The following is a 55,274-nucleotide window of genomic DNA, read 5'->3' on the forward strand; positions in this document are numbered from 1 at the left end:
AGCCGCACAAAAAAGTGTGTCGAAAATCATCGAGTAAGGCGCGCTTGCCACGCCTGGTTGCGGCAGGCGATTTTCCAAAGGAAAATCTGCCGAGAGCAACACGGTGATAAATTAGAGAAGGCCGTCCCAAAGGGGGCGGCCTTTTTGCTTGGATTGGATCGGGTCACAGACAGAAAAACCCGCCTTTGCAGAGAATAAAGCCTCTGATCGGCTTAGATAACGCCAGCCAAGACCAATCGAACGATATCTTCGCGTTTCAGGCTGCGCGCGCGCAGTTCGGCATCATTCATCAGCCAATAGGCGCGGATTCTGCGGATTGCCGATCTGGTTTCAGAAAGACTGCGCAGATTGGAACGGATGCGACGGCTCAGCAGTTGCCACACTGCGGCAGGGCTGAGGAATTGCGGGCGGTAAACGGTGGATTTGGGCATAAGAGCGTTTCGTTGCGTTTTGATTGAACCAATACAATCTACGCGCGCTTGCTTTTGGCAGCTAGGCCCGCCCGGTCATATCCGCTGTGCGTCTGGTGCAATGGCCCAGCGTTTCGGCCGGGCCAAGGTTTGTTGATCAAAGCGCAGCTTCTGCCGCTGCGCGAACAGCTCGGATGTTGTCCCCATAAACGTCCGGTTGAGACACCGAACCGCCTTTGAAGACAGCAGATCCCGCAACCAGAACGTCTGCACCCGCAGCCGCGACCAGAGGGGCCGTTTTCGGGTCCACACCACCGTCGATTTCGATGTGGACGGGGCGGTCACCGATCATCTGGCGCAGGCGACGCACCTTTTCGGTCAGGTCGATGAATTTCTGTCCGCCAAAACCGGGGTTCACGGTCATCACGCAGACCAGATCGGTCAGGTCCAGCAAATGCTCGACCGTCTCGGCAGAGGTGCCGGGGTTGAGGGCAACGCCGGCCTTCATGCCAGCGGCACGAATGGCCTGCAACGTGCGGTGCGTGTGCGGGCCAGCCTCGATATGAGCCGTCAGGATATCCGCTCCGGCATCGGCATAGGCTTGGATATACGGATCAACAGGCGTGATCATCAGGTGCACGTCCATCACCGTTTTCACATGTGGGCGAAACGCTTTGACGGCGGGGGGACCAAAGGTGAGGTTTGGCACGAAATGGCCATCCATCACGTCAACATGAACCCAATCTGCGCCCTGCGCTTCGATCGCCTGAATCTCGGCGCCGAAGTTGGCAAAATCGGCAGACAGGATCGACGGAGCGATTTTGATGCTGCGGTCAAAGGACATGTTTGGCCTCGTGTCAGGTTATAGAGTCGGCTCGCGTATACCTGCGATATGCGGGGAAGGGTAGAGCTTACGGCAGCGAGCGCTGCGTTACAAAACTTTCACCCAACCGACACACAGCCGTTGAACACCGTCTTTAGCTAGCCGCCAACACATTTGGGGGTGGCTTGTGCTGCGAATTGAAAAACTGACGAAACGCTTTGGCGAAAATACGGCTGTGGATGCTGCTTCGCTGGACGTTGATAAACCGTGCATGATCGGCATCATTGGACGCTCGGGCGCAGGTAAATCCACCCTCTTGCGCATGATCAACCGCCTGACAGATGCCAGCGACGGTGAGATCATTTTTGAAGGCCGCGACGTTACCAAATTGAAGGGCCGCGAAAAGCGCGCATGGCAGGCAGATTGCGCGATGATCTTTCAGCAGTTCAATCTGGTGCCGCGTATGGATGTGGTCTCGAACGTATTGCACGGTACGCTGAACCGTCATTCGACGCTGGCCACCATGTTCAACCTGTTTCCGATGGAGGATATCCATCGCGCCATCGACATTCTGGACCGTTTGGGCATTGCCGAACACGCGCCCAAACGGGCCGAAGCGCTGTCGGGCGGTCAGCAGCAACGTGTCGCCATTGCGCGCGCGCTGATGCAGGACCCCAGCATTATTCTGGCGGATGAGCCCATTGCCTCGCTGGACCCGATGAACGCGCAGGTGGTGATGCAGGCGCTGCGCCGCATCCATGAAGAGGATGGCCGGACAGTGATTGCCAACCTGCACACGCTGGACACCGCGCGCCGCTATTGCGACCGCGTCGTCGGGATGCGCGACGGGCGTATCGTGTTTGACGGCCTGCCCGAACAACTGACCACCGGCGTCGCGCGTGAGATTTACGGAGCCGATGCCAGCTTCTCGGAAGAGGCGACATCGACCGAGATTGAGACGCTGGATGCGACTCAAAAGGCCCTGATGGAAGCGGAAGCAACCGTCTGAGCCGATCCCCCCTTTCATCGACCGGCCGATGAAAGGCCGGCATATCAAACCGGAGAGAGACAGATGAAAAAACTGATTGCTGCCCTTGTTGCGACGACTGCAATCGCCGCCCCAGCCATGGCTGCGGATATCAACGAATTCCGCATCGGTATTCTGGGCGGTGAAAACGCTCAGGACCGTCTGAACAACAATGAATGCCTGCGTGAATACACCGAAGACGCGCTGGGTGTGGAAACCAAGCTGTTCGCGCCTGCCGATTATGACGGCGTGATCCAGGGATTGCTGGGCGGCACCATCGACATGGCGTGGCTGGGTGCCTCGGGTTATGCGAAGACCTATCTGTCCGACCCCGAAGCGGTTGAGCCGGTTCTGGTCAAGGTCAACACCGATGGCGGCTATGGCTACTATTCGATCGGTTTTGCCCGCAAAGACAGCGGCATCACCTCGCTGGACGATATGAAGGGTAAAACCTTTGGCTTTGGCGACCCGAACTCGACCTCTGGCTATCTGATCCCGTCGATCGAAATTCCTGCCGCCACTGGCGCGACCATGGAATCGGGCGACTACTTCGGTGAAGTGAAATTCACCGGTGGTCATGAGCAGACCATCGTTGCCGTCAACAATGGCGATGTCGATGGCGGCGTGACCTGGGCTGACGGTCTGGGCGATTGGGAAGACGGGTATCAGTCGGGCGCGCTGCGTCGTGCTGTTGATGCCGGTCTGGTCGACATGAACGACATGGTCCAGATCTGGAAGTCCAAGCCGATCCCCGAAGGCCCGGTTGTTCTGCGCACCGCACTGCCTGCGGATGTGAAAGAGAAGATGACCGCTCTGATGGCAGGTCTGGCCGAGAAAGATCGCGAGTGCTTCTACGGCGTTGCCGCAGGTGAAGCGAAGGCGTTCGAGCCGATCACCCACGACGCCTATGAGATCATCATCGAAGCGCGCAAGCTGAAGTCCAACTAAGCCTGCATACCCCAAAGACCGGGGCCCGGTGTCGAAACCGGGCCCCGTTTTTCCACTCAGGAGCATTCCATGACAGACCTGACCGCAGGGTCCACGGCCATCGATCAGATCCGGGCCGACTATACCGTGATGACACGACGCAAGCGGGTCTATGGTGGTATTCTTCTGATCGTTTTCGTGGCGTTGATGGCCGCTGGGTTTCGCACCGCCGATGACCGCAACGCAGGCAGTTTTGCGGACGGCTGGCACCGTATCTTTGACTACCCCGCCGAAGTTCTGTCAGAGGCGTGGGAAAAGATCGACGCGCTGCCTGCCAATCTGGTCAAATTCTTCCCGGCGCTGGTCGAGACGATCAACATTGCGGCTGCGTCCACGTTGATCGGGACCATCGCAGGGACTTTTCTGGCACTGATGTCTACGCGTGGAATGGCGCTGTGGCCTGCTTTAATCCCGCTTTTCCGGCGTATTGCCGATATCTGCCGCGCAATCCCCGAGATCGTGATCGCCCTGGTCCTGATCTTCATTCTGGGCGGCGGTCCGGTTCCGGCGATGATCGCCATCGCCATCCATACGGCGGGGGCGCTGGGTAAATTGTTTTCCGAAGTGAACGAGAATGCCTCGCTGAAGCCGGTTGAAGGGCTGCATTCGGTTGGCGCCAACTGGTCGCAGCGCATGTATCTGGGTGTGATCCCGCAGGTCGGGCCGAACTATGTCAGCTATGCCTTGCTGCGGTTCGAGATCAACATCCGCGCCTCGGCCATTCTGGGCTTTGTCGGCGCGGGCGGTCTGGGGTACGAGCTGCGCAATTCAATGTCGTGGGGGCAGGGGCGCTATGATGAGGCCGCCGCGATCTTCCTGCTGCTGTTTGTCACCATCGTCGTCGTTGACCAAATCTCGGGCCATCTGCGTGATCGTCTGACCCACGGATCCGAGAAAGGAGCGCGGGCATGAGCACCTTCGCCACGAACCTGACCATCGACGAGTTGAAGGCCGAAGCGGACCATCTGTTCAGCCGCAAACGTCTTGTGAATTTCGGCCTGCCGTCGCTGGTGCTGGCTTATCTGATCTACGTTTTCTTCGCCTTCGACGTACCCGGCCTGGCCGAGCGCGCGAACTGGGACAACGGCAAGACGTTGGTGGCCGACAGTTACAGCTACAAGACACATATCGAGCGTGACAATCGTACCGGTGAAGTCTCGGCCGCGATCGAAGGCGAGCGCAAGGGGGCCTATCCCGAGGGCGACGCGCCAGATTGGGTTACGCTGGGTGAAACCACAGTGATTGATCTGGAGGACGGTCACGTCGTGCGGTTCGGCCCCGAGACCGTCGAATACGACATCCCCGGCTATGGCACCGTGCGCGCAACGCCGACCCGTTCAGCGGGCGTTCAGGCCGAATTGCCTGCAGGCGATGTGCCGGACTGGATCAATGTTTCGAAAAACCGGATGGCAATCACGACGGATGCCGGTCGCCTGACGGTGACGCGGAACCGCTCGGAAGTGTTTCGGTATTTCACCGGGTGGGAGTTGTTCTTTTTCACCCTCGACAGCCCCTATTACGGCAAGTCTTTCCCGCAGTTGGTCGGTCTGGCCGCAAATGGTGAGGCGGGCGCGATTCTGAATGATTTCTGGACCAACAAGATGTGGCGGCATCAGGACGTGGCCTGGGCGATCTTCGAGACGATCCTGATGGCCTTCCTCGGCACATTGGGTGCAGGCATGGTCGCGTTGCCGCTTGCCTTCCTTGCAACGCGCAACTTCAACCCGCTGAGGTCGGTTCGGTTTCTGACCCGCCGCGTGTTCGATTTTGTCCGCGGTGTCGACGCCTTGATCTGGACCGTCGTGCTGGCACGGGCGTTTGGTCCCGGTCCGCTGACAGGCGCGCTGGCCATTCTGGTGACCGATACCGGAACCTTCGGCAAAATCTTCTCGGAAGCGTTGGAGAACGTCGATCAAAAGCAGATTGAAGGCGTCCAGTCCACGGGGGCCAACGCGCCCCAGCGATATCGGTTTGGCGTGATCCCGCAGGTGACACCCGTTCTGCTCAGTCAGTTGTTGTACTTCCTTGAATCCAACACCCGCAGCGCGACCGTGATCGGTGCCATCACGGGTGGCGGGATCGGGTTGCTGCTGACCCAAGCGATCATCACGCAAAAAGACTGGGAAGAGGTTGCCTATTACATCGTCCTGATCATCCTGATGGTCATGCTGATGGATTGGTTCTCGGGCTGGTTGCGCAGGCGTCTGATCCAGGGGGAAACTGCGCCCAAACGTAAGAAGGCGAAGCCCGTCAAAGCAGGCTGAATTGGCACAGGCAGAAGGATCAAAAGATGGCGCGTCTTCGTTCGGACCAACCTTTCATTCACCCCGATTGCGCAATCTCAAACAGCGCGTTTGGCGCATATGTCGAGATCGGAGCGGGGACGCGGGTCGCGAATTCCGTGGTCGGAGATTATTCGTATTGTGACCGAACCTGTGACATTGCCAATGCCGAGATCGGGAAATTTGCCAACATAGCCAGCTTTACCCGGATCGGGGCAACAGATCACCCGATGGAGAAGGCTTCTCTGCACCATTTTCTCTATCGGTCGGCCGATTATTGGGATGATGCTGAGGATGACGCCCAATGGTTTGCTCATCGCGCCAGCCGGGTTACGACAATCGGGCACGATACGTGGATTGGGCATGCGGCAATCATCAAGCCCGAGGTCACCATCGGCCACGGGGCAGTCGTTGCTTCGGGCGCAATCGTCACCAAAGACGTCGCGCCCTATACAATCGTCGGTGGCGTCACGGCACAACCGATCCGACGCCGGTATCCCGAGGCCGTGGCCGAGCGGATGATGAACCTTGCTTGGTGGGACTGGGACAATGCGCGCCTTCGCGCCGCGCTGCCGGATTTTCGCGCGCTGGGGTCTGAGGCGTTTTTGGAAAAATACGAAAGCGTTCCCGCCTGCTGATACTGCCGACCTTGGCTGCTGCTGTTGATGCAGGCCGGCACTGATTTCTGGTCAGTCCTCGTTCAAGGTGAGCGTCACGCGGTCCCCCGCGAACACCGTCCGGCCAAATTCCACGGGTACGCCATTTGTGTCGGCGTTAATTCCCGTGGAAAACAGAACTGGTGCCCCTTCGGTCAGGCGGAGGTGCAGGGCTTGTGTGGCCGTCGCAGCCCGCGCCGTCAGGCGGGTTGAGATTCGGGTGTAATCCTGCACGCCGCACACTTGAAGGGCTTTTGTCACCGATTGCGTCTCGGACAAAGCCACGAGGATATCGGGCAGGCGGTCCGCTGGAAATACACTTTGAAACAGGCCAATGGGCTGGCCGTCGGCCAAGGACAGGCCGTCGTAGACATGAACCGTTGCGCCCGGCTCAAGCTGCAATGCCTCGGCTTCGGCCTCGTCGGCTGTTCGGGTGGTGAGCGTCAGGATCTTCTTTCCCGGGATTTTGCCGCTGGCTGAGATGCTTTTGTGATACCTGACGCGCTTTCCGATGGGGTAATCCGTCGGACGCGCGGTCACGAATACACCCGCGCCGCGCCTTGAATGCACCAATCCCTGTTCAGACAGGTCTGACAATGCGCGCCGAACGGTATGCCTGTTGACGCCATGCTGCGAGGCCAGTTGCGCCTCGGTCGGAAGCTGATCGCCGGTTTTGTACCGCCCCTCGGCGATGTCCGACGTCAGGCTCAACGCAATGCTTTTCCAGACCGGAGTTTTGCTCATGTCACCAAATCTTCACAGTATCCCGGATTGCGAGTCGCTCCGGTCGGGTGTAATATTTGTCTAGTTGTATAGTGCATATAGACAACCCGGCCAAGAGGGTTTGATGGCGGATCAGATGAAAACAGAAGATATCGCGCGCAAGGAATGGATGGGTCTGCTGGCCCGCGTGCCGTCCGAGGCGCTGATGGCGAAATGGGGCGAGTGCAACCTGCACCCCAGTTTTGAGTGGCTTCGTCGACCCGAAGTGGGCGGGGTCATGGTGCGGGGGCGCGCAGGTGGAACCGGCGCGGCCTTCAACCTTGGGGAAATGACCGTCACGCGCTGTTCGCTGGCGCTGGATGACGGGACGGTCGGGCATGGATATGTGCAGGGCCGATCGAAATCGAAGGCGGAAATCGCGGCGCTGATCGACGCGTTGATGCAAACCGGCGCCGCAGAAAAGGTCCGGTCACAGGTGATCGAACCTCTGACCGAAATCATGCAGGTCGCAAAAACCAGCCGCGCGGCAAAGGCTGCCGCCACAAAGGTAGAGTTCTTTGCTCTGGTTCGGGGAGAGGATTGATGACCACGCAACCCCAGTTCGCAGGCGGTTTCAACGATGCGCCCAGTCAGGCCGCGCACGCGTTTCGGGCGGCCATGACAGCGATGGCCCGTCCGGGCGAGATACGATCATTGATCGGCGCACTGCCGCCCGAGCCGCTGTCTGTTGCCGCAGGTACGCTATTGCTGACGCTTTGCGATCCTGAGACCAAAGTTCATCTGGCCGGGGCAGCCGATACACCCGCCGTGCGCCAGTGGCTGATATTTCATACAGGTGCCCCAGTCACGGGCGCTGCCGAGGCGGATTTCGCCGTAGGGACGTGGCAGGATCTTGGGCCGCTGACGGCCTATCGGATTGGAACGTCCGAATACCCGGACCGCTCTGCGACCCTGATCGTTGAATGCGCTGAATTGGTCAACGCAGGCGCAACGCTCAGTGGTCCGGGGATCAAGGATACGGCGCATTTGTCCCTGCCGGATATCCCGGCTTTGCAGGCCAATTCGTCCTTGTTCCCGCTGGGCTGTGATTTCTTTTTCACCTGCGGCAGTGAGGTTGCCGCCCTGCCGCGCAGTACGACAATCCGGTCGGAGGGATAAGCGATGTATGTTGCCGTCAAAGGTGGTGAAAAGGCCATCGAAAATGCGCATTCCTGGCTGGCCGAGGAACGCCGGGGGTCAACGGAAGTGGCCGAGTTGAGCATCGCGCAAATCCGCGAACAGCTTTCTTTGGCCGTGAACCGGGTCATGGCCGAGGGGTCTCTGTTCGACCCCGATCTGGCGGCCTTGGCGATCAAGCAGGCGCGGGGCGATCTGATCGAGGCGATATTCCTGATCCGTGCATACCGAACAACCTTGCCCCGGTTCGGGTATTCCAACCCGGTCGCGACGGAGGATATGGCGTGCGACAGACGAATCTCTGCCACCTTCAAGGATGCGCCGGGCGGACAGGTTTTGGGGCCGACCTTCGACTACACACACCGTTTGCTGGATTTCAAACTGGCGGCTGAGGGGGAGGTTTCCGATGCGCCGAAGGGTGCGCCGCGCGATGAGCCGACGCCGCATATTACGGAATTTCTGCAAGGCGAGGGGATCATTCAGGATGAGCCCGCAAGCGATGAAACCCCTGACGATCTGACCCGGCAGCCGATGGAATTTCCGTCCAACCGTCCGTTACGGCTTCAATCCCTGACGCGCGGCGATGAGGGGTTCGTGTTGGGCATGGCGTACTCGACCCAGCGCGGATACGCCCGTAATCACGCGTTTGTCGGCGAATTGCGCATCGGCAAAGTCGCGGTTGAGATGGACATCCCGGAACTGGGTTTTGCCATCGACATTGGCGAGGTTGAACTGACGGAATGCGAAACGGTCAACCAGTTCCAAGGCTCCAAGACCGAACCACCTCAGTTCACGCGGGGTTATGGGCTGGTCTTTGGTCAGTCCGAGCGCAAGTCCATCGCGATGGCTTTGGTCGACCGCTCCCTGCGCTGGGAAGAGTTGGGCGAGGACAACCTGGGCGCCCCGGCGCAGGACGAGGAATTTGTCCTGAGCCACGCGGACAACATTCAGGCCACAGGGTTCCTCGAACATATCAAACTGCCGCATTACGTGGATTTCCAGTCCGAGTTGGAGTTGGTCCGAAAGCTGCGTCGTGAGGCCGAAGAGCGCATCACACCAAAGGAGGCAGCGGAATGAGCGAATACAATTTTGCCTATCTGGACGAACAGACCAAGCGCATGATCCGCCGTGCCATCCTCAAAGGTCTGGCAGTGCCCGGCTATCAGGTTCCTTTTGCCAGCCGTGAAATGCCGATGCCCTATGGATGGGGCACGGGCGGGGTGCAGGTGTCGGCTGCAACGCTGACCCCGGATGACACGTTCAAGGTGATCGACCAAGGCGCGGATGACACCACGAACGCCGTTTCGATCCGCAAGTTCTTTGAGAACACGGCAGGCGTCGAAACCACCGAGGAAACCGAAAAGGCGAGTGTCATCCAAACCCGCCACCGCATCCCCGAGGCCAAGCTGCGCGAGGATCAGATCCTCGTTTATCAGGTGCCGATCCCGGAACCCCTGCGTTTTCTGGAGCCGCGCGAGACCGAGACGCGCAAGATGCACAGTCTTGAAGAATATGGGCTGATGCATGTGAAACTGTACGAGGACATCAGCCAGCATGGGGCGATTTCAACCTCATACGCCTATCCGGTGAAGGTGTCGGGGCGATATGTGATGGATCCGTCTCCGATCCCGAAATTCGACAACCCCAAGCTTGAGATGGACGCGATCCAACTGTTCGGGGCAGGGCGCGAACAGCGTATCTATGCCGTACCGCCACACACCAAGGTCGTGTCTCTTGATTTCGAGGATTACCCATTTGAAGCGACAAAGGCCGACCACCCCTGTGATCTGTGTGGGGCCGAAGACAGTTATCTGGACGAGGTTATCACCGATGATGCGGGCAGCCGGATGTTCGTCTGCTCTGACACCGATTACTGTCGGTCCCGGCGTGAGGCGGGCCACTCAGGTCGCATGACCAAGGAGGTTGCAGCATGACCCCTCTGCTACAAGTCAAAGACATCGAGAAACGATACGGAACCCGGATCGGGTGCTCGGGTGTCTGTTTTGATCTTTACCCGGGCGAGGTCATGGGAATCGTCGGTGAAAGTGGCTCGGGCAAGTCGACTTTGCTGAATTGTCTGGCCGGTCATCTGGAGCCTGACGCGGGTCAGGTGATTTTTGATACGCGCGCGGACGGACCGGTGGATACGGTGACCATGTCGGAACCCGAACGGCGGATGCTGGGCCGGACGGACTGGGCCTTTGTTCATCAGCACGCCCGCGACGGGCTGCGCATGTCCGTCAGTGCCGGTGGCAATATTGGCGAGCGCCTGATGGCCGTCGGCGACCGTCACTATGGTCAGATCCGCGACCGGGCGATTGATTGGCTGGGTCGTGTTGAGATTGACGGCAGCCGCGTCGATGACCGCCCAACGGCGTTTTCGGGCGGGATGCAGCAACGGTTGCAAATCGCGCGCAATCTGGTGACCGGCCCGCGGCTGGTGTTCATGGACGAACCGACAGGAGGGTTGGACGTGTCCGTTCAGGCCCGGCTGCTGGACCTGTTGCGCGGTCTGGTCCGCGAGATGGGGCTGAGCGCCATCATCGTCACCCATGATCTGGCCGTGGTGCGATTGCTGGCGGACCGGCTGATGGTGATGAAGGACGGCCACGTGGTCGAGGCGGGTTTGACCGATCAGGTTCTGGACGATCCGCAACATGCCTACACGCAGTTGCTTGTTTCGAGCGTGCTGCAGGTTTGAAGGAATAAGGCAATGATTGAACTGATCGGTGTGAACAAGAGCTTTACCCTGCACAATCAGGGCAGCGCGGTCATTCCAGTGATGGAGGGCGCGACGCTCAAAGTTTCGCCCGGAGAATGCGTCGCGCTGACAGGGGCGTCCGGTGCGGGCAAGTCGACCCTGATGCGGGTGATCTACGGTAACTACCTGGCGGCGTCCGGGCAGGTTCTGGTCGGTGGCTTGGATGTGGCACAGGCAGAGCCGCGCCAGATCTTGGCGCTGCGGCGCGATACGCTGGGATATGTCAGCCAGTTCCTAAGGGTTGTTCCGCGCGTTCCAACGCTCGAAGTGGTGGCGGAACCGTTGCTTGCAATCGGAACCGAAAAGCGGGTGGCGCTGGATCGGGCGGCCGCGTTGCTGGCCCGGTTGAACATACCCGAACGGCTCTGGCAGCTTAGTCCAACGACCTTTTCAGGCGGTGAACAGCAGCGCGTGAATATTGCACGCGGCTTTGCGCACACCTATCCCGCGATGTTGCTGGACGAGCCGACCGCCTCACTGGACGCGCAGAACCGTGAGACCGTGCTGTCGCTGATCGAGGAAGCCAAGGCGCGCGGCGCAGCCATCGTTGGTATCTTTCACGATGTCGAAGCGCGCAGCCGCGTGTGTGATCGGGAAATCGACGTGTCAGGTTTCACGCCGGGCAAGGCCGCATGACCCGCGCCCCTGTCATAGCGGTTGTCGGCCCGTCCGGGGTGGGCAAGGACAGCGTGATGGAGGCGCTGGTTGCGCGTGCGTCCGGAATTTTAAGAGTGCGGCGCGTGATTACCCGGCCCAAAGGCGAAGAAGGCGAAGATTTTGATAGGGTCACAGAAGAAGCCTTTCAGCGCATGGTGGCCGAAGATGCGTTTATTCTGCACTGGTCGGCGCATGGGCTAAAATATGGCGTGCCCCGTTCGATCGAGACGTTCAGGCAGACCTCGGATGCGGTGCTTGTGAACCTGTCCCGTGCCGTCTTGCTACAGGCGCAGGAGGTGTTCGGCGATTTTCTCGTGATCTCGCTGACCGCCGATCCCGCGGTTCTTGCCCAACGACTTGCAACGCGGGCGCGCGAGAGTGCAGTCGAACAAGAACGGCGTCTGGCGCGCGCCGAAACCAGTTTGCCCTCGGGCCTTGCGCAGGTCTTTGAGGTCGATAATTCCGGCCCGTTGGATCAGACGATTGATACCATTCTGACCCGGCTTCAACCGGAAAGAGCGTAGCGATGGATCATGTGAAAACGCCCATCCTCAGTCTCGCCCACAAGGGCCAAGTCCTCGATCTGAAACGGGTTTGGCAGCAAGGGCGCAAGCCGGTCTTCAAGCGTATTTTGCACCTTGGACAGCGTTGGTTTGTCCAATCGCCCGCTGAGCGTGATGTGAAAGCGAAATGCCTCCATCACGTAGGGATAGCCCCACTGCACGAGATTTGCCTCGTGTTCCGGCGTCAGACCCGCGCCGCGCCGACGGTCCAATTCAGCTTGGGGCGCCGGTGCGCGAAACGCGTCCAGTTCCCGCACGCAACCTGCCGCCATAGCGTTCAGGCCGGTGGTATCTCCGACCGGGCGAAGGGCCAGAAACCGGCCCAGACGCGCAATTTCAAGTCCGTCCAGCACCACGGGCGCGCGTGTGGCCGCAAAATCGGCGCAGGCCGCGCGCAAACCTTCGAACGACTGCCCCTGCGCCAGACGAAACGGCGGCTTCAACGTCGCGTGCAGCCCGTATTTGCGTGGAACTTCCGTTACCGAGGACACGTCAACCCCGGCGATGTCCGGATGCGCAACGGCCTGTCCGGTTTCCATATCCCAACCCAGCCATTGGGTCGCAAACCTCGTCCAACCGGCCTCGGCCGGGGGCGCAAAATAGATCGCGTATCGCGTGAATGTCACATTGGCCTCCTATGCGTGGCCTTCCCAATAGCTCAAACCGTGTGAAGTTCAGATGACAGAAGAAATGATCCTTGCCAATGCCACACTCGTTCTTCCCAACGAGACGCGAACAGGCAGCGTTCGGATTGCGGGTGAGACAATTACCGAGGTCGCGTCGGGTGCCGCGATTCCTGCCGGCGCGATTGACTGCGAAGGGGATTATGTCTGCCCCGGACTGGTTGAACTGCACACCGACAATCTGGAACGTCACATTCAGCCGCGCCCCAAGGTCGACTGGCCCCACGCCGCCGCCATCCTCGCGCATGACGCTGAACTGGCCAGTACCGGGATCACCACAGTGTTTGACGCCATGCGCATCGGCTCGATCCCCAGCGGTCAGCGCTATAAGAAATATGCGCGTGATCTGTCCCGCGAGCTTTGGCAACTGCGCGAGCAGGATGCGCTGAAGATCAGCCATTTCCTGCACCTGCGGGCAGAGGTCTGTTCCGAGACACTGGTCGAGGAGCTTGACGAGTTTGACGCAGGCGACCGTGTGGGCCTTGTGTCGCTGATGGATCATACGCCCGGTCAGCGGCAGTTCCGGGACATGACCCAGCTTGAGGCGTATATGAAGGGCAAGCATGGTATGAATGATGACGACTTTCTTCAGCATGTTGCCCAGCTCAAGGCGCTGCGCGAACGTTTTGGCGACAGGCACGAAGTCGAAACGGTCAAGGCCGCCCAGCGCTTTGGCGCGATGCTGGCCAGCCACGACGATACCACGGACGCCCAAGTGCGCATTTCCGCGGGGCATGGGATTACCCTGGCCGAGTTCCCCACGACGGTCGAAGCCGCACGCGCCTGCCATGACCACGGAATCAAGGTGATGATGGGTGCTCCGAATCTGATCCGGGGCGGGTCCCATTCCGGCAATGTCGCGGCGCATGAGCTTGCCGAACTCGGACATCTCGACATTTTGTCGTCCGACTATGTGCCTGCGGCCCTGTTGCTGTCGGCGGCGCGATTGGGCGAGATGTGGGGTGATATGGCGCGCGGATTGCGGACCGTGACGCAGACGCCTGCCCAGGTCGTCGGGCTGGATGATCGCGGCGAATTGCGCGCCGGGGCCCGCGCGGATGTCATTCGGTTCCGGATGCGCGAGGGCGCACCCGCGCTCAACGGTGTCTGGTCGCGGGGACGCCGTGTGGCCTGATCAGGCCATGTAGAACAGATACCGGTCCGGGGCGATGGTGTCCGGACCGCTGATCTGGTCGAACCCCACCAAGGGCTGACCCGAGATCAATAGCCCGCCCGGTCGCATCACCTGTGCTATGAGGGGGCTCAAGCGAGCAGCTTCAGCCACGTCTTCGTCCTTGATACCGCGCCCGAAATCATAGTGTGCCATGGCGATTTTTTGCCCACCTGCGGCCAGCTTGTTGAGCATGGGTTCCGCTTCTCCTTGCAGAAAATCCTCTGCTGGCGGAGTGCTGGACGGGTGGCATTGCAGAACCCGGTCCATCACCCAGATGCGGCGGTTCGGCAGGATTTCCCTGAGGTGGTCATAGGTTCGACCGTTTCCCAGACCCATGTCCAGAACGTCCCCGGTCATGTCGGATATCTGTTCGGCGGCCCAGTTCAGCCCATCGCGTTGGGCCGTCAGGCGGCGCAGCATGGAATCCAGTCGGCTCATACGGGTCTCCGTCTCGTGTCGTTTCGCTGCGCGGTCCAGATGACGGCAGGCCCATCCAAAAGCCGGTGCAGCAGGTCTTGTGTGAATGTCCAGATGTCTTCGTCATGAACAAGGTGATGGGTCAGAACGCCAAATGGTTCATCGTTGTCGGCGCGCCCCTCGCGGCGATCCCGCAGCAGCTCCACGGCTTGGGTGATCAAGATATCCGGGGCGATCAACCCCCGCGTCCCGCGCCAGTCAATCGGGTCCAGATGCGTATTGACCTGTAGCAATCCTGACACCGGGTAAGCGGTCTTTCGCGGCGTGGCAGTCGACAAAAACTGATAGCCCAAATCGGGCAGTCCTTTTGCCATGTCCGGGGCAATTCGGTTCCATGGCGGTACGAACATCGGGCACAACCGTTCGCCGAATGCGGCATTCAATCGGTCCAGCCCGGCTTGCGCGTCCTTCAGTATTTCTGACATAGGTCGGTGCAGCCGGAACTCTGACTTTTTCTCGTCCTGCGGCGCGTGGTTTTGATGTGCCCATCCATGAACGACAGGGATCAGAGAGGGATTGTTTAGGACATGACCTGTCAGCGCGTCGTCAGCGTCCCGCGGAATGACCGCTAGATGCACTGGCACACCAAGCCGATCCGACAGGGCCGTCAGGCGATCAAGCTGTGGAGTGGTCGAAACCGCGTCGTCGTCACGCCACCATAGAGGCAGCGACAGGCCCGTGCTGTGCCAGACCTCAAGCTCGACCATCAATGGACGCCAATCGACGATCATTTGCGCTGCTCCAAAAGGGTCTTGGCGATGTCCACAGACTTTGCGGCCCCGTCAAACCCAAAATCTGCGGTTGGCCTGAGAGGAGCGTCAATAACGCGGCTCACCGCCATCGCCAACGTGTCGCCGTTCAGGTCCTGACTTGGCAGAACGTCGATCGCCGGTAAGTTAGACAGGCTTTCTGCTCGCAGCGTCTGCTCAACCTCTTTGCCATCATCGAAGGGCACGAATACCGCGGGTGTTCCCGCCTGAAGGATGTCGAGCGCGGTGTTATATCCGCACATGCTGACCGATGCCGCCGCATGGGGCAGCATCTGGCGGAAATCGGGTCGCACCTTTTCGAGGGTTACGGGGGCGTCGCCAACGTATTGGGACAGGTGATCAATGCGTGCGCTCGCGTCCTGTCCACCGACCAGCAGGCGCCAGCGCCTGTTGGACATCTTTCGGGCGGCTTCGATGGCCGCACGAAAGATCGGTTGCCCCACCGATCCCCCTCCGGCGCTGACAAGCACTTCGCCCTGACCCAGCGCGTCGGGATGCGGATCCGGGGCTTTGGGCGCAACAAAGCCCGTGTAGAAAAGCCGTTTCTCAAGTTGCTTTGAGATCGGCCAGCTTAGATCCAACGGAACGACCTTCTGGTCGGAATGAACCAGAATGCCGTCATAGCTATCCAGTACAATCTGCTCGGTGCGTTCAGCCTTTGAGGGCTTGGATGGCGGCGCGAGAATATCCCGCACTGACCCCAATACAAGGGGTCTGACAGCCAGCTCTTGCGCCGCGTCGAGCGCTGCGCTGAACTCCTCCGCCAAAGACCTGCGCCCAAAGGGGTAAAGCTCGGTGATCAGAATATCCGGAGCGAAGGATCGCATCGCTTCTACCAGCGCCCGTTTGCGCGCCTGCATATAGGTATCGTCCGCAACGTCGCCTGTTTGCGTCAGCAGCCGCGTGAAATCCGTGCCGTCTGACCGCAATGGAGGCAAACCGAGCAATGTTATGCCGCCGCTGTCCAGTTGCGGTGCGGGCATTCCGCCGGACACCAGCAGGACTTGATGGCCGTCTTGCGCAAAGGCCCGCCCCAACGTGAGCGCGCGGCTCAGGTGCCCTGTCCCCAGCAGATGGGTGACGACGATCATCACTTTCATTCGGGATCCTCTGCCCGGATCAGGCGGATGGGCTCGGGGTCAGGGCGCATAGTATCCATATCAACGATATACAGGCGGTTACGCTTGATTTTGAAGGGGGCGGCACCGCTAAAATCCCAACCCCAGGCCATCGCCAGAATGACCCGCATAATACCGATATGGCAGACCGCAACGGTATCACCGTGCAGTGCGTCCAGCCACGGGCGCAAACGCATCTTTACATCTGCGGGGCTTTCCCCGTTCGGAGGGCGAAAATCCCACCCCCAATCCTCGATATGGCGGTAACCGCTGCTTGAATCCTCGATCAGATCGACACCGCGCAGGCCTTCCCAGTTACCCCAGTTCATTTCGGTCAGCGCAGCGGACATCATGGGGTCCTGTCCCGAGACCAACTGTGCCGTTTCTCGGGCCCGAGCAAGTGGGCTGGACCAAATGGCCACCGTGTCCCACGGTTGCGGCAGGCGATAGGTCGACAAGTCCTGGCGCGCTTCTTCGTCCAGTTGGATGTCGCTGCGCCCCTGTATGCGACCGGCGCGGTTCCATTCCGTATGTCCGTGGCGCAGCAGTGCAAGGCGGGTCATTGGCGTCCCTCGATCAACGGGCGTGCGGCTTGCCAGAACCTCTCCGTGGCCGCAGGCATGAGATGTCGCGCGGCTATTCGTTCTCGCGACATACGTCCGATTGATTGGCGCAGCGGCTTGTCATTCAGCAGGTCTTGAAGGCGCGCGGCCAGCGCAGAAGGACCGGATTCAACTGACGGATAGTCACCCGGAGCCAAGACGTCACGAACGCCCGGCCTGTCCTGCGCCACCACCGGCACGCCATTGGCCTGTGCTTCCAGATAGATCATTCCATACGCCTCGTTCACGCCGGGCCAAACCAGCAGGGACGCGGTTTGGTAATGCGCCTGCAACGCGTCCCGATCCAACTGGCCCAGAAACTGTACCTTCGATCCGAAGGGGGCCATCAACGCTTCGACCTCAGCGCGGGCCGGGCCATCCCCCGCTATTTTCAGGGACCAATCGCCCTGTAGATGACCCAATGATTGCGCCAAAATTTCATAGGACGCCAGCTTGTCGCCGTGCCGCATCATTCCGACCGTCAGCATCGGCCCTGCGCAGGCCGATGGGGTCGGCAGCTCTGAAAGTGGCAGGAACGGAGGCAGGTCCACCAGACGTTGGTTTCCAAACCTTTCCCGTTCCAGCGTAATCAGGTCATTGGCGGTGTGGTAATAGATCACCTGCGCGGCGTCGCATGCATTGTGTGCAGCTTGCGCGAACCCGGCCCATGGGCCCTTCAACCGGCTTGTGGCGCGGGTGCTTTCCAATTGCACATAGGGGATGTTGCGGTCTTTGCACACGCTGGGGCCCAGCAGGTCCGGCGCCTTGTAATAGTTGTGATAGGTCACCCACAGCGCCGTATCCGCAGGCAATTCTGCAATCAGCCTCTGCGCCTCGGTCTCGGCTTGGGAGCGCAATTCCTCTTGGATTTTGGCGTTGCCGGTCTTGTCGTAGATCCGCAGGCGCGACACCAGATCAACCGTGTCACCTTGCGCGCCAATAGCCTGCATCAGGTTGCGTGCCATTTCACGGTCACCAGAAGGCACCGGGCTGTCCGGTGATTTCATCGGAGTGTAAAAGGCGACGCGCGCCATCAGTCCGGGCCTGCGCCAAGGGCGCTGAGCCGTTCGGAAAGACGCGCGATGCCCGGATCCATCCGAAACTCGGCGATGAGCCGGTCATAGGCGGCGTTTGCCATCGCTGCGGTTCCGCCGGGATTGTCGGCCATCTGGATCATGGCTGCGGCGAGGGCCGCAGGATCATCGTCGGACAAGACGCCGTGCCGTCCGGATTCGATGAATTCCGGAATCGCCGAGACGGGTGTGGACAGGATGGGCAGGCGCTGGGACGCGGCCTCCATCAGTACGTTAGGCAAGCCGTCCCGGTCCCCGTCCGACGCGATGCGGCTGGGCAGCACAAATAAGTCGGCCTCGCGCATCGCCGCGATGACTTCCGGTTGGTCGCACGCGCCTTTCCACGTGATCCGATGCGCGACCCCGGCGGCCCGGGCGCGATCCCGCAGAACTTTTCCCAAAGTCCCGCCACCGATATGCGTCCAGCGCCAGTTCAACTGGTCTGGCAGCATGGCAAAGGCGTCGATCAGGCGGTCGAACCCCTTCTTTTCGACCAACCGACCTACGGACAGCATATGGAACGGATCGCCCGCGACGCGGGGCGTGCGATCTGGCGGGGGCGGGAAGCGTGTCAGGTCCAACCCGTGATAGATCAGATCGACCCGCTTTGGATTGTCGGCCAGACTACGCAGGTGTTCTGCGCCAACGGCGGTACAGGTCGCGCCAAATGCAGCACCGTGCGTGCTGGATTGCAGCTTTTCGGACTTTTCCCAATCGGGCGATGTCCAAATGTCCTTGGCGTGGGCGGAAAAGCTCCAGGGCAGGCCACGCATGATGGCTGCATAGCGGGCGACGGATGACGGCGTATGCATGAAATGGGCATACATCGCCCGCGTCGTCTGCGGCAGCTCGGCGGCCAGAACGCATGCCTGCCCAAAACGTCGAATGCGGTTATGCGTTGGGTCGCGACGCAGATCGGCACGCCAGACCCGATAGGCTTCGGCATAGCCGGGCAAGTTTTGGGCAAAACGCCTGGCGGCCCAGACGCGATCCGGCTCTTGGTAGAGGTATTCGGGCAAGTAATGCACCTGCCCCTTGAACCGATCATGCAGCGGGTGGCGTTTCACATCTGTCGGATGCCGCAGGGACCAGATGTCAAAGCGATGACCCGCATCCTGCAGGGCAACCAGTTCCTGCGCGATGAACGTCTCGGACAGGCGCGGCCACCCTTTGACCAGCACCGCCAGTTTCGGAGGCTTGGACGTCATCCGGTGGCCCGTTCCCGCTCACCACCCAGCAGGGCGTCGACCCGGCTGGTGACATAGTCCAACCCATCCAGCAGCCCGTCCTGAATGGCCTGAGAGGGCAGCGGTTGCTGCGGCAATGCGCGGATCGCCTGAACCATCGCGTCTGTTGTCAGCCCGTCCCGGCTTTCGTCCAACATGCGTACCAGCCCAAGACCTTCGGCACGCGAGGCGCGGATCCACTGTTCCAGCCTTGGCGTGGTGCGCGGAACAATGACCGCGCGTTTGTCGAAAGACAGGACCTCGCAGAAGGTGTTGTAGCCCCCCATGCAGACCACGCCGGCAGCCCCCGCAAACAGCGTTTCGATTTGGGATTCAAAGCCCACCGCGGTCACACGGCCATTCAGGGCGGCGACTCGGGTTTCAAAATCTTCGCGCAATTCACCGGACAGGAAAGGGCCATAGACCAGCACGGCACGCGGTGAAAGGTTCGGATCCTGTTCGTAGGCGGACAGGACAAGATTGACCATGGCTTTGCCGTCGCCACCGCCGCCCGGTGTGATCAGGATATAGGGCTGTTCGGGCGGTTCGCCCACGGGCCCCAGATCGCGGCGCAGATAGCCGGTCCAATGGATGCGAGACTGCGCGGCCGGGCTGAGCGGCAAGCCACTGGTGGGATCATAAATCGACCGCAAGCCATAAACCCAGATTTCGTCATAGTATTTTTCGGTCGCGGTAACGGCTTCTTTCCTGTCCCACTCGGCTGCGAGAACTTCGGGCTCATCCAGAACGTCGCGCAATCCCAAAACCAAGCGCGTGTCCTTGGTCTGGTACAGCGTTTCAAGCGTTGGCAGCAACTCGCCGCGAAATCCGGTGGGCTCCTTGTCAACAATCAGGACGTCGGGTTCGAACTGCTGGACCGCGGTCTGAATCAAACCTGCCCGCAGTTCCGTCACCTCTTCAATGCTCATGCCCATCGTTTGCGAGGCATAGGACCCATCGGCCCGCTTCGTCACCCCGGGCAGGCGGACATGATCCACACGGCGCGGAAATGTAAATCGTCCCGCCACAGGCGATCCCGTCAGGATCAGTGCCGAGGCGCAAGGGTCGGCCTGCGTGATGGCCGAGGCCAAGGCACGAGACCTGCGCAAATGGCCCAGACCAAACGTATCGTGGCTGTAGAACAGAATGCGGGGCGCACGGCCAGTTGTATCTTTTTGTCTTCCTAGGCTCATGCTTTCGCCTGTCTTAGTGTCTCGGTGCAACTCCGCGCGCTTGCACCTGTATCGTATATGTTTTTCGTGCGCTTGCAAAAACTCGGTTGAGATGACCCGAAACCGGTAAGCATTGCGATTTAGCTACATATTAGTTGAGATTTGCCAGATATTCCCTGTCTTACATCAAACGCAGAGCGCAGGCATAAGTTTGCAGTCTGCCTGACGGGTCATATGCAGTTTTTGCAGGGTTGAAAACACTTCAATTGGGGTCGGTGCGCCCGAGACACGAATAGACACGATAACGAGAAGCGCGAGGCTGAATATTTGAACACCGCGTCGCGCTTCTGTAGTGTTTTGTGCAAATGCCGAACTGGATAGAACACCTGATGAAACTTAGACTTTTTGCCGTTCTCGCCCTGTTGGTCTGGATGATGCCAATGGTTTTGGCAAACGGGGCTGCGGCGCAGACCTCGCTTATTCCCGGATATGGCGCAGCCACAAGCACCACCGAAGACACGACAGACGAAAGTGATCTTGCCGCCGCAATTCGTTCGGCCACTGAAAGCGGCGCCAGTGTCATCGTGATCGACAGCGCAGGTCAGATCGTTTCAACCGGTGCGCAACAGGACGCCTCGGCCGAGGCTGCGCCGCATGATCCGATGGCCGAAGGCTCGCAACTTATGAAGGCTCAGGAACGGTTTTCGAAATTCCGAGAGTCGATGGTCTCGCGGCTCGAGGCGTTGCCCTATTCGATATTCGAAGTGCAGTACATTTTGCGGCAGACCAGCCCGGATGGGCGGATTCAAACCTATGTCGAGGTTCTGCTCTGGAATGTCCTGTTCCTGCTGCTGGGGCGTTGGCTGTCGACCGAGATTTACGGCAAGCGCATGGCCAAGAAGATCGTTGTGGCGCGATCCAAGGAAAACCCGCAGGGCTATCGCGAAAAGATGCCCTTTCTTGTGTTTCGGTTCTTTATGGGTGTCGGGGCCACGATCTTTGCGATGCTGATGGCGCTGATTGTCGGGTATCTGTTCTTCGGTGAGGCTGAAGATATCTCGATCCAGTTCACGGTCACGGCGATATTCACGGCCTTCTTCCTGTCTCGGACGGTGTCGGACCTGTGGCGCATGGTTCTGTCGCCGTATCTGAGCCAGTACCGCCTGCCGCCCTTTTCCGACCGGGATGCCAAACGGCTGTATATCTGGGCATCCGCATTGGCGACCTATGACATCACCGTGGTGCTGTTTTCGACATGGGTTGCGGATTTTGGCCTGAACTACAACGTCTATGCCATGGTGTATGGTGGCCTGACGATGATTGGCGCGCTGGGCAATGTGCTGATGATCCTGTTCAACGCGCGCGCTATCTCCAATGCCATCCGTGGGGGCAGGGCGCCGGATCAGGTGTCGTGGATTTTGCGGTTTATCTCGTTCGCCTGGGCCCCGGTTCTGATCGTTTACATGGTGTTTAGCTGGTTCAAGCTGGCGGTCGATCTGGTGCTTGAAAACGACAACTCGATTCCCATTGTCGCAAGCAGCTATGCCATCTTCATGTCGGTCGTCATTGCCTATGGCGCGATGAACTACCTTCTGGAACGGTATTTCGACCGCAATCGCAAGATTGAAGAGATGAATGCCGAGGCCGAGCGGGATGAGGCTCCCGAAATCATTGACACACCGCTCGCAGAACAGCGCAAGCACTCGATCGTGACGTATGAGGATTTGGCCCGGCGCGTTGCCGGTATTCTGGCCTTTGTCGTTGGTCTGTACGCACTGGTGGTGATCTGGAACCCCGATGCAAGCTGGAGCGAAGACTTGCCCATCGAGCGTGCCCTCGACGTGATGGTCATCCTGTTCATCGGCTATATCCTGTTCCACTTCTTCCGGGTCTGGATCGACAGCAAGATTGCCGAAGAGATTGACGATGGCGGCGGCGAGGCTGAGTTGGGCGACGAAGGGGGCGAAGGTGGACAAAGCCGGTTGGCCACTTTGCTGCCGCTGTTCCGTGGGGCGATCCTTGCCGTCGTCGTCGTGACCATCGCGCTGATTGCCCTGATGGAACTGGGCATCAATGTCAGTCCCCTGTTTGCGGGTGCGGGCGTTGTGGGTCTGGCCGTGGGCTTTGGTTCGCAAACGCTGGTGCGGGATATCTTCTCGGGCGCGTTTTTCCTGATGGATGATGCGTTCCGCAAGGGCGAATATATCGACATTGGCGATGTGAAAGGGACGGTCGAGAAGATCTCGGTCCGGTCGTTCCAACTGCGCCACCACTTGGGTGCGCTGAACACCATTCCCTTTGGCGAGATCAAGGTTCTGACAAACTACTCCCGCGATTGGGTGATCATGAAGCTGCCGCTACGTGTGACCTATGACACCGACGTTGAAAAGGTGCGCAAGCTGATCAAGAAACTGGGTCAGGAATTGCTGAGTGACCCGGTGATTGGCGATAATTTCATCCAGCCACTGAAATCTCAGGGCGTGATCGAAATGCAGGATTCCGCGATGATCATCCGGGTCAAGTTCATGACCAAGCCGGGGGACCAATGGCTTGTGCGCAAGAAAGTCTATCAGGATATCCGTGAGCTGTTCGCCCGAGAAGGCATTCGCTTTGCCCACCGCGAGGTTACGGTTCGTCTGGCCGATGAAAAAGGGGCTGAGGACCTGACACCCAAACAGCGCGAGGCCGTCACAGGCGCAGTGCAGGCTGCGATTGACGAGGATTACCTCGACGATATCGGTCCGGGCGGTGGAGATGATCGCTAGGGGCGGCTCCCGCCCCTTTGGGTTGCGTCTCTGACGAGACGCCGCCCAAGGCGTTGGGCCGGGCCGCGCGTGCCGCGCGGCGGGGGCGTTATGACTTAGATGTTGACCAGATGGGTTGGGATGAACCCAGCTTTGACGCAGGCAGCGGCCAAGTCATGTTTGCCGTCCCCACGCGGAGGGCGGGTTTCAGTCGGTGGCCTTTGCCCCAGCCCGAGTCCTCGGGCCTGTCAGAGAAATCGGTGGGCTTGGCCTGTGCGATTTCTTCTGTGGTTTCGGACTTGGCGAGGCTTGCCAGCAACTCGGCTGTACGAGCCAGCGACAACCGGGCCTGCATGACAGAACCGTCCGACGCGCCCTCGGCCAGCGCAGACAGAACGGCTGCGGCCATCAGATAGCCGGTTGCGTGATCCAGCGCCTGTACAGGCAGTGGCGTCGGCTTGTCGGCTTTGGCCCAGACGCGCCCTGCATCGGCGATACCGCTGCTCATCTGTACAAGGCTGTCAAAGCCGCGCCGGTTGGCCCACGGTCCCTGCCAGCCATAAGCGTTCAAGGTGACTTCGACGCGGTTCGGGGCCAGTTCGTCCCGCTTTGCCTGTGTCAGGCCAAGCGCGTCCAAGGCACCGGGCCGGTACCCGTGAACAAACACGTCGGCCTGCGACAGCAGAGAGTGCAATTTTTCGATGCCCTTTGGGGTTTTCAGATCCAGATAGGCGCAGCGTTTGCCCAAGGAGATATCGGGAATCACACCGGGTTCGTCCCAGTCCGGCGGGTCGACGCGCAAGACTTCGGCCCCGAACCCGGCCAGGGTGCGCGTGGATACTGGCCCGGCCAGCACGCGGGTCAGATCAAGAACGCGGAGGCCCATCAGCGGGCGCTCTGCCGTCGCCTCCGGCCTGTCGCGCAAGGTAATCGGACGGGGGTTGGTCCACCCGATCAAGGGATCACGCGAGACGGCACGCCCCTGCGGATGATCCAACCAGTCCGAGCGGCTGCGCATGGCGGCGGCCACGCCACCCTCTGCGACGATTGCAGTTTCGAGGTCAGCAATCGCCCAGGTTTTCACGGCCTGCGATACGGCCTCGCGCTCTGGCTTGGCAGCTACAACGTTCAATGCCGCCGCCCGGTGACGAGGCAGGTTGGTATGCAGCCTGATCCACCCATCGGCGGCCTGATAATCCCCGGCGATGGCGTCCCAGAGGTTTGGCATTTCCCAACCGTCCGGCTTGAAGGAAAACCCGTACCAGAGAGACGCCAGCCGGTGATCAACCGAAACCTCTGGCGCACTAGGGGCAAGGTTTAACGCAGCAATCAAACGGGCCAGCTCCTGACCCACAGCGGCGAAACTGGCGGTTGCCAGTTCTGACACCGCATAGAGGCTGGGCCGCGCACCTGATCCCGTTGTCAGATAGCCATCTGATGCGGGAAGGGCAGAGATCAGGGTCATTGCTGATAGGGGTCCAGACTGTCCCGCAGCCCATCGCCCAGGAAGTTGAAGGCCAGAACCACAACAATGATCGGCAGCATCGGGATAGCCGTCCACGGGTAAATCTCGATTGAGGCCAGGTTCTGCGCGTCATTCAGCATCACACCCCAACTGACGGCAGGAGCCCGCAGTCCAAGGCCCAGGAAGCTGAGCGCCGTTTCCCCAAGGATCATGGCCGGGATCGACAAGGTGGCCGAGGCAATCAGGTGGGACATGAAATTCGGCAGCAAATGTTTGCGGATCACCCGGCCCGAGCTTGCGCCCATCATCTCGGCGGCGCGGACATATTCCTCTTCCCGCAGGGACAGGAACTTGGCGCGCACGGATCGTGCAAGACCGGGCCAATCGAGTATCCCGAGAATGATCGAGATGATGAAGAACACCGCGACCGGGCTCCAATTCGACGGCACCGCAGCCGACAGCGCCAGCCAAAGCGGAAGTTCCGGGAGAGAGCGTAGAATTTCGATCACACGGTTGATAACCCAGTCGATCTTGCCGCCAAAATACCCGGCCATGGACCCGAAAAGGATACCGAGGAAGAAGGAAACAGAGATACCGATCAAGCCAACTGTAAGCGAAAGTTGCGCGCCGTATAGAATTCGGCTGAACACGTCGCGGCCCAGACGGTCAGAACCCCACAGGAACAGCGTTGCGCCCTCGGGCGCGCAGAACAGGTGCGTATCGGTTCGGATCAGCCCTGCCAGCTTGTACTCGCTCGCTTCGCACAAGAACCGGATTGGTCGCGGGTCTTCCGTATCGGGAATGAACTTCCACTGGAATGTCTCAAGATCCGCCTCGGCGACGATTGGATACACATGAGGACCGATGAATTTTCCGTCGTGGAACCAGTTGATGCTTTGCGGTGGGGCGTAAAGGTGTTCGTCGTTACGCTCATTCGGGCCATATGGGGCGATGAACCCCGCAAACGGCAACATCAGGTAGCACAGTAACAAAAAGATGCCAGAGATCAGACCCAGCTTGTGTGTCCTGAACTTGCGCCAGACCAGAACCCAGTTGGGGGCGTCCAGATCCGCGCGCTCGAGCTGTTGCAGGGCGGCATCCGGATCGAACGGAGCGTCGTCGACATAGCGGCCGTCAGATCGTTTGCTCATGCCTCGCGTCCCTCATAGCGAATGCGCGGGTCCAGCATGACCAGCAGGATATCAGAGATCATGGTCCCGATCAGGGTTAGCAGTGCCACGAACATCAGAATAAAGGCAGACAGGAACTGGTCCTGTGTTTTCAGCGCCGTCAGAAGGGTGGGGCCGATGGTCTGCAGACCCAGAACGACCGATACCAGAACCGAGCCGGAAACCATTGACGGCAGCAGGTTACCGATATCCGCCACGAACGGGTTGAAGGCCACGCGCAGCGGGTATTTTGTCAGCATCCGCGACGGAGACATCCCCTTGGCGATAGCCGTTTCCACATAAGGCTTGCCCAATTCATCCAGCATATTGGCGCGCAGGCGTTGCATCATGGCTGATGCGCCGGACGTGCCGATTACGAATGTCGGGACAATCAGGTGAACCAGGATGGACTTCATCTTGTCCCAACTCATGGGCTGGCCCTCGAAGGACGGGTCCATGAGGCCGCCGATCGGCAAGTTGAAGTAGCGGTGGCCGTAATAGAACAGGATCAGAGCCAGCAGGAAGTTCGGCGTGGCCAGTCCAAGGTAGCCAACAAAAGCCGAGGTATAGTCGATCCACGTCCGGGACCGCGCAGCCGCAATGACGCCAAGCGGCAAGGCAACCGCGTAAACAAACAGAATGGCGGCAAGGTTAACCACGACGGTCAGCCATAAGGTGTCGCCGACGATTTCGGCCACAGGGCGGTCAAATTCAAAGGACCAGCCGTAATTGCCCTGTATCAGGCCCTCGAACCCGTGGGGGCCGGGCCAGAAGCCCATCCAGATCAGGTACTGCTCCCACATCGGGCGGTCCAATGCGTATTCCGTGCGCAGAAACTCGGCCTTGGCCACGCCCGCAGACTGGCCCGATGCCTGAAGCTCGGCGATCTGGTTGCTGAGATAGTCGCCGGGCGGAAGGTTGATGATCACGAAGATCAGCACCGACACCACCAAAAGCGTCAGCAGCATCGTGAAAAAGCGATACACCGCATAGCGCAGCATTACCATTTAGCTGCTCCTGTCAGTCGGCGAAGAAAAACTCGTCGGGACGATGTATACCAAAATGAGCACCAGGTTCCCACGCCCACATTGCCTGCTCGGGCACGTTGCGCAGCCGGTTCGAAACCACAATGGGCTGAGGCGCGCCGTTCAGGATACCGATCGCGTACAACTGATCCGCGTGTATCTTCAACATTTCGCTCCACGCGGTCTGCCGTTCATCGTCCGTCTTGGCGATCTGCCAATCATGGGCCAGCTCCATCAGGCGCTGTGCTTCGGGCATGTCGGGCGGCTCACCGGCTTCGCCACCGGTCTGATAGTACTGCCCCCATTTGGGCCAAGCCAGAAACACCTGATCGGTCGGCGCCAGATACGCGGGTGAGGTATGGAGCTGCGGAATTCCGTCATCCCAACCAAACCAGACCGAGGCCATCGTGTTCCCTGCAAACACCCGGTTCCGAAGAATATCCCTGTCCAATGGGCGCATCACAAGGTCGACGCCGATCTCGCGCCATGTATCCGTGACGATCTGCAGCGCGTTCTCAACCTCTTGCCGTTCGCCTGCCGTTTCAATGATCAGCTCCATCGGGCGTCCATCGGGCAACAGGCGGATACCGTTCTTGTCACGCTCGGTCAGGCCAGCCTCATCCAGCAGGGCATTGGCTTGTTCAATATCGTACTGGGCCCAAGCCTTTGCGTTTTCTTCGTCATAAAACGGCGACGCGGGCAGAACGGACATTGCGCCGGGTTGAGCCAGTTTGAAATAGAGCGCTTGATTGATCGTCTTTCGGTCGATGGCCAATGACAAAGCGCGGCGCACCCGCACGTCGCGCAGAACCTCGCGCCATGCATCATCTGCGAAATTCAGGTTGGGATAGATTGCGATTTGCGACGCGACCCCGGTTTTCCAAAGCAAGGTTTTGTAGTCGCCACCGGCCTCGCCTTTTTTCAGGATCGAGGCATCGCGAAACGCCAGGCCACGTCCTTGCAGATCGGTTTCGCCCGCGTTTGTTTTCGCGGCCACCAGTCCGGGGGCGACGATCTCCATCTCGACAACGTCGATATAGGGCAGTTGCATGCCCTTGCTGTCGATGCGGTGATAATAAGGGTTGCGCACAAAATTGTGCCGGATCTTTTTGCCCGAACTTGCATTCAGCCATGGCTGCAACGTGGGCAGTTGGTGATTGTCGAACTTGTAAAGGTTGTCCAGCTTGTTGTGCAGCGCCGCCCAGCTTTTGACGCGGGCATCCTCAACCTGAAAGGCCAGTTCATCGGCATCCGCGAATTTCTCATGATATTGCTTGAGGAATTCTGAAGGCCGGTAAATGAAGGGTGGCCGGGCCTGCGCCAGCGATTGCAGAAAGTCAGGGTTCGGATCGTCCCATTCGTACACGATGGTCGTTTCGTCCGGGAAGCTGACGGTTGGCGGCTTGCCCTCGACAATCAGGAAATCAGGCGGTCCGGACGGGCTGAGCAGTTCGTTGTTCGCTACGTCCTCCCACCAGTACCGAAAGTCCTCGGACGTGAATGGTGAGCCGTCCGACCATTTGTGACCTTCCCGCAGGCGCAGCGTGAACTTGCGGTTTCCTTCGTTTTCAAATGACGCGAGCAGGTCCGGGACAATCTCGTAGTTTTCGTCAAATCCAACCAACCGGGCATAGCCGTAAACGACCATCTGGCGAATGTCCTTGGACCGCGTCACCATCGTGCGCAGGGTGCCGCCGGGTGTGCCAAATTCCCGCCCCTTTGCAGCAAGGTCCACGACCAGCGGTTCAGCGGGAAGCCGTTCCTCGACGGGGGGCAGGTTGCCGGCGCTGACCTCTGACTGCCAGAACGGGCCTTCAACGGGGGTCGGTGTCGCGGCCAGTGTCGGCATGGAACACAGGGCCGAAAAAGCGGCTGCCAGTAACAGGGGGCGAGTGGTCTTAAACATGGCATCGTACCTTATGGCCGGGCTCCATCTCTACCAGCGAAGGTATCACGGAGTCGGTAAATCGGAAGGCGTCATCCCAACTGTCTGGTGAACCAGCGCCCAAAGCAACCAAATTCAGGTCAATGGGCCGGTTGATGTCGGGTTCCGGCTGAGCGGCAATCAGCGCCTTGGTGTAGGGGTGGCGGGGATTGTAGAACAGGGTCTCGGGTGGGGCTTGTTCAACCACCAGACCCCGGCGCATCACCGCAACTTCGTCAGCGATACGTGCCACGACCGCCAAGTCGTGGGAGATGAAGAAATACGACAGGTTCAGGCTTTCCTGCAGATTTTCCAACAGGGTCAGGATTTGTTCCTGCACCGACACGTCCAGCGCCGAGGTGGGCTCGTCGCAGACGATGAGTTGAGGGTCCAGCATCATGGCGCGCGCGATGGACAGGCGCTGGCGCTGGCCACCGGAAAACGCGTGCGGATAGCGTTTCAGCATGTCGGCGTTCAAGCCAACACGTTGCAGCATTTCGGCGGCCTTGTCCTTTTGTTCTACAGCCGAGCCGATGTTGTGGATTTCCAGCGGCTCGGTCATGGCGTCCTGAATGCGCATGCGCGGACTGAGCGAACTGTAGGGGTCCTGAAACACCATCTGCGCCTTGCGTTGAAAGGCCGTGCGCTGCGCGCGAGACATCTGGTGAACAGTAATCGGGTCCTCGTCCGGGGACGTGCGGAAAAGAACCTGTCCGCCCGGATCGGGTGGTTCTGCGCCAAGGGCTATGCGGGCGGCCGTGGTTTTGCCAGAGCCGCTTTCGCCCACGATGGCCAACGTCTTGCCGCGCGCAAGGTTCAGGTCCACGCCGCGGCAGGCATGTATCAGCCGTTCCCCCTGCCACCCTTTGCTCGAGCGCATCGTATAGGTCTTGGACACGTCCTTCAGTTGCAGGATCAGGTCCTCATCCGGCATTGGGATGCCGACCGCATCTTCGTCCGGAATTTCCGGGGCCGCGTTGAACAATTGCTGTGTGTATGGATGTGCCGGATCGGTCAGGATCGGTGCGGCCTCTCCGGATTCCATGACGCGGCCCTTATGCATGACAACGACCTGCTCTGCCATATTCGCAACCACGCCCAGATCGTGTGTCACGAGGATCAGCGCCATTCCGGTTTCGCGCTGAAGTTCTTTGATCAGCCCCAGAACCTGCGCCTGAGTCGTCACGTCCAAAGCGGTTGTCGGTTCGTCGGCAATCAGCAGCTCTGGCTTCGAAACCATCGCCATTGCGATCATCGCGCGCTGCCGCATCCCGCCCGACAGTTCGAACGGATAAGAATCATAAGCGCGCTGGGGATCGGGAAAACCGACCCGTTCGAACTGCGTCAGAACCTCTTTGCGCGCCTGTGCCTCGGACGCGCCGCGATGCAGCCAAAGGACTTCGCTGACCTGATTTCCGATCTTGTGCAGGGGCGACAGGGATCGCATCGGCTCCTGAAAGATCATCGAAACACGGTTGCCTCGGATATCCCTCATCTGGCGTTCGCTGATCCGGGTCAGGTCTTCCATTCCCTTGGAATCATTCAGAGTAATCGTTCCACTGCGAATTTGCGCAGTACGGGGCAAGATGCGTAACGCGGCCCTGCACGAGATCGTTTTCCCCGAGCCAGACTCTCCAACCAGTGCAAGTGTCTGTCCGGCTTCCACATCGAAGTTGACGTCTTTGACCACAGATTCGCCCGCACCAAAACCGATGCTGAGGTCTCGGACAGACAACAACGCAGTCATGCGGGTTTTCCACCCGTCTGGCCGTGGGTTTTCATCGGCTTAATCAACTCCCCGTGTTTTTTGTCGCAGTTTCGCGCGGTTGGACCCGACTAGTCAAACCCGTTCTTATGCCGAAATGTCGCGGAAACGTGAATCTGGGGCCTATTTGCCTACACAAAGCCTTGAGGATTTGCCATCAAATGCGATGTCGGCCCCAGCTTTTAGGTTGACAGCTATCAAGGAGAGATTTCCCCGTGTCCGATACCCAAAGCCGCCTGGATTTGTTCATTGACCGTATGGTTTCACAACGCGCCTGTCTGGACCACGCCATTGCGCAGACAAAAGGCATGCCGGGGCCTGTGTTTGAACTGGGGTTGGGCAATGGGCGTACCTATCACCATATGGTTCAGTACATTGCGGATCGGCCGGTCTATGTTTTCGAACGCGCCGTTGCCTCGCACCCCGATTCAACCCCGCCAGAGGATCTGGTGATCTTGGGGGACGTACGGGAAACGCTCCCTGCGGCGCTGGATCGCTTTGGTGCGACGGCCAGCCTGATCCATGCGGACCTTGGTGGGCACAACCGGGAAAAGAATGATGCGTTTGCGCGCCTTGTGTCCCCATTGATCGAACCGCTTTTGGCCGAAGGGGGGCTGATGGTGTCAAGCGACCGGATGTATTTTGAAACCCTGACCGAATTGCCGTTGCCGGCAGGGGCGGTCGAAGGCCGCTGTTTCGTTTATCGCCGCTAACTGGCTGAAAAGGATTTTCTGATGCTGTTTTATGATTGCTCCACCGCGCCGAACCCACGCCGCGCACGGATGTTCATCGCCGAAAAAGGGCTTGAGATTGAGACCCGCGACATCTCTATCGCCAAGGGCGAGCAACTGAGCGAGGAATTTCGGGCCGTCAATCCAAACGCCACAATTCCAGTACTTGTGACCGACGAGGGGACCGCGCTGACTGAGAATCTCGGTATCGCGGCCTATCTTGAGGCGCGCTTTCCCGAACCGCCCTTGATGGGGCGGACACCGGACGAAAAAGGGTCGGTTCTGATGTGGAACAGTATTGTCGAGCAACAAGGCGGCGCGCCGATTGCCGAAGCGCTCCGCAACACTCACCCGGCGTTTGAAGGCCGGGCCATACCCGGACCGGTGAGTCACGCTCAGATCCCCGAACTGGCCCAGCGCGGCACAGCGCGAGTCGCGCGGTTTTTCGATATTCTGGAAGACCGGCTTGCCCAAAGTGCTTTTGTTGCGAGTGACGTGTTTACGTTGGCCGATATTTCGACCTTCGTGTTTGTCGATTTCGCGCGCGTGATAAAAATGAAAATTCCTCAGGAAAACAACGCGACTCTGGCCTGGTTTGACAAGGTGGGGTCGCGCGCCAGCGCCCAGCTTTAAAGGACCGTTCTGGCTTGTTGGGTTTTGGTGATCAGAACTGTACAGAAATGTCTAGACAGAAGTGAACAGTGCGTCTAGCGTCCCTTGCGAGTCATGCAGGGGAGTGCAGGATGAAATCTCAGTATCGTGTTGTGGTCATCGGGGGCGGCGTTGTGGGCGCCTCGGTTCTGTATCATCTGGCCAAGTTTGGCTGGTCGGACGTGGTGATGCTGGAGCGGCGACGTCTGGCATCAGGGTCTTCGTGGCACGCGGCGGGTGGTATTCACGCCTTGAACGCCGACCCGAACATGGCGGCGTTGCAGGCCTATACGATCGATCTGCTGAGTGAGATCGAAAAGGAATCTGGCCAGAATATCGGTCTGCACATGACCGGAGGTCTGACTTTGGCGGGCACGCCCGAACGGTGGGAGTGGCTGCAAGCGAATTATCGCATCTTCCAATCCATCGGCATCGACGATTGCGAGTTATTGTCCCCTGAGGAGGCGCAGAAGCGCTGCCCGATCATGTCCACCGATGGCGTGCTAGGCGCAATGTGGGCGGATCGCGAGGGCTATATCGATACGACCGGGACGGTGCAGGCTTACGCAACAGCGGCCAAAAAACGCGGTGCGGAGTATTACGAGGAAACCAAGGTCGAAAGCCTGACACAGACGGCAGACGGCTGGCAGGTGGTGACAGATAAGGGCACGATCACCTGTGAGCATGTGGTCAACGCGGCGGGTCTTTGGGCCAAGCAAGTGGGGCGCATGGCCGGGGTCGAACTGCCGGTCTCGCCGCTGAAGCATCACTATCTGATCACCGATACGGTGCCCGAGGTTGCGCAGGCAGAGTTTGAGATGCCGATGACCGTGGACCTCGAAGGGTTCACTTATATGCGGCAGGACCAGAAGGGGGTGCTTGTCGGTATCTACGAGGTCGAGCATGAACACTGGGCCATGGACGGCGCGCCTTGGAACTATGGCGAGGAACTGTTTCAGGAACAGCTCGACCGGATCGAGAATGAGCTGACTTTAGGCTTTGAACGCTATCCGTCGATCCAGAATGTGGGCATCAAGACATGGGTCAACGGCGCGTTTACCTTTGCGCCAGACGGCAACCCACTGGTCGGGCCTGTGCCCGGCAAGCGGGGCTATTGGTCGGCCTGTGCAGTGATGGCCGGGTTCCTGCAAGGGGGCGGCGTCGGCAAGACGCTGGCCGAATGGATGATCCATGGCGAACCCGAGGCCGATGCGTGGCCCATGGACGTGGCCCGCTTTGGCGACTTTGCACAGAACAAGCGGTATATCCGCGAGACGACGGGGCAGTTCTATTCCCGCCGCTTCGTGATGACCTATCCGAACGAGCAATTGCCCGCAGGCCGTCCACTGAAAATGGCCCCTGCCCATGATGCGATGACTGAGGCCGGGTGCAAATGGGGCGTCAGTTGGGATCTGGAAGTACCGCTCTATTTTGCGCCCAAAGGGTTCGAGGAGACGCCGACCCTGAAACGCTCGAACGCGCATGACATCGTGGCCGAGGAGTGCAAGGTGATCCGTGAGGGCGCCGGCCTGATGGATATCTCCGGCTTTTCGCGGTTCGAGGTCAGCGGCCCCAACGCGCAGATCTGGCTCGATAAGGTGATGGCCTCGAAACTGCCAGCACCGGGGCGTGCCAAGCTTGCCCCGATGCTGGGCGAAAATGGTCGGCTCAAGGGTGATCTGACCGTGCTGAACTGGGGTGATGGCACGTGGTGGATTATGGGCAGTTATTATCTGCGGGCCTGGCATATGCGGTGGTTCGACGACCACATGATCGACGGTGTTACCGTTCGCGATCTGGGCGAGGAGTACTGCGGGTTTGCTGTCGTTGGCCCGAAATCTCAGGCCGTGGTCGAGAAACTGGCCGAGCAGGATATCTCAGGTCTGAAGTTTATGGGCTGCGGGGATTTCGACATCGGTTTGGTGCGCGCCCGCGTCGCTCGCATGTCGGTCACCGGTGAACAGGGGTATGAGATTAACTGCCGTTACGGTGATCACATCAAGCTACGCCGCATATTGCTTGAAGCCGGGGCAGACGAAGGCATTCGCGAATGCGGCTTCAACGCGATGCTGTCGACCCGCCTTGAAAAGAGCTTTGGGATCTGGTCGGCAGAGTTCACACAGCTTTACACGCCAGGCATGACGGGCATGGATCGCTGGATCGACTGGGACAAGGAATTCGTCGGCAAGCAGGCGGCACTGGCCGAACGCGATGGCAATGGCCCCGCGCAGGTTCAGGTCACGCTGGAGGTTGATGCGCTGGATGCGGACGCCAGCGGGTATGAACCCGTTTGGGCAAATGGTGAGCGGGTCGGGTTCGTGACGTCGGGTGGATATGGCCATTACACTGGCAAATCGTTGGCGATGGCGCTGGTCAACCGCGAGAAGGCAAATCCGGGGACTGACCTGTCGGTTCATGTGGTCGGAGTAGAGCGCCCCGCGCGGGTGATCGCGGCATCACCTTATGATCCGCACGGCAAAGCGATGCGGGGCTAATCATGGAAACGCAACGCGGCAGACGCAGACGGGGACGCGGGACCGAGGCGGCCCCCGCGCCCAAGCGGGATGTGAATTATCGCCAGCTTAGAAATCCCTTTCCGCCGATGGAGGTTTTCCCGGCGGATCAGATCGCGGACATGCACGCCTCGGCCCTGCGTCTGTTGCAGGAACTGGGCATCAAGGTCCTGCTGCCCGAAGCGCGCGTGCTGTTCGCCAAAGCCGGGGCAAAGGTGGATGAAGACAGTCAAATGGTCTTTATCGGCGCGGATATGGTCGAGGCCGCCGTCGCCTCGGCCCCCAAAAGCATTTCCTGCCGGGCGGGGGCGCGGCATCGGGACTTCACGCTGGAACTGGGATCATTGGTCTTTCAACCCGGCGCAGCGGCCCCCAATGCCACTGATCTTGAACGCGGACGTCGGCCCGGATCGGGGCGGGACTATCTTGAGTTCCTGAAGCTGACGCATCATTTCGACGTGTTCCAGATGATCTCGCCTCTGGTTGAACCGCAGGACGTGCCGGTCAATCTGCGCCACTATTTTACCACGCGCGCGCAGATGGAACTGACGGACAAGTTCCCGTTCTTCTTTGCGCGCGGAACACCGCAGGTGATGGATTGCTTTCAGATGCTGGCCACCGCAAGGGGCCTGTCGGATGACGCATTCCGATCGGACGCGCAGTGTTACACGATCATCAACACCAACAGCCCGCGCACGCTGGATATCCCGATGGCGCAGGGGTTGATAGACTTTGCACGCCATGGCCAGATCTCGATCATCACGCCGTTTACATTGATGGGGGCGATGGCCCCGATCACCGTGGCGGGGGCAATCACGCTGTCCCATGCCGAGGCGCTGGCCGCGCTGACCCTGACGCAACTGGCCAACCCCGGCGCGCCGGTTTGCTATGGGACGTTTACCAGCAATGTGGATATGAAGTCCGGCGCGCCCGCCTTCGGGACGCCCTCGCATTTTCAGGCGTCGCTGGCGGCCGGTCAGTTGGCGCGACATCTGGGGCTGCCGTGGCGGTCGGCGGCGGGGTCAGCCTCGAACATCAACGACGTGCAGGCGGCGAATGAAAACCAGTTTGGTCTGTGGGGCTGTCTGATGGCCGGGGCGACGGTGATCATCCACTCGGCCGGGTGGCTCGAAGGGGGGCTGACCGTGTCTTACGAGAAACTGGTCAGCGATGCCGAAGTGCTGAATATGGTGGCCGAGCTGTGCAACGGTGCGCAGGCCGGAGCATCCGAGATCGGGTTTGACACAGCGTTGCGCGAAGTCGACCCAAGCGGTCACTTCTTTGCCACCAGTCAGACGATGGAGCGCTATAACACCGAGTTCTACCAACCTCACCTGCATGACTATGCCAATTTCGGAACTTGGGTCGAGCGCGGGGCCGTCGATGCCAATCACCGGGCCACCGGCGTCTGGAAGGACATCCTTGCCAATTTCCAATCCCCCGTCCAGAACACGGACCGGCTGGGTGATCTGCACGCGTTCATCGCCCGACGCACAGAGGAGGGCGGCGCGCCGCCCGAGAGTTGAATGAGCAGTAAACCAATCCTCCACCGTGATGACCCCAAAGCCGAACCGCTGGTCGGCAATATCAAGGTCACGCGCGATGACTGGCTGAACGTGGCGATGGACGTTCTGATTTCGGATGGCGTGGATCAGATAAAGGTCCTGAATCTGGCCGAACGGATGGCCGTGTCCCGCTCGTCCTTCTATTGGTATTTTAAATCGCGTCAGGAGTTGATGGATGCATTGCTCGAACGGTGGCAGGCAACCAATACCGCCGGGTTGATCCGACAGGCCGAAGCACCGGCGGACACCATCACTGGTGCGGTGTGCAATGTGCATCGCTGCGTGGTGAATACGGACCTGTTCGATACGGCGCTGGATTTCGCGGTGCGCGATTGGGCGCGCAAGTCAGGCAAAGTGCGCCGCGCGCTGGATCAGTCTGACGCCCGGCGACTGAAGGCGCTGCACGCAATGTTCGCACGCTATGGCTATTCCGAGATCGAGGCCGAAACCCGCGCCCGCGTGCTGTACTATATGCAGATCGGCTACGATCTGGCGCAACTGAACGAACCCATGTCTGTGCGGATCTCGATGGTGCCGCATTACCTGTACGTCTTTACCGGGGTTGAACCGCGACCCGAGGAAATCGAAGAATTCAGCGCCTATTCCATGCGCTACTGGAAAGGAGACCCAGCATGAGCCAACCAGACGCAATCATCATCGGAACCGGAGTAATCGGTGCCGCCATCGCGTTCGAGATGGCCAAGGCGGGCTGGAAAACCCTGTCTCTGGATCGAAACAGTCAGGTTGGCCACGGCTCGACTGCAGGGTCCTGCGCGATTATTCGGATGCACTATTCAACCTTCGATGGAACGGCCTTTGCGTGGGAGGGATATCATTATTGGCGTGATTGGGCCGCGTATCTGGGCTTGCCCGAGGACGCAAACCTCGCGCAATTCCGCGAGACCGGGTGTCTTGTGATGAAAACCGACGCCAATGGAATGTTGGAAAAACACATGGCTAACAGCGCCGATCTGGGCTGTCCGTTCGAGGAATGGTCGCCTGACAAGATCACGGAACGCCTGCCGGTGTATTCGCTGGAAAGCTACGCACCCGCGCGTCGAATGGACGACCCTGACTTCGGGCAACCGAACGGGCGAAAGATGCGGGGCGGGGTGTTCTGGCCTCAGGCAGGATATGTCACCGACCCGGCACTGTCGGCGCAAAACCTGATGGACGCGGCAAAGCAACACGGGGCCGAGGTGCGTACAGGGGCCGAGGTTGTCGAGATACTGGTCGAGGACGGACGTGCTGCGGGCGTCAAACTGACCTCGGGCGTGGAAATCCGCGCCAAGGTGGTCGTAAATGTTGCGGGGCCAGGTTCGGCGATCGTGAACAAGATGGCGGGTGTGCTGGACGACATGACGATTGAAACCCGCCCCTTGCGGCAGGAGGTCGTGCATGTTCCGTCTCCCGAAGGGTTCGACTTTGAACATGACGGTACAATCGTCTCTGACAGCGATATTGCCCTCTATTGTCGGCCCGAGCATGGCAACCACATCCTGATCGGCTCGGAAGATCCCGAATGTGATCCGCATCAGTGGTGCGAGGATGACGTTCACTATAACCACGACTTTACGGATCAATGGACGACACAGGCCATGCGCTACGCGCAGCGGGTGCCCAGCCTTGGGATTCCGTCGAAAACGCGCGGTGTCGTGGACTTGTACGATGCGTCCACCGACTGGATTCCGATCTATGACAAGTCCAGCCTGCCGGGGTTCTACATGGCTTGCGGCACCAGCGGGAACCAATACAAAAACGCGCCGATTGCAGGTAAGATGATGGCAGCCCTGATCGACTATTGCGAAGGTGGTGCGGATCACGATGCCCAGCCGTTGCAGTTTGAGCTGCCGTATATCAAACGCTCGATTGATGTTGGGTTCTACTCACGCAAAAGACCGATCAACGAAGAGAGCAGTTTTTCGGTTCTGGGCTAAACTCGGTTCAGCCGATATGGATGAGCGGAAAACAGAGCCGTCAGCTTGTGCAAAGCTGGCGGCCAATCAAAAGGCAGACCAGCGTTCTAAGCCGCGAACTTCACCCAGGCCCAAACCATGGCCACGTAGGTCAAGTTATGCAGGCACTGATCCAACCCGGCGGCGCGCCAGAACGCGGCCTGGGTTGGCATAAGTTGTTTCTTGTCAGAATAGCTTGCCTTCGCAAAGTCGATATTGAAATGCACGACCCATTCCAGCGCAGCAATAATCAGGATAAAGGACCACGGCGCGCCAAAGATCAAAAACACCAAAACAGACCCCACAACATGCACGGCGGCATGCTGAGCGCGTCCCATATGGAAATACTCGCCACGCCCCGCCAGCATCTTGGGCGTTTGGAGATAATAGTCCGCAAACATGTGTTTGATCTGCAAAAGACAGAGCATCAAAAACACAGCGCCTAAATTGGCAGGCAAATTAGACCTCCCGATATCGTCCTGTGAACAACAGTATGTGCATATTTATGGTTGCGCAAATGATCTTGTTCACACTCGGCAATTATCTGATCAAATTGGAAACTATTTGCGTATTCTTACGCGATTGCGGTAAAATCACAAAGTTGGATTTGCAACGCACACGTCAGGATCGGATCAGTGATCCGCAACAGGGGCAGGTTCCATAGAACGCACTATTTTCCGGTTTATTTGGAAGTACTCGAAACGCGACCAGCTTATCCTTCTGGCCGTGACCTCGACGTTGTTTCCGCTGCTTTACCTGACGCTGGAATTGCCCAAACGTATCATCAATGACGCGATCGGTGCCTCCAGCCCTGTTGTTGACGTCCTGGGTTACAGCCTGCCGCAGACGACTTTTCTGATTATCCTGTGCTTTGCGTTTCTGGCAGCGGTACTTGCCCATGGCCTGATGAAGATGCGCATCAACACGATGAAGGGCGTTCTCAGCGAACGTATGCTGCGGCGATTCCGGTATCAGTTGATCAGCCGCGCCCTGCGCTTCCCGCAGCCCTATTTCGAACGGGTCAGCCAGGGCGAGATGGTGTCCATGGTCACCGCCGAAAGCGAGCCGATGGGCGGCTTGATGGGGGACGCGATCAGCCAGCCGGTTTTGCAAGCCGGGCAGATGATCACAATTCTGTCCTTCCTGTTCCTGCAAAGCGTCTGGTTCGGGCTGGCGGCCGTTGCCTTGATCCCGGTTCAGGCATGGCTGATCCCCAAACTGCAGCGCCAGATCAACCTGCTCAACAAACGCCGCATTCAGGAAGTGCGCGTTCTTGCCGCCCAGATCGGTGAAAATGCGGCCGGGGCGTCGACGCTGCGGGCCAATGGCGGCTGGCGGTATCGCCGCGCCATGATCTCGGATCAACTGGGCCGTCTGTTCGGTATCCGGTTCGAGATTTACCAGAAGAAGTTCTTTATGAAGTTCATAAATAACTTCATCTCTCAGCTGACGCCGTTCATGTTCTATCTGGTCGGTGGCTTGCTGGTGCTGCAAGGGTCGGTTTCGCTGGGTGCCCTTGTCGCAGCACTTGCGGCGTATAAGGATCTCAGTTCTCCCTGGAAAGAGTTGCTGACCTATTACAACCAGACGCAGGACATGTCGCTGCGCTGGGACGTGGTGATAGACCGTTTTGCCCCGCCCGGCATGCTGGATGAAAAGCTGTTCGAGGACGACCCAAAAGAACGCCCTCATTTGAACGCCGATGTTGTTCTGGATCATGTCTCGGTGCGGGACATGGACGGCAATCAGGTTCTTGACGATCTGAATCTGACCTTCCCGGGGGGTAAAACCATCGGCATCGCCGCCCCAAGTGAAGAAGACCGCCGCGCGATTGCAGAACTGCTGACGCGTGAAATCCTTCCCAGTGCAGGTCGCGTCGGTATCGGGGGGCATAACCTGTCTGGCCTCCATCAAAGCGTTGTTGCCACTCGGATCGGTTACGCGTCGTCCCGGCCTGTGATGTTTCAGGGAACGCTGGGCGACAACGTCATGATGCCCATGCGGTTTAAACCACTGTCGGACAAAACGGATGATCCCGGATTTGCCGAAACGCAAAGGGCTGGCAACAGTCGTGACCCGTTCCAGACCGAATGGCTGGACCCATCTCTGGCCGGGGTTGAGAGCGCGGATGCGCTGCGTGACTGGTGGCTGCAACTGATTGACGGGATGGGGTCTGGCGCTGCGCTGTTCCAGCGCGGATCAGAGCAGGTTTTTGATGTCGAGGAACATCGCGAGCTGGCCGAAAAACTGGTCGAGCTGCGCCCGATCGTCCAACAAGCCGTGCGTGATGCAGGTCTTGAACAGCAGGCGCTGGTTTTTGACCGTGATGCCTATAACGCGGCTTTGCCAGTTGCCGAGAACCTTCTGTTCGCCACGCCGCGCGTGCCTGTCACGCAGGAACTGTTGGCCCGTCAGCCCGTCTTTTTGGGTCAACTGCGTGAGCTGGGGCTGGATGAAACGCTGGTCAACCTGACGCGCGACGTGGTCGATATGCTGCGCCAGATCTTTGGTCTGGACGGGACCGACCACCCTTTGTTCCGCAAGCTGGGTCTTGAGGTTCAAACCTACGAAAGCGCGGTGGAATTGCTGGAGCGGACCCGCGACGAAGGTGTATCGGGGCTGGACGACGACCAGCTTGCCAACCTGCTGGCCGTTCCGGTTGTCATATCCGCCGAACAGATCGGACCCGCGTTCACGGAGGAGCTTAAGAACCGCATCCTCGAGTTGCGGCACAGTCACTCTCACAAGCTGCTGGAAACGCTGCACGACGTATTTGCCCCTCTGGATGCCGAAGCATTTGCACCGGGTCTGACGGTGATGGAGAACGCCCTGTTCGGTAAAGTCAGTCAAATCGGCGGGGCACGCTCGGACGAGGTGCGCAAGCTGATCGTCGATGTGCTGGACCAAAACGGTGCGCGCCCCTTGGTGGTCGAACTGATCTATGACGTGCCGGTTGCCTTGGGCGGCCAGAACTTGCCCGCAGTGTTTGCCGAGCCGCTGGCCTTTACGCGTGCGACGATCAAGAAGCCGGACATTCTTATTCTGGAAAACGCGTTGGCAAGCTACGACATGGCAACTCAGGTCGCGGTTTATAAGAACCTGCGTTCATTGCTGCCCGATACAACGGTCATCTATCTGAATGATCAATTCGACAATCCCGGCGTATTCGACATGTATGTCGAAATCAGGCAAGGTCGGGTTGTTTCGGATGAAGGGCCCGCGGACGTGGAGGAAGACAGTGCAGCCTCGGCTGACCTTGCGCGCAAGTTGCGGGCGCTAGAGCAGACGCCCTTGTTTTCCGGTCTGGACCGACGTCAGTTGCGCCTCTTGGCATTTGGAGCGCGCTGGTTCGATGCCAAACCGGGCGAAGTTGTATTCCTGAAAGACGATCAGCCGACAGATGGCGCGTATGTCGTGCTGGAAGGAGAGGCCGGGCTGTACCTGCCTCAGGCGGGCGGGCCGGATCAACTGATTGCGACGGTCGGCGCTGGTGCTTTGGTAGGCGAACTGGGGTTGATCCGAAAAGAACCTCGCGCCCTAAGCATGATTGCGGAAACGGAACTGTCCTGCCTGCGGATCGGTGAAGAAGAATTTCTGGCCGTTGTCGAAAACGACGCGGCAACCGCGTTCAAGTTGTTGCAGGTTATCGCGGGATACGTATCGAACTAGGCTGCTCAGCTTTCGGGTTTACAGAACAGGTCGTAAAGCAGGCCGATCACTTGTGCGGTGTTGCCGTCCTGAAGCGAGTAGTAGATTGTTTTCCCTTCGCGGCGGGTCGAAACCAGACCTTCGCCACGCAACCGCGCAAGCATTTGGCTAACGGCCGCCTGCCGCGTCCCCAGAAGCCGTTCAAGCTCGCTGACGGATTTTTCGCCGTCTCCCAAATGACATAGGATCATCAGGCGGCCTTCATGCGCCAACGCCTTGAGGAACGCCGCAGCATTTGCGGCGCTGTCCTTCATATCCGACAGGGCGTCGTCGGTGTCCTGAATGTTGTCTTCTTCGAGCGTCACGCGCAGCCTGTTCGCAACTGGGGGTTGGTCCAATATGCCCTAGATCGCGGGGGCTTGTCACCCCTCGGTTGCTGGTGCACCGCCCTGAAACGCGTTTCCGTTGACATAGTCGCAGGGTTCTTCCTGCATTTGCAGGTGCAGCCCATCGCCCGTGAACGGATGCGCGCGGGCCAGTTCCTCGTCCACGTCGATCCCCAGGCCGGGCGCGGTTGGGGCTGTAACGAACCCGTCCTCGACGCGAAGCGTGCCTTTGATCAGGCTATCGTGAAATGGCGTTTCGATGGTTTCCAACAGCAACAGGTTCGGGATTGACGCTGCCAGTTGGATATTGGCGGCCCATTCTATCGGTCCGGCATATAGGTGTGGGGCCATCTGCGCATTAAACACTTCGGCAATGGCCGCGACCTTCTTCATCTCCCATATCCCCCCCGCGCGACCGAGGGCAGGTTGCAAAATCTCAGCCGCACCCGCCCGCAAAACAGCGCCGAATTCAGCCTTGGTTGTCATGCGCTCTCCGGTCGCGACAGGGATGCGGACATTTCGGGCGACGCGGGACATGTCTTCGATCATGTCGGGCGGGGTCGGTTCTTCGAACCAAAGCGGGGCATAGGGTTCCAAAGCCTGACCCAAGCGGATCGCGCCTGCCGTGTTGAATTGACCGTGGGTGCCAAATAGCAGGTCTGCCTTGTCTCCCACAGCATCACGGATCGCCTTGCAGAATGCGACGGACATTGAAATGTCGGTCATCGCAGGCATGTGGCCGCCGCGAATTGTGTAGGGGCCAGCTGGGTCAAACTTTACGGCCGTGAAACCACGCCGGACCATTTCGACTGCACATTCCGCGGCCTGATCTGGAGCGGTCCAGAAATCGGTTAGGGTATGCTGTGGCAGGGGGTAAAGATATGTGTAGGCCCGGATGCGCGGGTTCATCAACCCGCCCAGCAAGGCATAGACAGGCCGATCCCGGTCTTTGCCAAGGATATCCCAGCACGCGATCTCAAGGCCCGAAAACGCGCCCATCACGGTCAGGTCCGGGCGCTGGGTAAACCCACTGGAATAGGCGCGGCGGAACATCAGTTCGATATTCTCGGGGTTTTCGCCCATCATGTGCCGTTCGAACACATCGCGGATCACATGGCGCATCGCCTCAGGGCCGACCGATGAAGCATAGCATTCCCCCCAACCGGTGATCCCAGTGTCGGTCGTGAGCTTCACGAGAATCCAGTACCGCCCGCCCCAGCCCGGAGCAGGCGGTGCGGTGACGATGATATCGAGGTCCTGCAGCTTCATCCCGGTTCTCCCCGCGTTGTGTCAGGCCCTGTCGAACACAATGACATTGCGTTTGGCCGATCCGGTTTTGGTGTCCGCGATCGCCTCGTTGATCTGGTCCAGAGACCAGCGGCCCGAGATCAGTTCGTCCAGTTTCAACCGGCCCTGTTCATACAGGTCGATCATCCACGGTATATCACGCTGAATGACTACGTCGCCCATCTTGGACCCGATCAAGCCCTGGCCCAAAGCGGCCAGAATGACGGGTTCATAGCTGGCTGTATCTCCGGAATGGGGCATGCCGATCATGACGGCTTTGCCTCCGCGCCCCAAGTATCTGACAGCTTGGTCATAAGCGGGGATCGCGCCAACCGTAATCAGAACGGCATCGGCACCGCGCCCGCCCAACGCTTTGTAGGCGTCTTTCCACGGAGCCTTGGATGTCGCCAAAACGCCATCGGTTGCGCCGAATTCTTGCGCGATCGCAAGTTTTTCTTCGGTCATGTCGACGGCGACAATGCGCCGAGCCCCGGCGATGCGGGCCCCCTGAATGGCGTTCAGTCCGACGCCACCCGCGCCGATGACCACGACATCCTGACCAGCGCGCAGACCGGCTGCATTCACGGCGGCACCGACCCCTGTAATCACCCCGCAAGACAACAGGCTGGCCACGTCTTTGGGCATGCCTTGCGGGATTTTGACAATCTGCCGGTGACTGACCACCACTTTTTCCGCAAACGCACCACAGGCCATCGCCTGTTCCAGCGGCTCACCCTTTGAGGTCTTCAGTGGACCCTTGACCGTGTCGTATGGCGTTTCGCATATCGTCGGCTGGCCACCTGCGCAGGACGGGCAGGACCCGCAGGCCCGGATCAGCGTGACAACGACAGCGTCGCCTACCTTGAATCCGTCGGTGGAACTGCCGACTGCGGTGACGAGTCCAGCGGCCTCATGTCCGTATACGGCAGGCAGAAATCCACCCCACGCGCCGCTTGCATATGAGATGTCGGAATGGCAGATCGCCACTGCGTCCAAGGTCACCTCAACTTCGCCCGGTCCGGGTGGCGCAAGTTGCACATCTTCGATCACCAATGGTTCGTTGAACGCGCGGCATACGGCGGCCTTGATCGTCTGCATGGCTTCCCCTCGTTTCGTTTGGATCACGGTGGCGCGGTCGGGGACGCTCTGCAAGACGGAAACCGTCATTTAAGGGTCGTTGTTACACCTTGAGGGGGCGCGCCCGCAAAAACATGATAAATCCAACGATCATCAAAACCATTGCCAGCAGGAACGGAGCCCCCGGCAGATATAGTGCGGCTCCGGGTTTGACGAACTGCGCAAACACGCTGGTCATCAACAGCGGCGAAATCACCATCGACAGGGCGTGCAGCGATGTAAGAACGCCCTGAAGTTCACCTTGCTGCGAATCCGGCGTCGCGCGCGACATCTGCGCCTGCAGCGCAGGTGTGACAACCGCCCCGAGCGCCGTGATGGGGATAAAAAGCAACGCGATCAATCCGTTCGTGAGAAAACCCAACACCAGAAAACTGACAATCTCAAAAGCCATGCCGCAGATAATGGTAACACGTTCGCCAAGATATCGGGTCGCGGGGCGGATCAATCCACCTTGCACGGCGGCCATTCCAATCCCGTAGACACCCAGAGACAGGCCGATCATCTGCGCGGACCAGCCGAAACGCTCGGTCGTGAAATAGGCCCAGATTGCCGGGTAGACATAGATCGAAACCGAATAAAGGAAATACACCCACAGCAACGGCCGAATGCCCGGCAGTTCAGCGATTGCGCGCAGTGAATTGACAGGGTTGGCGCGGCGCAGGCTGAAGGGTCGACGGGTTTTGTCAGTGACCGTTTCCGGCATGACAAACACCCCGATGATGAACGACAGTGAAGACAGTATTGCCGCGGCCCAAAATGGCGCGCGGGTTCCGTATTCGCTCAGCAATCCGCCAATCACGGGGCCGAGGACAAAGCCGACACCAAAGGCGGCCCCCAGCAGACCAAAGTTGGCCGCCTTTTCTTGCGGCTTCGATACGTCGGCCATGAATGCCGCAGCGGTTGAGTGGGTGGCAGCCGTTATGCCCCCGACAATCCGACCGGCCAGCAACAGCCAGATGCTTCCGGCGACGGCCATCACGACATAGTCCAGTGCCATGACAAACAGGGACACCAGCAGAACAATGCGTCTGCCATAGGAGTCTGACAGGTTCCCTAGAATGGGGCCAAAGACAAATTGCATCGCAGCGAATGAGGTACTGAGGATGCCGCCCCAGATCGCGGCACTTGCCAGCGTTCCGCCCTGAACTTCGACAATCAGGTCGGGCATGATTGGCAGAACCAGACCGATACCCATGGCGTCGATCATGACTGTCAGCAGGACAAAAAAGAAAGGCAGGCGCATGGCAACCGGGAAAAGGACACGTTGGCAGGACCTTAACCACAGTCGTCTGACAAGGAAAATCCCGGTTTAAGAAAATCTCAGGGGCTGATCGGAAACGAATTTGCTATTTCATCAAGGATTTCGGCCAAACGGCCCGGATGAGAAAAGAACGGAGAGTGCGAGCTGTCGATCACGTATCGCATGTGCTCGGGCGCGGCATGGCTCATTTGTTCCTGGTACTCGGTTGGAACCGTGCGGTCATCGGAGGTGCGGATATAGGCCTTTGGAACCTGCCCGAATTTGTCACCAAGTGGCAGCGGCGTATCCTGAGGTGCAATGGCCTGTGGGCACAAACGTGCCAGGGCGTAGGGCACCGTGGCGGGTGGGCAGTCGTGGTAAAACAGCGCCTGAACGCAATCTGGTTTGACAGAATAGGACAAACCATCCGCGGATTTTTCGACCGCGTCGCCGATTGTCTGCCTTGGTGAATTCCGGCGCATCTCGATCATCGACAGACCATCTTGGGGCACATAAGCGCACAGATACACCAGTGCTTTCATGCCTTTCGGGTTGGCCTCGGCTGCTGCACTGATCGGATAGCCGCCCCAGGAATGCCCGACGACAATCGTCTGTGGGGAACTGGCGGACAGAACAGCATCGCGGCAGTTTTGCAGCGTGACCTCTGAAATCGGTGTCGGGTCCGAGCCGTGGCTGGGCATGTCAATCGCGCGGGCCGAGTGGCCCAGATGTTCCAGCGCCGGGATCGCGTCGCGCCAGCACCACGCACCATGGCACGACCCGTGGACCAAAAGGAAATCCGCCAAAATACCGCTCCTTCAAAATACGTCTAAATATGTCCTATGTCGGCCATGAACCGCTGAAGCAGGGCCGCGTATTCGACAGGTTGTTCAACACAAGGAAGATGGCCAGCCCTCCGCATCAGCTCGAATCGCGAGCCGGGGATCAGGTCGATGGTTTCGCGTACCAGATCGGGCGGGGTCGAGCCGTCTTCGCTGCCGGCAATTCCAAGCGTTGGCAATCTCAGGCCGCTGGTCGGCGTGTAGAAATCGGTGCCCGAGATGGCGGCGCAACAGCCCAGATAGCCGTCCGCAGGCTGGCGCACCATCATGTTTCGCCAAAGCAAGTGGTCCGGGGACGCTTGAAACGGCTTTGAAAACCAACGCTCCATCGTGGCGTCAGCCAGCGCTTCGATCCCGCCCTCACGCACGGCGTTCATCCGGTCCTGCCAGATTGAGGGCGTGCCGATCTTTGCAGCCGTGTTCGACAGGACCAAGGCGCGAACCTGATCCATGCGTTTCACGGCAAGCCCCTGCGCAATCAAGCCGCCGATGGACAGACCGACAAAGACACAATCCCGAACCTTAAGAAGATCCAGCAGTGCTTCGGCGTCGCGGATCAGCGCCCCCATCGAATAAGGCGCGGGTGGGCAGGACGACAGGCCGTGCCCACGCTTGTCATACCGGATGATCCGAAGGCCCGGTGGCAAATGTCGCAGCATGGCATCCCACAGGCGCAGGTCAGTACCCAGAGAATTGGCGAAAACCACGGGTGCGCCATTTGGGTCACCGTCGACCCGGTAATGGATGCCAATATCTCCGATCTCGGCGATCTGCATGACTTAATCCCCATTCGTCACACGTGGAATTCACAATCTGACTTATCCTGCGTCCGCTGTCAGGTCAGGAATTCCAGTGCTTTCCCAAAGACTTCGGGGTCCGTATTGCCCCCCGATGCAACAACTATGACCGCGTCGCCCTTGATTTCATCGCTGCGGAAAAGGGCCGAGGCCAATGATACTGCACCGCCCGGTTCCAACACAATCTTGAGGCGCAGAAAGGCAAGCGCCATGGCCCGCATCGCTTCGTCTTCGGTGACGGAAAACCCCGGGCCGCACAACCTCTTTAAGATCGGAAAGGTGATTTGGCCTGGTTGCGGTGTCAGGATCGCATCGCAGATATTCCCCGACGACGCGGCGTTGTTCTGTATGTGCCCAGCCGCCAGAGAGCGTTTCACATCGTCGAACCCCTCGGGCTCGCACGGCCGGGCGCGCAGACCCGGGGCATGCCCTTCAAGCGCCAGCGCGATTCCTGACGTCAGCCCGCCACCGCCACAACACACCAGAACATCGGCTTGTTCGACACCCAAGGACGCGGCTTGGCGTGCGATCTCAAGGCCGGTTGTGCCTTGGCCTGCGATTACCTGCGGCTCATCATAGGGGCGGATCAGGGTCAGGCCGCGTTCAGACGCAAGCGCCTCGCCAATGTCTTCCCGGCTTTCATTCGCGCGATCGTAAAGAACAACCTCGCCGCCCAACGCGCGGGTGTTGTTGATCTTCAACTGCGGCGCATCCGCCGGCATGACAATGACCGACGACGTGCCGTGCAAAGCAGCGGCATGCGCAACCCCCTGCGCGTGGTTCCCCGAGGAATAGGCGATCACACCGCGCCTGCGATCCGCTTCGCCGATGGCCGAAATCGCCGACCACGCCCCGCGAAACTTGAAGCTGCCGGTGTGTTGCAGGCATTCCGGTTTCACCAGAACACGACGCCCCGCGATCTCATCCAGAAACGGAGAGGTCAGAATCGGAGTTTCCCGAACGTGGCCTTTTAACCGCTCGGCCGCGGCTTCGATCATGTCAAGCGAGCTCATACAGCGTCCAGTACCTTGTGAATGAGGTCAAGCGATTGAGGTTCGTCCAGAAACGGGGCGTGCCCGCGATCCGGTATCTCTGCCGAGATAAGACCGGGGTGGCGCTTGTGCATTTCCGTCAGCGTTTCTTTGCCAAGAATATCCGAATTCTCGCCCCGTATCACACCGGTTGGCGTGTCATGAAGCGCCTCGAAGAACATCCACATATCCGGGACGGCCCCTGTCGCCGCCTGTTCCAGCAACGCGGTGCGCAGCGCAGGGTCATACCGCATCGCAAGCCCGTCACCCGTCTGTTCATACTGGATTTCGGCCTGCTGTCGCCAACGCTGCAAAGGGACACCGGGGAAGGTCGGCTCCATAAACTGCTGCAGGACCTTTGCGGCGTCGTCATAGGTCTTGGATACGGGCTGTTTGCCAACGTAGTCCATGATCTTGGCGATGCCCGACAATTCCAGAACCGGGCCGACATCGTTGAGAACCACCGCCGACAAACGCTCGGGGTGGCTGGCGGCCAGCGCCATTGCGATCAAACCGCCCCGGGATGTTCCGATCACCGACACCTTGTCGAGGCCGAGGTGGTCCAGCAATTCGATCGCGTCGTGGGATTCGCGAAAAATGTTGTAATTCATATAGTCCGGGTCGCGGTCCGAGTTGCCGCGACCGCGGTAGTCCATTGTGATCATCCGCATACCCGTCAGATGCGGTGCCAGAAACGAAAAGTCCCGGCTGCAGCGGGTCAGGCCCGCCAGACAAAGCACCGGCTGGCCCGCGCCGTTGTCATCGAAATAGATGCTTCTGCCATCCGTTGTGGTGAAAAAAGTCATTCAAGTCCAGCCAGTTGGGGAATCGTCGTCAGGTCGGTCAGAATATGTGCGGGTTTCCATGGCAAGCGGTCCATCGGCTCACCCGCTCGGTTGACCCAGGCGGTGGTAAAGCCATAACCGGATGCCCCGGCTGCGTCCCACCCGTTGGAGCTGACGAACAGGATTTCGTCCCGCTCGCCGCCGAACCTGCCTTGCACAAGATCGTAAACGCTTGCGTGGGGTTTAAAGACGCCAACGCTTTCGACCGACAGGACATCGTCCAGCACGTCCCCGATGCCTGCGGATTTTACCGCGCCGTCAAGCATTGGGGGGGAACCGTTGGATAGAATGGCGGTTTGCAACCCTCCGGCCTTCAGCGCGCGCAACATCTCGGGGACTTCGGGATATGCCTGCAACTGCCAGTACAAGTCCAAGAGCCGTTGGCGAAGCGTGCTGTCTCCGTCAAGGCCGGTTGCCTCAAGCGCCCAATCCAACCCGTCTTGCGTGACATCCCAGAAATCTGCGTGGGCATCCGCTACAGCACGCAACCAAGTGTATTGCAACTGCTTCAAGCGCCAGTAATTGGCCAGTTCCGGCCATTTCTGCTGCAATGCTTCAAAGCCGGGTTCGGCAGCAGCCTGACGTGCGGCCGCCGCGACGTCGAACAGCGTTCCGTAAGCATCGAAAACACAGGTTTTGATCGGCATGTGATCCCCTCAATTCGTCCGGCGCAGGTTGGCAAAAGAGCGAAGGGTTTACAATGCCGTGTCACACCCTAGGGTTGGCCGCTCATTCCTTTTTCAGGCCGGAGGCCAATATGACCGCAATCAAGCAAGGCGACACGGTTCGCATTCACTACACCGGGACGTTGTTGGACGGCAAAGTCTTTGACAGCTCGGATGGGCGTGACCCGTTGGAATTCGTTGTCGGCTCGGGTCAGATTATTCCCGGTCTGGATAGCGCTATGCCAGGCTTGTCAGTGGGTGAAAAGAAGCGGGTCGAGATCGCTTGCACGGATGCCTATGGCCCGATCAACCCCGCGATGCGTCAGAGCATTCCGCGCGAAGGCATCCCGGATGACATTCCGCTGGAGCCGGGTTCGCAGTTGCAGATGCAGGCCCCCGACGGGCAGGTGTTGCCGGTGACGGTGGTCGAGGCGAACGACGCGACAGTCACGTTGGACGCAAACCACCCGCTGGCGGGGCAGGACCTGGTTTTCGATATCGAGGTTGTGTCGATAAACTGAGCCCACGCAAGGTTCGGCTTGGATCAGCCTGTCACCAGGCTGGTCCAGGACTCAAATGCAGCGCGAACATGCGGTTGCGTGAAGAATACAAACAGCATCAGCAGCATTGTCAGGGTCAGCAATGCGGCGCGACCGCGAACCCCCAAAAAGCCCTGCTTTCGGCGGAAACGGGAAACGCGCGGGCTACTTGCGATAATATGTTCGGCTTTGCTCATGCCGCTATCACTGCCGGTGAAAGATGGTCAAATCTTGGCACCGGCAGGGAAAGTTCGGGTCACATGTGATCGGGCTGGGGCATGCCCAGAACGTGGAAACCGCCATCGACGCGGATGATTTCACCCGAAGTGCATGCGCCGGCATCGGATGTCAGGTAGACAGCAGTGCCGCCCACAGCCTCGAGCGTCGCGTTCGAGCGCATCGGCGCGTTCTGGTCGCAGAACTTATAGGTCTTGCGCGCACCGCCAATGGCAGCGCCAGCCAGCGTCTTCATCGGACCGGGCGAGATGGCGTTGACGCGGATACCCTCGGGGCCAAGATCGTTGGCCAGATAGCGCGTCGCAGATTCCAGCGCGGCCTTGGCCACGCCCATGACGTTGTAATTCGGAACGACACGGTTCGAGCCTTGATACGTCAGCGTCAGCAACGTACCGCCATTGTCTTTCATCAACGGATAGGCGCGGCGCGCGACCTCGATGAAGGAATAAGCCGACACATCCATCGAGTGTTTGAAATTCGCCCGTGTGGTGTTCAGAAAGCGGCCCGTCAGTTCGGATTTGTCCGAATAGGCAATGGCGTGGACCACGAAATCAATCGTCGGCCAGCGTTCGCCTAGCTCACCAAACGCACGGTCCAGCGATTCGTCATCGGTGACATCCGCATCGACCATGAAATCGCTGCCGAGGCTTTGAGCCAAAGGCTCCAGCCGCTTACCGAATGCTTCGCCCTGATAGGTGAATGCCAGTTCCGCGCCAGCCTCGTGCATGGCCTTGGCAATGCCCCACGCGATCGAGCGGTCATTCGCAACGCCCATGATCAGGCCGCGTTTGCCCTTGAGAAGATCCGACATCATATTCACCCGTTATACTTGGACAGAACCATGGACCCGTTCGTGCCGCCAAAGCCGAAGCTATTGGTCATGACACTGTCCAAACCTGCATTTTCAACCACTTGTGTTGCAATTTCACCGGGCAGGATGCCTTCGGCAAGAGTGTCGACGTTGATCGACGGCGTAATGAAGTCATGGTGCAACATCAGCAGGCAGAAAATTGCCTCGAGCGCACCTGCCGCCCCCTGCGCGTGGCCCGTCATCGACTTGGTAGATGAAATCGGAGGCACGTTGCCTTCACCAAAGATACGCCGCACAGCTTCGACTTCGCCAACGTCTCCGACCGGGGTCGAGGTTCCGTGGGCGTTGATATAGCCGACCTTCCGGCCCTCGGGCAGGGTGCCCAAGGCCAGACGCATGGCGCGTTCACCGCCCTCGCCGGACGGGGCAACCATATCGTGGCCGTCAGACGTTGCAGCATAACCTGTGACTTCGGCATAAATTTTTGCGCCTCGGGCCAGAGCGTGATCCAGATCTTCCAGCACGACGATGCCGCCGCCGCCCGAGATCACGAATCCATCGCGATTCTGATCAAACGCGCGCGAGGCTTTCTCGGGCGTGTCATTGTATTTTGACGACATCGCGCCCATTGCGTCGAACAGGCAGGACAGGGTCCAGTCCAGCTCTTCACCACCGCCAGCGAACATCACGTCCTGCTTGCCCAGCATGATCTGTTCCGCCGCGTTCCCGATGCAGTGCAACGAGGTCGAGCAGGCCGACGTGATCGAGTAATTGATTCCCTTGATCTTGAACGCCGTCGCAAGGTTGGCTGAGATGGTCGAGCACATGCACTTGGGTACGGCGAATGGCCCGATCCGCTTGGTTGCGCCGTTTTTCAGCACAGTCTGATGCGCTGTCAGCATTGCGCTGGTTGACGGACCGCCCGAACCTGCGACAAGACCTGTGCGCGGGTTCACGACCTGATCTTCGGTCAGACCGGCATCAGCGATCGCCTGCGACATGGCGATATGCGCATAGGCCGCGCCGGGCCCCATGAACCGCAGCGTGCGCTTGTCGACATGCTCGGACACGTCGATTTTGAGCGACCCGGCGATCTGGCTGCGAAAGCCGTGTTCAACCATCTGGTCATTGGCCTCGATGCCGGACTTGCCAGCTTTGAGAGAGGCCAGAACCTCTTCGGCATTGTTCCCGATGGAGGACACGACCCCCAAACCGGTGACAACTACTCGACGCATTTGCGTGCTCCTTATTTCGGCCCGGTCAGGCTTAGGCTTCAGATAATACGACCTTCATATCTTTGACGTCGTAGATCATTTCACCGTCCGCTTCGACGATTCCATCCGCCACGCCCATGGTCAGGCGCCGTGTCTGGATCGCTTTTTTGAAATCAATTTTATAGGTCAGCATCTTGCGGTCCGGGCGCACCATGCCGGTCAGCTTGACCTCGCCCACACCTACGGCCATGCCGCGCCCCTGCCAGCCGCGCCAGCCCAGGTTGAAGCCGGTCAGTTGCCACAGGCCATCCAGTCCCAGACAGCCGGGCATGATCGGGTTGCCGGGAAAGTGGCAGTCAAAGAACCACAGGTCCGGCGTAATATCGAATTCGGCCAGAACGTGGCCCTTGCCATGCGCGCCGCCATCGGCCGAGATATCGGTGATCCGGTCCATCATCAGCATCGGCGGGGCAGGCAACTGCGCGTTACCGGGGCCGAATAATTCGCCACGGGCGCATTTCAGCAGATCGTCCTTGTCAAAGCTGCTCGGGAATTGGGCCATTCTGCCGCCTCTCCTGCCAGGGGTCTGTTCGTTTAATCTGGCCTCGTCTAGCACCCGTATGCAAGGTCCTGCAAGAGCGGTGGCCTACATGATGTTGTGTTCAGACTATTCTTGCGAATGAATTTCATTTGAAATTACCTGACCACAGCACTTATATATACCTCAGCACAACTAAGGTATCGGATTGATGACACCTGAAAGCCAGAGCATTGCCACGAATTGGTTGGTTCACGCCGGACTGCGTCCGACGCGTCAGCGGGTGGCGTTGGCCGAATTGCTGGTGGGTGATGGCCGCCATCGCCATGTGACCGCCGAAAGCCTTTTTGAATCGGCCAAAAAGAACGGTGACGCTGTGTCTTTGGCGACCGTTTACAACACGCTGCGCGCTTTCTGCGATGCAGGGGTTTTGCAAGAAATCACAGTGGACGGGTCGAAAAGTTATTTCGACACCAACACCCACGATCATCCTCACTTTTTCTGGGAGAATGAGGGCCGCCTGAGCGATGCGCCATCAGAAGAACTGGTGATTCAACGCCTTCCTCAAGCGCCTGAAGGCGTGGAAATCGCGTCTGTGGACGTCGTTATTCGCCTGCGGAAGAAATAACCTCACGTCAAAAATTCGGTCAGAAATCGCACTGCCTTACCCGTTTGCGGGGCGAGCGGTCCTGTGCCAGAACCACGGGTATCGCTGAGGGCGATCCCTAAATTGTTCGTCGTGAGATCGCGCTGAATTCCCAGCGAGGCAGCTTTGTGCGCGACCATCGTGTATTGCCCGATTTGCCGAAGCAACTCCAAGAAATGCCGGGCCGCTAATGGCAAGCCGCCATGTCTGCCAAACACATAAACATACGCGTCCTGAAGCCGGGGAAAATAAAAGTGAAATTAAGTCCAAATTTGAAAGATATGATTTGAACAGAGGATTGATCCATGCGCAGATCGTCGAACTACTGGCACGGAGACTGAGCAGATGCACCCATTGGTAACACAAGACATGATTGATGCCTATCAGCGCGATGGGGTGGTTCTGATCAAAGGTCTGTTTGCCGATTATGTCGACACCCTGCGGGAAGGGATCGAGGTTAACATTGCCGAGCCTGGACCATATGCGTCCGATAACAAAAAGCAGGGCGAGACGGGGCTGTTTTTTGACGACTATTGCAACTGGTCGCGGATCGAACAGTTCCAGGAGGTCGTCCACAACTCGCCCGTGGCCGAAGTTGCAGCGGATCTGATGCAGTCTCAGTCCGTGCAGATGTTCCATGATCACGTGCTAGTCAAGGAACCGGGCACCTCGATGGCCACTCCGTGGCATCAGGACGGGCCGTATTACTTTGTCGAAGGCCAGCAGACGATCAGCTTCTGGTCCCCGCTGGACCCCGTGACGCAGGCGACATTGCGATGCGTCGCCGGATCGCACCGGTGGGAGAAAGAGGTGCTGCCGACCCGCTGGGTCTCCGAAGAAGGGTTCTTTCCCGATGAAGGTCAGTACATCCAAGTCCCTGATCCCGATGCAGAAGGCATGAAGGTCATCGAGTATGAGATGGAGCCGGGCGACGCGGTTGCCTTCAACTACCGAACTCTTCACGGCGCGCGCGGAAATCATTCGGACAGCCGCCGCCGCGCCTTTTCATTGCGTCTTGTTGGTGACGATGCGCGCTATGTCGAACGTCCCGGTCGCACGTCTCCTCCGTTTCCGGGGCACGACATGCAGCCCGGCCAGCGGCTGCGAGAGGATTGGTTCCCGGTTCTGCTCAGACGTTAGGCGGGTGGATCAAAACCACTGACCGGTTTCGATTAGCCCCAAATCCAGCAATTGTCGTGACGACCACTCAAACGGGGCGGAGTTGCTCCAGCGAAAGCACTGGATATTGCTGTTTGAACCAGCGTTGATTTTCAACGCTTTTGCCGCGCGAAACGAGCAGATGGCGGCGGTCAGGTTGTGATGCCACGGGCAGGAATAGGTATTGTATTCCGGCGCGTTGAACGTGTGATCCGGCCTGAGGTCCAAGCCCGGTTGCGTTCTGAATATGGCGATTCTGTCGATGCGGCGGCGCTCATATGGGATCTGGTCTTCGAACCGCCACCGCAGGCCGCCGGACATGTCCAACTGACGCTCCAGCGGATGCCCATCGGCGTCGTGGCGGGTGTGGGCATAATAACCGGTCT

55 protein-coding genes (1 of these 55 running past the window's edge) are annotated in these 55,274 nt (G+C 59.2%); 24 read left to right on the plus strand and 31 right to left on the minus strand.

Annotated features, from left to right (window positions below):
- Nucleotides 1–212: 212 nt before the first annotated feature.
- Both ACR0MS_RS00005 and rpe read right to left on the minus strand, forming a co-directional pair.
- Nucleotides 213–431, minus strand: coding sequence for a hypothetical protein (locus ACR0MS_RS00005; RefSeq protein WP_480567570.1), 219 nt, complete (start codon nucleotides 429–431; stop codon nucleotides 213–215).
- A gap of 136 nt (nucleotides 432–567) precedes the next feature.
- Nucleotides 568–1,254, minus strand: coding sequence for a ribulose-phosphate 3-epimerase (gene rpe, locus ACR0MS_RS00010; RefSeq protein WP_480567572.1), 687 nt, complete (start codon nucleotides 1,252–1,254; stop codon nucleotides 568–570).
- A 166-nt stretch (nucleotides 1,255–1,420) separates the two neighbouring features.
- Here rpe and phnC point away from each other — a divergent pair, with 166 nt between their 5' ends.
- The 5 genes from phnC to ACR0MS_RS00035 all read left to right on the plus strand — a co-directional run bounded on the left by phnC (nucleotide 1,421) and on the right by ACR0MS_RS00035 (nucleotide 6,167).
- Complete coding sequence (gene phnC, locus ACR0MS_RS00015) at nucleotides 1,421–2,242, plus strand: phosphonate ABC transporter ATP-binding protein (protein WP_480567574.1); 822 nt, start codon at nucleotides 1,421–1,423, stop codon at nucleotides 2,240–2,242.
- A 63-nt stretch (nucleotides 2,243–2,305) separates the two neighbouring features.
- A complete protein-coding gene (phnD, locus tag ACR0MS_RS00020) occupies nucleotides 2,306–3,208 on the plus strand; it encodes a phosphonate ABC transporter substrate-binding protein (protein ID WP_480567577.1) in 903 nt (300 codons plus the stop codon).
- Nucleotides 3,209–3,277: 69 nt separating this feature from the next.
- The gene (gene phnE / locus ACR0MS_RS00025; protein ID WP_480567580.1) at nucleotides 3,278–4,159 is read left to right on the plus strand and encodes a phosphonate ABC transporter, permease protein PhnE; all 882 of its coding nucleotides are present in this window, start codon (nucleotides 3,278–3,280) and stop codon (nucleotides 4,157–4,159) included.
- On the plus strand, nucleotides 4,156–5,511 hold the full coding sequence (gene phnE, locus ACR0MS_RS00030; RefSeq protein WP_480567582.1) for a phosphonate ABC transporter, permease protein PhnE: 1,356 nt from the start codon (nucleotides 4,156–4,158) through the stop codon (nucleotides 5,509–5,511). The genes phnE (ACR0MS_RS00025) and phnE (ACR0MS_RS00030) overlap by 4 nt, the downstream gene beginning before the upstream one ends.
- Nucleotides 5,512–5,537: 26 nt before the next feature.
- Nucleotides 5,538–6,167, plus strand: coding sequence for an LbetaH domain-containing protein (locus ACR0MS_RS00035; RefSeq protein ID WP_480567584.1), 630 nt, complete (start codon nucleotides 5,538–5,540; stop codon nucleotides 6,165–6,167).
- Between the two features lie 51 nt (nucleotides 6,168–6,218).
- Here ACR0MS_RS00035 and phnF read toward each other — a convergent pair whose 3' ends face one another.
- Nucleotides 6,219–6,929 (minus strand): phosphonate metabolism transcriptional regulator PhnF, encoded by a 711-nt coding sequence (gene phnF, locus ACR0MS_RS00040; protein WP_480567586.1) that lies wholly within the window; start codon nucleotides 6,927–6,929, stop codon nucleotides 6,219–6,221.
- A gap of 103 nt (nucleotides 6,930–7,032) precedes the next feature.
- Between phnF and phnG the strand changes: the two genes are divergently transcribed.
- From phnG to phnN, 7 genes are read left to right on the plus strand one after another with little or no spacing between them, the layout of a single operon-like run.
- A complete protein-coding gene (gene phnG / locus ACR0MS_RS00045) occupies nucleotides 7,033–7,491 on the plus strand; it encodes a phosphonate C-P lyase system protein PhnG (RefSeq protein ID WP_480567588.1) in 459 nt (152 codons plus the stop codon).
- A complete protein-coding gene (gene phnH / locus ACR0MS_RS00050) occupies nucleotides 7,491–8,066 on the plus strand; it encodes a phosphonate C-P lyase system protein PhnH (RefSeq protein WP_480567590.1) in 576 nt (191 codons plus the stop codon). Before phnG ends, phnH begins: the two co-directional genes overlap by 1 nt.
- Nucleotides 8,067–8,069: 3 nt before the next feature.
- Entirely contained in the window at nucleotides 8,070–9,161 is a 1,092-nt protein-coding gene (locus tag ACR0MS_RS00055; protein WP_480567592.1) for a carbon-phosphorus lyase complex subunit, read from the plus strand.
- Complete coding sequence (locus tag ACR0MS_RS00060; protein ID WP_480567594.1) at nucleotides 9,158–10,018, plus strand: alpha-D-ribose 1-methylphosphonate 5-phosphate C-P-lyase PhnJ; 861 nt, start codon at nucleotides 9,158–9,160, stop codon at nucleotides 10,016–10,018. Before ACR0MS_RS00055 ends, ACR0MS_RS00060 begins: the two co-directional genes overlap by 4 nt.
- The gene (gene phnK, locus ACR0MS_RS00065) at nucleotides 10,015–10,785 is read left to right on the plus strand and encodes a phosphonate C-P lyase system protein PhnK (RefSeq protein ID WP_480567596.1); all 771 of its coding nucleotides are present in this window, start codon (nucleotides 10,015–10,017) and stop codon (nucleotides 10,783–10,785) included. Before ACR0MS_RS00060 ends, phnK begins: the two co-directional genes overlap by 4 nt.
- A 12-nt stretch (nucleotides 10,786–10,797) precedes the next feature.
- Nucleotides 10,798–11,481 (plus strand): phosphonate C-P lyase system protein PhnL, encoded by a 684-nt coding sequence (gene phnL, locus ACR0MS_RS00070; RefSeq protein ID WP_480567598.1) that lies wholly within the window; start codon nucleotides 10,798–10,800, stop codon nucleotides 11,479–11,481.
- Nucleotides 11,478–12,026, plus strand: coding sequence for a phosphonate metabolism protein/1,5-bisphosphokinase (PRPP-forming) PhnN (gene phnN / locus ACR0MS_RS00075; protein WP_480567600.1), 549 nt, complete (start codon nucleotides 11,478–11,480; stop codon nucleotides 12,024–12,026). Before phnL ends, phnN begins: the two co-directional genes overlap by 4 nt.
- Here phnN and ACR0MS_RS00080 read toward each other — a convergent pair.
- Entirely contained in the window at nucleotides 12,008–12,691 is a 684-nt protein-coding gene (locus tag ACR0MS_RS00080; protein ID WP_480567602.1) for a DUF1045 domain-containing protein, read from the minus strand. The two genes, phnN and ACR0MS_RS00080, sit on opposite strands and share 19 nt — an antisense overlap.
- Before the next feature lie 52 nt (nucleotides 12,692–12,743).
- Here ACR0MS_RS00080 and ACR0MS_RS00085 point away from each other — a divergent pair, with 52 nt between their 5' ends.
- Nucleotides 12,744–13,883 (plus strand): alpha-D-ribose 1-methylphosphonate 5-triphosphate diphosphatase, encoded by a 1,140-nt coding sequence (locus ACR0MS_RS00085; protein WP_480567604.1) that lies wholly within the window; start codon nucleotides 12,744–12,746, stop codon nucleotides 13,881–13,883.
- Here ACR0MS_RS00085 and ACR0MS_RS00090 read toward each other — a convergent pair whose 3' ends face one another.
- Genes ACR0MS_RS00090 through ACR0MS_RS00120 form a run of 7 tightly spaced genes read right to left on the minus strand, consistent with a single transcriptional unit; the run spans nucleotide 13,884 to nucleotide 20,381 of the window.
- Entirely contained in the window at nucleotides 13,884–14,360 is a 477-nt protein-coding gene (locus tag ACR0MS_RS00090) for a class I SAM-dependent methyltransferase (RefSeq protein WP_480567607.1), read from the minus strand. It lies immediately after the preceding gene.
- Nucleotides 14,357–15,130: a polysaccharide deacetylase family protein gene (locus ACR0MS_RS00095; RefSeq protein WP_480567609.1), complete on the minus strand. Its 774-nt coding sequence runs from the start codon at nucleotides 15,128–15,130 to the stop codon at nucleotides 14,357–14,359. Before ACR0MS_RS00095 ends, ACR0MS_RS00090 begins: the two co-directional genes overlap by 4 nt.
- Nucleotides 15,127–16,269: a glycosyltransferase family protein gene (locus ACR0MS_RS00100; RefSeq protein ID WP_480567611.1), complete on the minus strand. Its 1,143-nt coding sequence runs from the start codon at nucleotides 16,267–16,269 to the stop codon at nucleotides 15,127–15,129. The genes ACR0MS_RS00095 and ACR0MS_RS00100 overlap by 4 nt, the downstream gene beginning before the upstream one ends.
- The gene (locus tag ACR0MS_RS00105; RefSeq protein ID WP_480567613.1) at nucleotides 16,266–16,850 is read right to left on the minus strand and encodes a histidine phosphatase family protein; all 585 of its coding nucleotides are present in this window, start codon (nucleotides 16,848–16,850) and stop codon (nucleotides 16,266–16,268) included. The genes ACR0MS_RS00100 and ACR0MS_RS00105 overlap by 4 nt, the downstream gene beginning before the upstream one ends.
- On the minus strand, nucleotides 16,847–17,923 hold the full coding sequence (locus tag ACR0MS_RS00110) for a glycosyltransferase family 4 protein (RefSeq protein ID WP_480567615.1): 1,077 nt from the start codon (nucleotides 17,921–17,923) through the stop codon (nucleotides 16,847–16,849). Before ACR0MS_RS00110 ends, ACR0MS_RS00105 begins: the two co-directional genes overlap by 4 nt.
- Nucleotides 17,923–19,170 (minus strand): glycosyltransferase family 4 protein, encoded by a 1,248-nt coding sequence (locus tag ACR0MS_RS00115; protein ID WP_480567618.1) that lies wholly within the window; start codon nucleotides 19,168–19,170, stop codon nucleotides 17,923–17,925. The genes ACR0MS_RS00110 and ACR0MS_RS00115 overlap by 1 nt, the downstream gene beginning before the upstream one ends.
- Entirely contained in the window at nucleotides 19,167–20,381 is a 1,215-nt protein-coding gene (locus tag ACR0MS_RS00120) for a glycosyltransferase family protein (RefSeq protein WP_480567620.1), read from the minus strand. The genes ACR0MS_RS00115 and ACR0MS_RS00120 overlap by 4 nt, the downstream gene beginning before the upstream one ends.
- Nucleotides 20,382–20,791: 410 nt before the next feature.
- Here ACR0MS_RS00120 and ACR0MS_RS00125 point away from each other — a divergent pair, with 410 nt between their 5' ends.
- Nucleotides 20,792–23,125 carry a mechanosensitive ion channel domain-containing protein gene (locus ACR0MS_RS00125; RefSeq protein ID WP_480568571.1) on the plus strand — a complete coding sequence of 778 codons (2,334 nt, stop codon included), beginning with the start codon at nucleotides 20,792–20,794 and terminating at the stop codon, nucleotides 23,123–23,125.
- A gap of 88 nt (nucleotides 23,126–23,213) precedes the next feature.
- Here the strand turns inward: ACR0MS_RS00125 and ACR0MS_RS00130 are convergent, their stop codons facing one another.
- Genes ACR0MS_RS00130 through ACR0MS_RS00150 form a run of 5 tightly spaced genes read right to left on the minus strand, consistent with a single transcriptional unit; the run spans nucleotide 23,214 to nucleotide 30,434 of the window.
- On the minus strand, nucleotides 23,214–24,569 hold the full coding sequence (locus ACR0MS_RS00130; RefSeq protein ID WP_480567622.1) for a CoA transferase: 1,356 nt from the start codon (nucleotides 24,567–24,569) through the stop codon (nucleotides 23,214–23,216).
- Nucleotides 24,566–25,720, minus strand: a complete 1,155-nt coding sequence (locus ACR0MS_RS00135) for an ABC transporter permease (protein ID WP_480567623.1) — start codon at nucleotides 25,718–25,720, stop codon at nucleotides 24,566–24,568. The genes ACR0MS_RS00130 and ACR0MS_RS00135 overlap by 4 nt, the downstream gene beginning before the upstream one ends.
- Nucleotides 25,717–26,745, minus strand: coding sequence for an ABC transporter permease (locus ACR0MS_RS00140; RefSeq protein WP_171125840.1), 1,029 nt, complete (start codon nucleotides 26,743–26,745; stop codon nucleotides 25,717–25,719). The genes ACR0MS_RS00135 and ACR0MS_RS00140 overlap by 4 nt, the downstream gene beginning before the upstream one ends.
- A gap of 13 nt (nucleotides 26,746–26,758) precedes the next feature.
- Nucleotides 26,759–28,669, minus strand: coding sequence for an ABC transporter substrate-binding protein (locus ACR0MS_RS00145; protein WP_480567626.1), 1,911 nt, complete (start codon nucleotides 28,667–28,669; stop codon nucleotides 26,759–26,761).
- Entirely contained in the window at nucleotides 28,662–30,434 is a 1,773-nt protein-coding gene (locus ACR0MS_RS00150) for an ABC transporter ATP-binding protein (protein WP_480567627.1), read from the minus strand. The genes ACR0MS_RS00145 and ACR0MS_RS00150 overlap by 8 nt, the downstream gene beginning before the upstream one ends.
- Before the next feature lie 233 nt (nucleotides 30,435–30,667).
- On the opposite strand from ACR0MS_RS00150, the gene ACR0MS_RS00155 reads away from it, so the two are divergent.
- The 6 genes from ACR0MS_RS00155 to ACR0MS_RS00180 all read left to right on the plus strand — a co-directional run bounded on the left by ACR0MS_RS00155 (nucleotide 30,668) and on the right by ACR0MS_RS00180 (nucleotide 37,849).
- Nucleotides 30,668–31,165, plus strand: coding sequence for a class I SAM-dependent methyltransferase (locus ACR0MS_RS00155; RefSeq protein ID WP_480567629.1), 498 nt, complete (start codon nucleotides 30,668–30,670; stop codon nucleotides 31,163–31,165).
- A 21-nt stretch (nucleotides 31,166–31,186) separates the two neighbouring features.
- A complete protein-coding gene (locus tag ACR0MS_RS00160; RefSeq protein ID WP_480567632.1) occupies nucleotides 31,187–31,816 on the plus strand; it encodes a glutathione S-transferase family protein in 630 nt (209 codons plus the stop codon).
- A gap of 110 nt (nucleotides 31,817–31,926) precedes the next feature.
- Nucleotides 31,927–34,329 carry a GcvT family protein gene (locus ACR0MS_RS00165; RefSeq protein WP_480567635.1) on the plus strand — a complete coding sequence of 801 codons (2,403 nt, stop codon included), beginning with the start codon at nucleotides 31,927–31,929 and terminating at the stop codon, nucleotides 34,327–34,329.
- A 2-nt stretch (nucleotides 34,330–34,331) separates the two neighbouring features.
- Nucleotides 34,332–35,873 (plus strand): trimethylamine methyltransferase family protein, encoded by a 1,542-nt coding sequence (locus tag ACR0MS_RS00170; RefSeq protein WP_480567637.1) that lies wholly within the window; start codon nucleotides 34,332–34,334, stop codon nucleotides 35,871–35,873.
- A complete protein-coding gene (locus ACR0MS_RS00175; RefSeq protein ID WP_480567640.1) occupies nucleotides 35,874–36,548 on the plus strand; it encodes a TetR/AcrR family transcriptional regulator in 675 nt (224 codons plus the stop codon).
- On the plus strand, nucleotides 36,545–37,849 hold the full coding sequence (locus ACR0MS_RS00180) for an NAD(P)/FAD-dependent oxidoreductase (protein ID WP_480567643.1): 1,305 nt from the start codon (nucleotides 36,545–36,547) through the stop codon (nucleotides 37,847–37,849). Before ACR0MS_RS00175 ends, ACR0MS_RS00180 begins: the two co-directional genes overlap by 4 nt.
- 86 nt (nucleotides 37,850–37,935) lie before the next feature.
- On the opposite strand, the gene ACR0MS_RS00185 is transcribed toward ACR0MS_RS00180, so the two are convergent.
- On the minus strand, nucleotides 37,936–38,295 hold the full coding sequence (locus ACR0MS_RS00185; protein ID WP_480568574.1) for a DUF3307 domain-containing protein: 360 nt from the start codon (nucleotides 38,293–38,295) through the stop codon (nucleotides 37,936–37,938).
- A 244-nt stretch (nucleotides 38,296–38,539) separates the two neighbouring features.
- Between ACR0MS_RS00185 and ACR0MS_RS00190 the strand changes: the two genes are divergently transcribed.
- On the plus strand, nucleotides 38,540–41,536 hold the full coding sequence (locus ACR0MS_RS00190) for an ABC transporter transmembrane domain-containing protein (RefSeq protein WP_480568577.1): 2,997 nt from the start codon (nucleotides 38,540–38,542) through the stop codon (nucleotides 41,534–41,536).
- Between the two features lie 5 nt (nucleotides 41,537–41,541).
- Here ACR0MS_RS00190 and ACR0MS_RS00195 read toward each other — a convergent pair whose 3' ends face one another.
- The 9 genes from ACR0MS_RS00195 to ACR0MS_RS00235 form a co-directional block, all read right to left on the minus strand.
- On the minus strand, nucleotides 41,542–41,829 hold the full coding sequence (locus ACR0MS_RS00195) for an ArsR/SmtB family transcription factor (protein ID WP_480568580.1): 288 nt from the start codon (nucleotides 41,827–41,829) through the stop codon (nucleotides 41,542–41,544).
- 108 nt (nucleotides 41,830–41,937) lie between these two features.
- Nucleotides 41,938–43,170 (minus strand): mandelate racemase/muconate lactonizing enzyme family protein, encoded by a 1,233-nt coding sequence (locus ACR0MS_RS00200; protein WP_480567646.1) that lies wholly within the window; start codon nucleotides 43,168–43,170, stop codon nucleotides 41,938–41,940.
- A 21-nt stretch (nucleotides 43,171–43,191) separates the two neighbouring features.
- Nucleotides 43,192–44,286 carry a Zn-dependent alcohol dehydrogenase gene (locus ACR0MS_RS00205; RefSeq protein WP_480568583.1) on the minus strand — a complete coding sequence of 365 codons (1,095 nt, stop codon included), beginning with the start codon at nucleotides 44,284–44,286 and terminating at the stop codon, nucleotides 43,192–43,194.
- 82 nt (nucleotides 44,287–44,368) lie between these two features.
- On the minus strand, nucleotides 44,369–45,568 hold the full coding sequence (locus tag ACR0MS_RS00210) for a TCR/Tet family MFS transporter (protein ID WP_480567648.1): 1,200 nt from the start codon (nucleotides 45,566–45,568) through the stop codon (nucleotides 44,369–44,371).
- Nucleotides 45,569–45,645: 77 nt separating this feature from the next.
- Nucleotides 45,646–46,371 (minus strand): alpha/beta fold hydrolase, encoded by a 726-nt coding sequence (locus ACR0MS_RS00215; protein WP_480567651.1) that lies wholly within the window; start codon nucleotides 46,369–46,371, stop codon nucleotides 45,646–45,648.
- Between the two features lie 23 nt (nucleotides 46,372–46,394).
- Entirely contained in the window at nucleotides 46,395–47,183 is a 789-nt protein-coding gene (gene pcaD, locus ACR0MS_RS00220; protein WP_480567653.1) for a 3-oxoadipate enol-lactonase, read from the minus strand.
- Between the two features lie 59 nt (nucleotides 47,184–47,242).
- Complete coding sequence (locus ACR0MS_RS00225) at nucleotides 47,243–48,217, minus strand: threonine ammonia-lyase (protein ID WP_480567655.1); 975 nt, start codon at nucleotides 48,215–48,217, stop codon at nucleotides 47,243–47,245.
- Nucleotides 48,214–49,041 carry an alpha/beta fold hydrolase gene (locus tag ACR0MS_RS00230; protein WP_480567657.1) on the minus strand — a complete coding sequence of 276 codons (828 nt, stop codon included), beginning with the start codon at nucleotides 49,039–49,041 and terminating at the stop codon, nucleotides 48,214–48,216. The genes ACR0MS_RS00225 and ACR0MS_RS00230 overlap by 4 nt, the downstream gene beginning before the upstream one ends.
- Nucleotides 49,038–49,727, minus strand: a complete 690-nt coding sequence (locus tag ACR0MS_RS00235; protein WP_480567659.1) for a haloacid dehalogenase type II — start codon at nucleotides 49,725–49,727, stop codon at nucleotides 49,038–49,040. The genes ACR0MS_RS00230 and ACR0MS_RS00235 overlap by 4 nt, the downstream gene beginning before the upstream one ends.
- Nucleotides 49,728–49,837: 110 nt before the next feature.
- Here ACR0MS_RS00235 and ACR0MS_RS00240 point away from each other — a divergent pair, with 110 nt between their 5' ends.
- Entirely contained in the window at nucleotides 49,838–50,266 is a 429-nt protein-coding gene (locus tag ACR0MS_RS00240; RefSeq protein ID WP_480567662.1) for an FKBP-type peptidyl-prolyl cis-trans isomerase, read from the plus strand.
- 23 nt (nucleotides 50,267–50,289) lie between these two features.
- Here the strand turns inward: ACR0MS_RS00240 and ACR0MS_RS00245 are convergent, their stop codons facing one another.
- The 4 genes from ACR0MS_RS00245 to fabA are packed head-to-tail and all read right to left on the minus strand — an operon-like array spanning nucleotide 50,290 to nucleotide 53,108.
- Nucleotides 50,290–50,481 carry a hypothetical protein gene (locus ACR0MS_RS00245; RefSeq protein WP_480567664.1) on the minus strand — a complete coding sequence of 64 codons (192 nt, stop codon included), beginning with the start codon at nucleotides 50,479–50,481 and terminating at the stop codon, nucleotides 50,290–50,292.
- Between the two features lie 59 nt (nucleotides 50,482–50,540).
- Nucleotides 50,541–51,332: an enoyl-ACP reductase FabI gene (locus tag ACR0MS_RS00250; RefSeq protein ID WP_480567667.1), complete on the minus strand. Its 792-nt coding sequence runs from the start codon at nucleotides 51,330–51,332 to the stop codon at nucleotides 50,541–50,543.
- A 5-nt stretch (nucleotides 51,333–51,337) separates the two neighbouring features.
- A complete protein-coding gene (fabB, locus tag ACR0MS_RS00255; protein ID WP_480567670.1) occupies nucleotides 51,338–52,567 on the minus strand; it encodes a beta-ketoacyl-ACP synthase I in 1,230 nt (409 codons plus the stop codon).
- Between the two features lie 31 nt (nucleotides 52,568–52,598).
- Nucleotides 52,599–53,108, minus strand: a complete 510-nt coding sequence (gene fabA / locus ACR0MS_RS00260; protein ID WP_170326986.1) for a bifunctional 3-hydroxydecanoyl-ACP dehydratase/trans-2-decenoyl-ACP isomerase — start codon at nucleotides 53,106–53,108, stop codon at nucleotides 52,599–52,601.
- A 187-nt stretch (nucleotides 53,109–53,295) separates the two neighbouring features.
- Between fabA and irrA the strand changes: the two genes are divergently transcribed.
- Entirely contained in the window at nucleotides 53,296–53,712 is a 417-nt protein-coding gene (gene irrA, locus ACR0MS_RS00265) for an iron response transcriptional regulator IrrA (protein ID WP_480567674.1), read from the plus strand.
- 363 nt (nucleotides 53,713–54,075) lie between these two features.
- Nucleotides 54,076–54,870 (plus strand): phytanoyl-CoA dioxygenase family protein, encoded by a 795-nt coding sequence (locus ACR0MS_RS00270; protein WP_480567677.1) that lies wholly within the window; start codon nucleotides 54,076–54,078, stop codon nucleotides 54,868–54,870.
- A gap of 9 nt (nucleotides 54,871–54,879) precedes the next feature.
- Here the strand turns inward: ACR0MS_RS00270 and ACR0MS_RS00275 are convergent, their stop codons facing one another.
- Nucleotides 54,880–55,274: the 3' portion of a hypothetical protein gene (locus tag ACR0MS_RS00275; RefSeq protein ID WP_480567680.1), read on the minus strand. The gene runs 469 nt beyond the window's last position; 395 of the gene's 864 nt are visible here — the last part of the coding sequence; its start codon lies beyond the right edge, outside the window; its stop codon occupies nucleotides 54,880–54,882.

This window comes from Ruegeria sp. CJ2, assembly GCF_056536745.1.

What these genes read in the sequence shown, in the direction of transcription:
- ACR0MS_RS00205 (WP_480568583.1), bottom strand. Translation starts at nt 44,286, where the DNA reads ATGCAGACGATCAAGGCCGCCGTATGCCGCGCGTTCAACGAACCATTG.
- ACR0MS_RS00250 (WP_480567667.1), bottom strand. Translation starts at nt 51,332, where the DNA reads ATGTCGGATCTTCTCAAGGGCAAACGCGGCCTGATCATGGGCGTTGCG.
- phnN (WP_480567600.1), top strand. Translation starts at nt 11,478, where the DNA reads ATGACCCGCGCCCCTGTCATAGCGGTTGTCGGCCCGTCCGGGGTGGGC.
- ACR0MS_RS00005 (WP_480567570.1), bottom strand. Translation starts at nt 431, where the DNA reads ATGCCCAAATCCACCGTTTACCGCCCGCAATTCCTCAGCCCTGCCGCA.
- ACR0MS_RS00210 (WP_480567648.1), bottom strand. Translation starts at nt 45,568, where the DNA reads ATGCGCCTGCCTTTCTTTTTTGTCCTGCTGACAGTCATGATCGACGCC.
- ACR0MS_RS00085 (WP_480567604.1), top strand. Translation starts at nt 12,744, where the DNA reads ATGACAGAAGAAATGATCCTTGCCAATGCCACACTCGTTCTTCCCAAC.
- phnE (WP_480567580.1), top strand. Translation starts at nt 3,278, where the DNA reads ATGACAGACCTGACCGCAGGGTCCACGGCCATCGATCAGATCCGGGCC.
- ACR0MS_RS00100 (WP_480567611.1), bottom strand. Translation starts at nt 16,269, where the DNA reads ATGAAAGTGATGATCGTCGTCACCCATCTGCTGGGGACAGGGCACCTG.
- ACR0MS_RS00105 (WP_480567613.1), bottom strand. Translation starts at nt 16,850, where the DNA reads ATGACCCGCCTTGCACTGCTGCGCCACGGACATACGGAATGGAACCGC.
- ACR0MS_RS00060 (WP_480567594.1), top strand. Translation starts at nt 9,158, where the DNA reads ATGAGCGAATACAATTTTGCCTATCTGGACGAACAGACCAAGCGCATG.
- ACR0MS_RS00135 (WP_480567623.1), bottom strand. Translation starts at nt 25,720, where the DNA reads ATGAGCAAACGATCTGACGGCCGCTATGTCGACGACGCTCCGTTCGAT.
- ACR0MS_RS00095 (WP_480567609.1), bottom strand. Translation starts at nt 15,130, where the DNA reads ATGATCGTCGATTGGCGTCCATTGATGGTCGAGCTTGAGGTCTGGCAC.
- rpe (WP_480567572.1), bottom strand. Translation starts at nt 1,254, where the DNA reads ATGTCCTTTGACCGCAGCATCAAAATCGCTCCGTCGATCCTGTCTGCC.
- phnF (WP_480567586.1), bottom strand. Translation starts at nt 6,929, where the DNA reads ATGAGCAAAACTCCGGTCTGGAAAAGCATTGCGTTGAGCCTGACGTCG.
- ACR0MS_RS00130 (WP_480567622.1), bottom strand. Translation starts at nt 24,569, where the DNA reads ATGACCCTGATCTCTGCCCTTCCCGCATCAGATGGCTATCTGACAACG.
- ACR0MS_RS00120 (WP_480567620.1), bottom strand. Translation starts at nt 20,381, where the DNA reads ATGAGCCTAGGAAGACAAAAAGATACAACTGGCCGTGCGCCCCGCATT.
- ACR0MS_RS00270 (WP_480567677.1), top strand. Translation starts at nt 54,076, where the DNA reads ATGCACCCATTGGTAACACAAGACATGATTGATGCCTATCAGCGCGAT.
- phnE (WP_480567582.1), top strand. Translation starts at nt 4,156, where the DNA reads ATGAGCACCTTCGCCACGAACCTGACCATCGACGAGTTGAAGGCCGAA.
- ACR0MS_RS00150 (WP_480567627.1), bottom strand. Translation starts at nt 30,434, where the DNA reads ATGACTGCGTTGTTGTCTGTCCGAGACCTCAGCATCGGTTTTGGTGCG.
- phnG (WP_480567588.1), top strand. Translation starts at nt 7,033, where the DNA reads ATGGCGGATCAGATGAAAACAGAAGATATCGCGCGCAAGGAATGGATG.
- ACR0MS_RS00175 (WP_480567640.1), top strand. Translation starts at nt 35,874, where the DNA reads ATGAGCAGTAAACCAATCCTCCACCGTGATGACCCCAAAGCCGAACCG.
- ACR0MS_RS00165 (WP_480567635.1), top strand. Translation starts at nt 31,927, where the DNA reads ATGAAATCTCAGTATCGTGTTGTGGTCATCGGGGGCGGCGTTGTGGGC.
- phnK (WP_480567596.1), top strand. Translation starts at nt 10,015, where the DNA reads ATGACCCCTCTGCTACAAGTCAAAGACATCGAGAAACGATACGGAACC.
- ACR0MS_RS00055 (WP_480567592.1), top strand. Translation starts at nt 8,070, where the DNA reads ATGTATGTTGCCGTCAAAGGTGGTGAAAAGGCCATCGAAAATGCGCAT.
- phnH (WP_480567590.1), top strand. Translation starts at nt 7,491, where the DNA reads ATGACCACGCAACCCCAGTTCGCAGGCGGTTTCAACGATGCGCCCAGT.
- ACR0MS_RS00115 (WP_480567618.1), bottom strand. Translation starts at nt 19,170, where the DNA reads ATGACGTCCAAGCCTCCGAAACTGGCGGTGCTGGTCAAAGGGTGGCCG.
- ACR0MS_RS00160 (WP_480567632.1), top strand. Translation starts at nt 31,187, where the DNA reads ATGCTGTTTTATGATTGCTCCACCGCGCCGAACCCACGCCGCGCACGG.
- pcaD (WP_480567653.1), bottom strand. Translation starts at nt 47,183, where the DNA reads ATGCAGATCGCCGAGATCGGAGATATTGGCATCCATTACCGGGTCGAC.
- ACR0MS_RS00185 (WP_480568574.1), bottom strand. Translation starts at nt 38,295, where the DNA reads ATGCTCTGTCTTTTGCAGATCAAACACATGTTTGCGGACTATTATCTC.
- ACR0MS_RS00235 (WP_480567659.1), bottom strand. Translation starts at nt 49,727, where the DNA reads ATGCCGATCAAAACCTGTGTTTTCGATGCTTACGGAACGCTGTTCGAC.
- ACR0MS_RS00035 (WP_480567584.1), top strand. Translation starts at nt 5,538, where the DNA reads ATGGCGCGTCTTCGTTCGGACCAACCTTTCATTCACCCCGATTGCGCA.
- ACR0MS_RS00245 (WP_480567664.1), bottom strand. Translation starts at nt 50,481, where the DNA reads ATGAGCAAAGCCGAACATATTATCGCAAGTAGCCCGCGCGTTTCCCGT.
- fabA (WP_170326986.1), bottom strand. Translation starts at nt 53,108, where the DNA reads ATGGCCCAATTCCCGAGCAGCTTTGACAAGGACGATCTGCTGAAATGC.
- ACR0MS_RS00240 (WP_480567662.1), top strand. Translation starts at nt 49,838, where the DNA reads ATGACCGCAATCAAGCAAGGCGACACGGTTCGCATTCACTACACCGGG.
- irrA (WP_480567674.1), top strand. Translation starts at nt 53,296, where the DNA reads ATGACACCTGAAAGCCAGAGCATTGCCACGAATTGGTTGGTTCACGCC.
- ACR0MS_RS00200 (WP_480567646.1), bottom strand. Translation starts at nt 43,170, where the DNA reads ATGAAGCTGCAGGACCTCGATATCATCGTCACCGCACCGCCTGCTCCG.
- ACR0MS_RS00125 (WP_480568571.1), top strand. Translation starts at nt 20,792, where the DNA reads ATGATGCCAATGGTTTTGGCAAACGGGGCTGCGGCGCAGACCTCGCTT.
- fabB (WP_480567670.1), bottom strand. Translation starts at nt 52,567, where the DNA reads ATGCGTCGAGTAGTTGTCACCGGTTTGGGGGTCGTGTCCTCCATCGGG.
- ACR0MS_RS00225 (WP_480567655.1), bottom strand. Translation starts at nt 48,217, where the DNA reads ATGAGCTCGCTTGACATGATCGAAGCCGCGGCCGAGCGGTTAAAAGGC.
- ACR0MS_RS00195 (WP_480568580.1), bottom strand. Translation starts at nt 41,829, where the DNA reads ATGAAGGACAGCGCCGCAAATGCTGCGGCGTTCCTCAAGGCGTTGGCG.
- ACR0MS_RS00230 (WP_480567657.1), bottom strand. Translation starts at nt 49,041, where the DNA reads ATGACTTTTTTCACCACAACGGATGGCAGAAGCATCTATTTCGATGAC.
- ACR0MS_RS00145 (WP_480567626.1), bottom strand. Translation starts at nt 28,669, where the DNA reads ATGTTTAAGACCACTCGCCCCCTGTTACTGGCAGCCGCTTTTTCGGCC.
- ACR0MS_RS00140 (WP_171125840.1), bottom strand. Translation starts at nt 26,745, where the DNA reads ATGGTAATGCTGCGCTATGCGGTGTATCGCTTTTTCACGATGCTGCTG.
- ACR0MS_RS00090 (WP_480567607.1), bottom strand. Translation starts at nt 14,360, where the DNA reads ATGAGCCGACTGGATTCCATGCTGCGCCGCCTGACGGCCCAACGCGAT.
- phnD (WP_480567577.1), top strand. Translation starts at nt 2,306, where the DNA reads ATGAAAAAACTGATTGCTGCCCTTGTTGCGACGACTGCAATCGCCGCC.
- ACR0MS_RS00170 (WP_480567637.1), top strand. Translation starts at nt 34,332, where the DNA reads ATGGAAACGCAACGCGGCAGACGCAGACGGGGACGCGGGACCGAGGCG.
- ACR0MS_RS00110 (WP_480567615.1), bottom strand. Translation starts at nt 17,923, where the DNA reads ATGGCGCGCGTCGCCTTTTACACTCCGATGAAATCACCGGACAGCCCG.
- ACR0MS_RS00180 (WP_480567643.1), top strand. Translation starts at nt 36,545, where the DNA reads ATGAGCCAACCAGACGCAATCATCATCGGAACCGGAGTAATCGGTGCC.
- phnL (WP_480567598.1), top strand. Translation starts at nt 10,798, where the DNA reads ATGATTGAACTGATCGGTGTGAACAAGAGCTTTACCCTGCACAATCAG.